We start from the raw sequence: 57,671 nt of genomic DNA on the forward strand, positions 1-57,671 counted from the left end.
AGCGTCAGTTTGTGACCAACTCTCGAGTTTTGAGTTGCTCCAATTGCCTGCGTCCGAGTGGGCTGCGCGCCAGCTTTCGTGCGAGTTCCCACCCGCGAGGGTGGTAATAGCGCAGCAGCATGCGGGTGTCTCGGTGGCCGCTGACCTTCGCCATTTCACCCAGGTCGAACACCGGAGCCAGGCGTGAAGTGGCTTCATGCCGCAGATCATGAAAGCGGAGGTCTTGGAAATACATCGGCAGCGGTCGGCGACCGTGCTTGCGGCAGACCACTTCGTAGCCTTTCCTGGCGCGCTTGCGGGCGCGGATGAAGGCGCGAGTCACGGCACCGGGCGTCATGCTGAAGATGCGCCCCCGCAGAGGTTTGCCGTCCAGGAAGCGGCGCAGGCAGTCCTTGGCCGTCGGCGTCAGGGGCACTTCCCGGCTGGTGCCGTTCTTGGTGTCCGGCAACTTGACGACGCCGTGAACCAGGTCAACGTGCTGGCGCTCGATGCCGCAGATCTCGCCGCGCCGCATCCCGCTTTCGACTGCCAGGGTGGCAATGGTCGGCAGCTCTTCGCTTCGAGTGTGGTTGATGATCCAGGTCAGCTCGTCGCGCGGGCACTCGGCCTCGCTGATGCCGCGCAGCGTGATGTGGTCGTAGAGCCTGCGGTCGCGGGCATCGTTGACGGAAGGGCGGCGAACGAGCTGGGCGGGGTTGGCCAGCTCCGTCCACCCCCAATCCTTGCGCAGCACGGTAAATACATGGCTGATGAAGGCCAAGCGACGCACGACGGTGGCAGCGGCCTTGTTCTGCAGCCATTCGTCGCGCAGAGCCAGAAGGTCGGTATTGCGAATTCGATCTACGGGGCGACTGGCCAACCGGGTCGCGAGCCAAGTACGCGCTATGGATTGCTCGGCACGGTGGCCTTTCTTGAGAGTCGAGATCTCAACCAAATAACGATTGATCGCACTGGCCAAGGTAGGTGCTGCAATATGGCGGAGACGGCGAGGATGCTTCATGAAAAAAGCCGAAGGCTACTACAGCCTTTGGACAACTTTGACACTCAGCCAGAGAGCATTTTTTCAAGGCGCACGAGCCAGATGGGGCTGCGCGATTCCGATTCCAACTTCCGTGTAAGGAGGTATTGATCATGGAGGAAAGCATGACTGAACCACACACCACCGCCGGGGCCATTGCGGCACACAAGGCCTTCCTTTTTTCGCTGCCCCTCATCAGCTTCTTGCTCGCGTTTTGGCTCGGTCTTCGGTATGCGCCCTTGCACAAGGATGCGCAGTGGAAGGATTTGGTGGATCGGCTTGCCGCTTGTGTTGTTAGTAGTTTTGTGTGTGGCGTGCCCGCAGTGCTGGCGCTCATGCACTACTACCCGGAGGTCTTCGCGGTCGCGAGTCAACTGGCCTTGGTATTGGGCGTTGCGCCGAACTTGGGTAGCGTCGCCGGTGTCGTGATTGTCTCTGCGTGGATCCTGCCTCTGTGTAGCTTGCCAGGGCCCTGGCTCTTCGCGGCCATTTATCTCTGGCTCAAGCGTCAGAAGGGAAAGGATGCTGCTGAGATCCTTAAGAGAGTGCGCGGAAAGTGATGGACAACGTCTTCCGCGAGATGTTCTGGCTCCCCGCCCGTGAATTTTCAGGTCACGGGCGGGGGTTTTTTGCATTTTCGAGTTGGGAATTGCCTCGAATTTCGCAGCGTTTCCCGGGGGAATGCCGCCGTTAGGCAACTTGGGCTTCACTTGTTCTGTGCCTGTCTTCCGGCGTCGACCAGCCTCCAGCCGCAGTGATGCAGGCAATTACAATAGACCGGATCAGTTTGCACATTCTTTGTCCATGCGTGCGGGTTGAGAGTTTGGGGCGGTCCATGATGTAGCCGGCTTCAACCGGACTGTGGCAGGTGTGCGAGGCGTCTAGAGGAGCGCGCTGGCGATTCGATGCACAGAGGATTGCTTTTGGTGTATCGGCGCGCTACGTGCACTAAATGGCAAATGTCTTCGCCACCCTCAACCACGTCGGTGATCCCATTCCGTCGGCCCGCCCAGCCCGCCATACCGCCCTGGCATGCCTGATAGCGCGTCGCTGGAGCGCATGCAGTAACTGCCCCAATCTGAAAACGTACTGATTCATGACTGAAATTTCCGAAAAACCTGCCCCTCGCATTGGCATGGTGTCGTTGGGCTGCCCCAAGGCCCTGACCGACTCCGAGCTCATCCTCACGCAGCTGAGTGCCGAGGGTTACCAGACGTCCAAGACCTTTGCTGGCGCGGATCTGGTGATCGTCAACACCTGCGGTTTCATCGACGACGCGGTGAAGGAAAGCCTGGACACGATTGGCGAGGCGCTGGCGGAGAACGGCAAAGTCATCGTCACGGGTTGCCTGGGCGCGCGTACCGTGGGTGAAGGTGAAGGCGGCGAGGGTGGGGCCAATCTCGTGCGGCAGATGCATCCCAGCGTGCTGGCCGTCACGGGGCCGCATGCCACGCAGGAAGTGATGGACGCGGTGCACCTGCACCTGCCCAAGCCGCACGACCCTTTTCTGGACCTGGTGCCGGGCGGTTTTGGCGAGGCGGGCTTGAAGCTCACGCCGCGCCACTACGCCTACCTGAAGATCAGCGAAGGCTGCAACCACCGTTGCACCTTCTGCATCATCCCCTCGATGCGCGGTGACCTGGTGAGTCGTCCGGTCGGGGATGTGCTCAAGGAGGCCAAGGCCCTGTTTGAAGGCGGTGTGAAGGAATTGCTGGTCGTGAGCCAGGACACCTCGGCCTATGGCGTGGACGTGAAGTACCGCACCGGTTTCTGGGATGGCAAGCCGGTGAAGACGCGCATGCTGGATTTGGTGCAAGTGCTGGGGGAATTGGCGGCTGAGCATGGTGCCTGGGTGCGCCTGCACTACGTCTATCCCTATCCGCACGTGGACGATATCCTTCCTCTCATGGCGCAAGGCCTGGTGCTTCCTTACCTGGATGTGCCTTTCCAGCACAGTCATCCGGAAGTACTGCGACGCATGAAGCGCCCGGCCAGCGGTGAGAAGAACCTGGAGCGTATCCAGCGCTGGCGCGAGATCTGTCCCGAACTGGTGGTGCGCAGCACCTTCATCGCGGGCTTTCCAGGTGAGACCGAGGAAGAGTTCGCGCACTTGCTGGACTTCGTGCGCGAGGCCCAGATCGACCGCGCAGGGTGCTTCGCCTACAGCCCCGTGCGCGGGGCAGCAGCCAATGAACTGCCTGGCGCTCTGCCCGACGCACTGCGGGAGGAGCGGCGCCAGCGTTTCATGGCCGTGGCGGAAGAGGTTTCCACCGCCCGCCTGCAGCGGCGTGTCGGCGCGACCATGCAGGTGCTGGTCGACTCCGCACCCGGCCTGGGCAAGAAGGGCGGCGTGGGCCGCAGCTATGCCGACGCGCCGGAGATCGACGGGACCGTGCGCTTGTTGCCGCCCGAAAAAATCAGCAAGACCCTGAAAGCCGGGGAGTTCACCAAGGCGCGCGTCGTCGCGACCGATGGGCACGATCTCGTGGCCTTGCCGATCTGACCACGGCTTCTGCGGGGTGCCAACGCCTTACCGCCTGGCGGCACTGCGGCACCGGCATCGCGTTCGGCAAGTTGTTCTTTGTCGTCAACCTGCCGTTCTACTGGTTCGCCTGGGCGCGCATGGGCCGCGAGCTCATCCTCAAGACCTTTGTGTGTGTGGCCCTGCTGTCGCTGCTCACCGAACTGTTCCCACACGTGATGCATGTGGACTACCTCAACCCGCAGTTCGCTTCCTTGCAGGGTGGCTTGCTGCTGGGCACGGGCTGCCTGTTTCTGGCGCGCCACCGCTCCAGCCTGGGTGGGGCTACCGTGGTGTCGCTGTACCTGCAAGGCCGCTACGGCATGCGCGCGGGCAAGGTGCAGATGATGATTGACGGCACGGTGGTGCTGCTGGCGCTGTGGGTGGTGCCGGTGGACCGCGTGGCGTATTCGGTGCTGGCGGTGCTGGTGGTGCAAGTGATGAGCGGGTTCTTGTGGATCAGCCACCGGCCGGGGCGGTACGTGGGGCATTGACGGGCTTGGCCATGCCCAGCCCTGTCCCGCGCGGACCGGTGGCGAACCAGGCTCAGAACCGGTACAAGAATCCCGCCATCATCGCGGGCTGGCTGGACCGCTCCACCAGCGGGCTGTTCTTGATGGCGCTGCCCAGCCGGGTACTGCTCACATCCACAAAAATCCACTGCCGGGGCGCCAGGGTGTAGCCCACGCGCACGCCGGCCTGCAGGTTCACGGCCGCGCTGCCTGCGTAGGCGGGGCGGCCCGGGCGGGCCTCGTGCTGCTCCACGCCGTAGTAGTAGTCCACGGCCTTGCGGTCCTGGCGCAACAGGGCCAGGCGCGGGGTGATGTCGAAGGCGCCTGCCTGGAAGCGGCGCTCGGCCTGCAGGGTGAGCTGGTGGCCCTTGCTGTGGGCCGAGGCGTCGGCCAGCAGATCGGCCGACAGGTCCACCACCCCGGTGTGCCAGGTGGCGGCGGCGCCCAGCCACAGGCTGCCCTTGCGCTCGGCCATGCCCGCCAGGTGGGGCGAGTCCTTGGCATCGTAGCCCTCAAAGCCAAAGCGGGAGCGCAGCCGCAGGTCCAAGGGGCCCGCCGAGGGCAGCTTGAAGTCCACGCCCGGCCCCATGATGCTGATCCAGCGGTTTTCGTAAGTGACCAGAGGCAGGGGCTGCACCTTGTGGTCAAAGCTGCGGTAGGGCTTGCGGTCGGCGCTCACGGCCAGGCCGAGGCCCCAGGCGGACTCCTGGGCCTGCTGCTGGGGCTGGGGCTGCTGCGCCCACAGGCTGGCGGGTGCCGCCGCCAGGGTCAGCAGGGCGGCCACGGCCGCCAGGCGGCGGGGGGCGCAAGACAAGGTGTCGGGATGATGCGTCATGGTTCAGAAGGGGTGAAGCAGGGGGTACAGGGCTTGTCGGCGTGGACACCTCGCCGCTGGGGTGGTAGCGTGCGGCGGCCCTGCGCTGAAAGACCAGCGGGTCGGCCGACTGGCTGGCTGGGCGACTGTAGGAAGCCTGACTTAGCCCGGAGTTAGCGCCCTGGGCCTGGCGGCTTGGGGTCTTCATGTGGCGCTCATCTGGCGCTAAGAATGGCGCGCTAGGCTGCGCCCGGGCCCGTGTACTCATGCGGCGGATGTATCAGAGGAGAACCTGTTGCGCGCACTGCTGGTGGAAGACGACGACATGATCGGGCGCAGCCTTGTGCATGCGCTCAAGGGGGCGGGCTGGTCGGTGGACTGGGTGCGCGATGGCGCCCTGGCACACAGTGCGCTGGCCGATGGCGACTACCGCTGCGTGTTGCTGGACCTGGGCCTGCCCGGGCTGGACGGCACCGAGGTGCTGCGCCGCGCCCGTGCGCGCGGCGACCTCACGCCCGTGCTGGTGCTCACCGCCCGCGACGGGCTGGACGACCGCATCCAGGGGCTGGACCTGGGCGCCGACGACTACCTGCTCAAACCCTTCGAGGTGGGCGAACTGCTCGCCCGCATGCGTGCCGTGGTGCGCAGGCGCAGCGGTGTGGCCCAGTCCATCGTGGGCAATGGCGTGGTGCAGCTGGACCTGGCCACACGCGAGGTGCTGCGCCCCGGTGCGCGCGAAGCCCTCACCGCGCGCGAGTTTGCGCTGCTGCAGGCGCTGCTGGAGCGTCCCGGCGCGATCCTCTCGCGCGAGCAGCTCGAAAACCGCATCTACGGCTGGGGCGAGGAGGTCAGCAGCAACGCGGTGGACGTGCTCATCCACGGCATGCGCCGCAAGCTGGGGCCCGATGCCATTCGCAATGTGCGCGGCCTGGGCTGGCGGGTGGCTGCGCCATGAAGGCCGCCGCCGAGACCGGCCGCACTTGCACCGATGCGCCCAGCCGCTGGTACCAGCCCCGGTCGCTGCGTGGGCAGCTGCTGGCGTGGCTGGCCCCCTGGGTGGTGGTGGGCGCCGTGGTGGCGGGCTGGGCTTTCTATGCCAGTTATGGCCTGGTGCTGCACACCTTCATGCAGACCCAGATGGAGGTGCTGGCGCGCCACCACGTGCCCGGCGGCCGGGGGGACGCGCCGCCGCCCCTGCAGGTGCTGAGCGACGAGAGCGTTTTCCGATGGGGTGCACTGGTTGTGCAGGTGTGGTCGGCCGACGGCCAACTGCTGGCCACTTCCAGCGCCAGCCCGTACGCCGCCGTGCCCTTGCAGGCTGCGCCGGGCCACCGGCTGGTGCAGCAGGGTGCGGGGTGGGTGCAGGGCTGGCGGGTGTACACCGCGCCACCGGCCGGGCCCGGCCACCAGCGTTTGCAGGTGCTGCAAAGCGAGCAGTTCCTGCAGGAAGAAGTGTGGGGGCGCACCCTGTATGTGCTGCTGCCGCTGGCCCTCCTGTTGCCCGCGCTGCTGTTCACGCTGTGGTGGGTGGTGGGGCGTGCATCCCGTTCGCTGCGGGGGGTGGCGCAAGAGGTGGCCCTGCGCGACGACCGCAGCCTGGGCGCCATCCCCCTCGGCCCGGCAGGCCGGGTGCCCGAGGAGATCGTGCCGCTGGTGGCCTCGTTCAACGCACTGCTCGCGCTGCTGGGCGAGGCGTTTGCCGCCCAGCGCCGTTTTGTGCAGGACGCGGCCCATGAGCTGCGTACCCCTATGGCCGCCATGGCACTGCAGATGGAAAACCTGCGCCCCTGGGTGCCGCCGGGCGAAGCGCAGCAGCAGTTTGTCCAGCTGGATGCCGGCATGCGGCGCGCGCAGCATCTGGTGGGGCAGCTGCTGCGTCTGTCTCGGCAGGAGGCACCGGCCTCTGCGCAGCCACTGGCCCCGGTGGACATCACCGCCGTGCTGCGCGACAGCGTGGGCCAGTGGATGCCGCTGGCCGACCAGCGGCGCATCGAGGTGGGTTTTGACGGCACCGAGCAAGTGGTGCTGCAGGCCTCGGCCGTGGACCTGCGCAGCGTGTTCGACAACCTGCTGGACAACGCGCTGCGCTACACGCCCGAAGGCGGCTCGGTCGAAGTGCGCCTGCACCGCCTGGATGCGGGGCACGCCGGGGGCGCCGGAAGTGCCGGAGAAGGGAGCGTGGTGGTGGATGTGGTGGACACGGGGCCGGGCATTCCCCCGGACTTGCTGGAGCGTGTCTTCGACCGCTTCTTCCGCGTGCCGGGCACCCAGGCAGATGGCAGCGGGCTGGGCCTGGCCATCACCCGGGCGGCTGCGCTGCGCCAGGGCCTCAGGGTGGAGCTGCTGGCACGCAGCGATGGGGTCAGTGGGCTGGTGGCGCGCGTGCATCTGGCGCCCACCGCCACATTTGCCGCTGGCTCGGCGCTAACTCAGCGCTAAGACAGGGCTAACGCCAGGCTGAGTCACGCTTCCTAGAGTGGATGCATGTCCATCCTCTTGAGAAAGTTCTTTGTATGAAAACACGCCATCCCCTTGCAAGCCTGGCCTGGGGCCTGCTCTCGCTGTCGGCCCTGGCCGTGGGTCTGGTCTCGCTGCGGTATGCGTTGCCCGCCATGCCGTTTCCGTCCGAGCTGCCCAGCCTGCAGCTGTGGCGCCATGCCTTCGTCGTGCATGCGGTCAGCGCGTCGCTGGCGCTGATGCTGGGGCCCTTGCAACTGCTGGCGGCGCTGCGCAATCGGCACCCTGCCGCCCACCGGTGGACAGGCCGGGCCTATGTGCTGGCGATTGCCGTAGCCTGGTTGTCATCGCTGCCCTTGGCCGCGAATGCGATGACGGGTGTGGTGGCAGCCGTTGGCTTTTTTGCGCTGGGCCTGGCATGGGTCGTGGCCACGGGCTGGGGCGTGGCCTGCGCGCTGCAGCGGCGGTTTGCTGAGCACCGGCGCTGGATGCTGCGCAGCTACGCTCTCACGGCGGCTGCCATCACGCTGCGCATTTACCTGGGTCTTGGGGCTGCGGCGGGGGTGGACATCGAGGTGTCCTACCCCTTCATCGCCTGGCTGTGCTGGGTGCCCAACCTGCTGGTGGCCGAGTGGTACCTGCGGCGGTCCGGGCCGCAGGCCCGGCTGTCGCCGCTGGGCGCGGCTTGAAGAGACCCGGTGCGCTGGGGGCGCGCAGCCCCCGGGTGTTTAGAACGGCTCACAAAACTCAGCGAAGCGGTTCTGAAAGGTGTGCGCCTGGCCAGCACTTCATAGCGTTCCCGAGATGCCTGATTGCAGGGTGTTAGGGCGCATGCAGCGTCTGCTCCAATCTGACAAACGTACTCATACATGACTGCAACGGCGTATCGGCGCGACCATGCAGGTGCTGGTCGATTCCGCGCCCGGCCTGGGCAAGAAGGGCGGTGTGGGCCGCAGCTACGCCGACGCGCCGGAGATTGACGGCACAGTGCGACTGCTGCCACCCGAGAAGATCAGCAAGACCTTGAAGGCAGGCGAGTTCACCAAGGCGCGCATCGTCGCGACCGATGGGCACGACCTGGTTGCTTTGCCGATCTGATCGGCGGCCTCCTTCCATGCCGCGCTAACCCCTGCGGCGCGGCTTTCATGGAGGCCCGTGCGCTTCTCCCTCAGCCAAAAAAAACGGCCATGGCGACGAAGCCATGGCCGTTGGTTTTACCGCTTTGAGCGTGTTCGGATCGCTTTACTTGAATCCGACGCGGTCCAACATCTGCTGAATTTTGATCGTGTTGCGGCCCACGGCGCTGATCGGGATGGTTTCGCTCTTGAAGCCCTGGCCGACCATGCGCTGGAGCGCCGGATTGTTCGGCTTCATGCCGCGCGCAGCGGGCCACTCGTTGTTGGCGTTGGAAAACACTTCCTGTGCCTCGGGGCTCGCAAGGTATTCCAGGAAAAGAATCGCATTGGCGCGATTGGGCGCATGCCGCGCCACGGCCGCGCCCGCGATGTTGATGTGCGTGCCCCAGCTGCTCTGATTGGGGAAGACAACTTCCACCTTGTCCGCTACCGCGCGGTCTTCAGGCGCAGTGGCATTCATGAGGCGTGCCAGGTAGTAGGTGTTGGTCACCGCGATCGCGCATTCCCCCGAGGCCACGGCGCGGATTTGGTCCGTGTCACCACCCTTGGGTTCCCGAGCCATGTTGGCGACCATGCCCTTGAGCCAAGCTTCGGTCTTGGCTTCGCCCGTGTGCTCAAGCACCGCGCCGAACAGGGAAAGGTTGTAGGGGTGCGAACCCGAGCGGATGCACAACTTGCCCTTGTTCTTCGGGTCGCCCAGTTCCTCGTAGGTGTCGACATCTTCCCGCTTCACCTTGCGCGGGTCGAACACCACCACGCGTGCACGTGTGGAAAAACCATACCAGCTGGCCGCGCCGTCGGCGTTGGCCGTTCCATGCAGGTTCAGGGGAATGGCGGCATCCAGCACGGAAGACTTCACAGGCTGGTAAAGACCCATGGTTTCACCTCGGTAGAGACGTGCTGCGTCAACCATCAGGATCACGTCGGCGGGAGAGGCCGTGCCTTCCGCGCGCAGGCGAGCGATGATGCCCGCGTCGTCCGAGTCCACCCGCTGAATTTGGATGCCGGTTTTCTTGGTGAAGCCCGCATAAAGGATATCGTCACTCGGGTAGTGGCGAGCGGAGTAGACATTCAACACCTGTTGCGCGTGGGCGGCGCTACCCACCAGCAACAACAACGCGCCCAGCAGGCGACCCACAGAAAGATCAGCGAAAAGCTTCATGGATATCATTCTCAGAAACGTTGGGGATCGCATCTTATATGCGATGAGAATAATTCTCAGAAAATATCGATGACTCGAAGGGATTAGGCGGCGTTGCTCAAAGCGGGCAAAAAAAAGCCCCATCCGAAGATGGGGCCTTGAAGGGATCCCTGAAGCCTGAGCTTGCGAAAGGACCCGAGGAGACAAGAGGTGGGAACTGATCTGAAAACTTTATGACATTTAATTCATAAAGCGAAATCAATTTCCGATGAGTGAATTATGTCAGGGTTTCCACCGGTCTGTAAAGTCGGCGACTGTAAATCCTTGTAAAAAGCAGGGGCAGGTTGGCCTATTCAAGCGCGCTTCTTGGCCTTGCCTGTTTCGGCTGCGCCTGTCGCGGCATCGATCGCGCTGGTGGTGGCAGCCTTGATGTTCGACTCTGCGAGTACCGCAGCCTGCTTGGCCGATTTCTGCGCCGTTTCGAGCACATTGTTGGCAGCGGCCACAGCGCTCTTGAACAAGGCCACGGCGGTTTCCGAACCGGCCGGGGCGTTCTGAGCGGTGCTGTCCACGAGATCCTGGAACTTACGCTGCACCTCGGCGAATTGGGCTTCAAACGCCTTGGTGAACTCGGCACTGGTGGTGGTGGAGATCTCGTACACCTCTCGGCCATAGCTTGCGGCCTTTTCGCCGAGTGGCTGGAAGAGGCTGGACGGCAAGCTCATCAGTTCCTGGGGGTCCTTCACGCTCAGCACGGTCTGGGTCTGGCTGGCGGTATCGGCCAACAGCGCCTTGCTGGCGGCAAGATGCAACTCCACCAGCTTTTCGATGCCTTCAAATGCCTTGCTGGTCAGGCCGAAGAGGGATTCGATGTTGGCCTTGTTGGTGGCCAGGACTTGTTCAGCGGTCAGCATACGGTACTCCTTGATGAATGGTTTCAGAACGATTTCGACACCACGGGGCTCACGCGATATGTTGCACTGCAACATGGCGTCCATTGTAGGGAGACGCCGCACGATGACAAGGCGTTCAGATTCTGTTTTGACGCTTTAGGGGCCAAGCCCTAATAGGGGCAGCCCGATCAGACTGGCAGAATGCCGCCCCATGACGGAAAAGGCGGGTCAAGTCCCCGAACACACAACTTCACAAACCGGGAGACACCGTCCCGGGCCTGAACGGCGCGAGGCTTACCGGGTGTTCCGCAGGTTCGGAACGCGGTGGATGGACAACGATGCGTATGGGCATGCCAACAACGCGGCTTATTTCAGCTGGTTCGACACGGCAGTCAATGCCTGGCTGATCGAGCAGAGCTTGCTGAACATCGAATCTGGCCAAACCATCGGTTTGGTGGTCGAAAACCATTGCAACTACTTTGCTTCTGTAGGCTTTCCTCAGGACATCGAAGTCGGTCTGCGCGTGGGTCATGTCGGCAGCAGCAGCGTGCGCTACGAACTGGGCATCTTCGCTCTTTTGGCAGAAACTGCCTCGGCCCAAGGTCACCTCGTCCACGTGTACGTGGACCGCACTACACGCCGCCCTGTATCTCTGCCGTCGAGGCTTCGATCCGCTACGCAGGCGCTGTACACCCCCGCATCGGAATGAAACTGGCTCTCGTTGAGTAACAAGGAAAAGAGTGGATGGACGCGAAAGGAATGAATGTGAAGCAATGGCGTAGGGTGTTGACGGGCTTGTTGCTTGCTGGGAGCGTATGGCCTGGCTTGGCCTCGGCGGCGGAGCTGGACGGTAGTCAACTCTCTGCTTGGTGGGGCGTGCCCTTCGCCGGAATCCTGCTGTCGATTGCGTTGCTGCCCTTGCTGACCCCGTTCTTCTGGCACCACCACTTTGGCAAGATCGCTGCAGCCTGGGCCTTGGCCTTTTTGCTGCCATTTGCCGTGGTCTTCGGTCCTTCGCTGGCAGCGCACAGCTTCGTTCACGCCTTGCTGGCCGAGTATGTCCCCTTCATCCTCCTGCTGACGGCGTTGTTCACCGTATCAGGCGGGATTTACATCAAGGGCAATCTGCATGGCAGTCCTGGGTTGAACACGGCCATCCTGGCCATCGGCGCAGTACTGGCCAGCTTCATGGGGACAACTGGCGCATCCATGCTCTTGATCCGTCCGTTGATCCGAGCCAATGACAACCGGCGGCACAAAGTGCACGTCATCGTTTTTTTCATCTTCATCGTCTCGAACGCAGGGGGCTCCTTGACGCCCTTGGGTGACCCACCGCTGTTCCTCGGTTTTCTCAAAGGGGTGGATTTTTTCTGGACTTTGCAGCACATCTGGCCCGATACGCTGTTCCTCGTAGGTAGTCTGCTTGCGCTCTTCTATGTCTTGGATAGCTGGTATTGCCGTCGTCGCGAGGAAATCAAGCCGGTGGACCCAACCCCTGACACGAGGCAGCTGGGCTTCGATGGGGGCGTGAATTTCGCGCTGCTGGCGGTGGTGGTGGTCCTGGTGTTGATGAGCGGCATTTGGGAACCCGGCGTGGTGTTCAATGTGTTGGGAACGGAAGTCGGATTGGCCGGATTGGCAAGGGACGCCGGTCTGATCGCCGTGACGCTGATTTCCCTGAAGCTCACCCCCGGGGATGTGCACGACAACAATCAGTTCTCTTGGGGCCCGATGCAGGAGGTGGCCAAGCTGTTCGCTGGCATCTTCCTGACCATCATCCCCGTGATCGCCATGCTGAAGGCTGGCGTGAACGGGCCTTTTGGTGGTGTCGTGGCTGCGGTCACCAATGCCGATGGCACGCCGAACCCCTCCATGTATTTCTGGGCCACGGGCGCCCTGAGCTCCTTCCTCGACAACGCGCCGACCTACCTCGTCTTCTTCAACACGGCGGGGGGTGACCCTGCGCTGCTCATGACTTCGATGTCCACTACGCTGGCAGCCATCTCCGCCGGCGCGGTCTTCATGGGCGCCAATACCTACATCGGCAACGCGCCCAACCTCATGGTCAAGGCCATCGCGGAAGAACGCGGCGTGAAGATGCCGAGCTTTTTTGGCTACATGCTCTGGTCAGTGGGCATTCTTGTGCCATTGTTCATCGTGATGACTTTTCTATTCTTCCGTTGACCTGGAGTGTTTTGATGAGCAAACCCCGTGTGCTAGTGGCACGCGCGATCTTTCCCGAGATCATCGCCAAGCTAGAGCAGCATTTCGACCTAGAGACCAATCAGCCCGACGAGGACATGAGTGGTAATCGGCTGATCGACAAGCTGCGTGAGAAGGACGGTGCCTTCACCACAGGTAGCGTGCGCATCGACAAGACGGTGTTGGAGGCCTGCCCGCGACTGAAAATCTGCGCCAACATGGCCGTCGGGTACAACAACTTTGATCTGGACGCGATGACAGCGCGTGGCGTGATCGGCACCAACACGCCCGATGTGCTGACAGACACCACGGCGGATTTCGGTTTCGCCTTGCTGATGGCCACGGCCCGCCGGATCGCCGAAAGCGAGCATTACCTGCGCGCGGGCAAGTGGCACAAATGGGCCTACGACATGTTTGCCGGTGCGGACATCCACGGCTCAACCCTGGGTATCCTGGGCATGGGTCGCATAGGACAAGGCATCGCCAAGCGTGGCGCGCACGGCTTTGGCATGAATGTCATCTACCACAACCGAAGCCGTCTCGATGCCGCCATGGAAAACGAGTGCAAGGCCCGCTACGTCAGCAAGGATGAGTTGCTGAGGACGGCTGATCACTTGGTGCTGGTGTTGCCGTACTCGAAGGAGTCTCACCACATCATTGGCGCGTCGGAACTGGCCTTGATGAAGCCCACCGCGACGTTGGTCAACATCGCGCGCGGCGGCATCGTCGAAGAAAACGCACTGGTCCAAGCCCTGCGCAAGGGCAGTCAGGGCGGAGGCATCGCCGCTGCGGGACTGGATGTGTTCGAGGGTGAACCCAAGGTGAACCCGGAACTCCTGACCGTGCCGAACGTGGTGCTCACACCGCACATTGCGAGTGCAAGCGTGCCCACCCGGCGCGCCATGGCAGACCTCGCGGCAGACAACTTGATCGCCTACTTCCAAACCGGCAAGGCGATCACGCCGCTGAATTGAGCAAGCCAAAAAAAAGCGGTCCGAAGACCGCTTTGGGGACTGGCTCGCTAGCTCACTTGTAGGTGATTTCGGCGCGCCGGTTCTTGGACCAAGCGGCTTCGTTGCTTCCGCGAACCGCGGGCTTTTCCTTGCCGAAACTGATTGTTTCGATCTGCGAGCTGTTCACGCCCAGCAGCACCAGCATCTGTCGCACGGCGTCCGCCCGGCGCTGGCCCAGCGCGAGGTTGTACTCGGTGCCTCCACGCTCATCGGCATGGCCCGCGATCGTGACAGAGCGCGCGGGATTGGATTGCATGAAGCGGGCGTGGGCCTCGATCACGGCACGGAACTCGGGCTTGATGGCCGAACTGTCGTAGTCGAAGTAGACCAGTTTGGCTACGTCAGCGATCGCGTCCGCAGGCTTAGCCACAGGCGCCGCCGATTGTGTGCTGGCCTGCGCAGCAGGTTTGGCTTCCGGCGCGGCTGTCGTCACGCTCGGGGCCGGGGCTGCTGGAGCTGCCGCTGCTGCGGTGCTGCTCGTGGTATCCGGGGCTGTCGTGGCCACTGAGGAGCAGCCCACCATGAACAAGCTGAGGAGGGGGGCAGCGCCAAGCACAATCCATTTTTTCAACGACATCAAATTCTCCTTTGGGTGAGTCGGCTGCATGAATGACACCATGCCGCCGAGGGGTCGGAGGCGTCTTGCGCCCAAGAGCCCATTGAGGTCTCCCTCGGACGAGGTGAGTCTCATGGGACGGAACGCCGACCATAAAGAACTATCTCTGGTAAATCAAGGGCTTACCCAGCAGGCCGGTGCGGATTTTGGGAAAACGTAAAGAAGCGTAAAGCCATCTTCACACAAGGGCTGCGGCCTCGGTCTGCGAGTCGGTCCTGAATCGCAAACTCGCCTGCCTCGAGACTTCAGCGAGAAACTGCTCTCGAACCTGAACCTCTCGCAACCAACGCGCATCGTTCTGTCCTTGAAGGACGCTCTTGCGCAGGAGGTTCAGCGCGCTTTCGGCGCCGGGTGACTGCGCGTGACGGCCCACCTGATCCAAGGTCATCAGCAGGTGATCCTTGAGCGCGAGATGCTCTCCCTTGGCCGGGTCGACATAGATGGCGTCCAGGCCAAATCGGCAAGCTTGAAAGCGGTTGTAGTTGTAGACGAGGTAGTCATCCTCCTCTGGCGTGAATGGTGCATCGTTCAGGAACCACGCCGCCAGCGCTTGCACATACGCGGCAAGCGCCGCAGCCCGTTCGATGGTCAGCGGCGTGTCAAAGACGCGGATCTCGATGGTGCCGAACTCCGGCTTGGGCCGAATATCCCAATAGAAGTCCTTCATGCTGTTGACGACGCCGGTGCGTGTCATCTTGTCGAAGAATTGTTCAAACTCGCTCCACCGCAGCACAAAGGGGGCGCGGCCAGAGAGCGGGAAGGCATAGACCGAGTTGAGGCGCGCGGAATCAAACGCCGTGTCATGGCCTTGCACGAAGGGACTGGACGCTGACAAAGCGATGAAGTGGGGGATGTAACGGCTCATCCGATGCAGCATCAGCAGGGCGCTGTCTGCGTCGGGACATCCCACGTGCACGTGTTGGCCAAAGATGGTGAACTGCTTGGACAAATAGCCGTAGAGGGCTGAAATCTCCTTGAAGCGCGGTTTGTCGTAGATGCGCCGCTCGTGCCACTGCTGAAACGGGTGCGTGCCACCGCCCACGACGGCAATGTTGAGTTGGTCCGCGCTGCGAACGAGGGCGTCGCGGATCTGACCCAGTTCTTCCTTCACTTGTTGCGGTGAGTGGCAAACCCCAGTGGAGATCTCGATCATGCTGGAGGTGATCTCGGGCACGACGCTGCCAGGCAGATCATGTTTGCGCATCAAGCGCAGCATGTCGTCCGCGTAGGGCGCGAGATCGTAGTCGTGCGTGTTGACCAGCTGCAGTTCAAGCTCCACGCCCAACGTCAGGGGCTCGGAAGGGCGAAAAGTTTCAAGCGCCATGGCGGTTGTCCTCCGGTTCTTGCATGGATGGCGACGCGCGGTCTTCGGCAGTTACCGCGGGGGCACTGAGGCGGCCAGAAGCCACGCGCTCGGCACTGGTTTCACTGACCTCCCTGGTCTGTTTGAGGCTCCAAGTCATCAGCAGGGCGCCCAGCAATTCCAGCAGCAGCAACAAGGGCAGCGCGATCGAGGCAATCGCGGCTCCCAGCGTGGGCGTGAATTCGGCGAACTGCGATATCAGCAGCAAGGCTACCGCCGACATCGGCCACAGCGTGTTCGCGGTCCAGAGTGCCTGCCGCAGACTGGCGCCGCTGCCCATGCCCAGCAGCGTGGTCGCGCTCATTGCGCCGATGCGGGCAGCCCCCCGCGTCAACGCCAGCGCCAGCACCAGGCCCCAAGCCTGCCATTGCCAAGGCGCCTGGGCAGCTGTCATGGCCACCAACACGAAGGTGAGGATGCTCAGCGCGCTGGCCGCTGTTCCGAATTGGCGCGGCCAGATCCACGGGCGCGGGTTCCAGGCCTTGAGCAGCACGCCAGCCAACAAGGCAGCCAGTGGCGCGGAACCTCCAAAGTGCGCGGCCAGCGCCGTGCCTGCGGCGATCAGCGCCAATTGCAGCACGGCGGTGTTCTCGCTGCTCGGGCTCATCCACGCGAGGGCCTTGCGCAAAGCCAGCGCGAGCAAGGCCCCGACCAGCACCGAGGTGAAGACCAAGAGCAGCACGGCCAGTGTGGCTCCCCACCAGCTGCCCATACCAGGGCCTTCCACACGTCCTTCCATCGGACCCACCAATCGCGCCATCACGCCGCCCAGGGCGAGGACGTAAAAGGTGTTGAGCGTGGCCAGCGTGATGGCCCGATCGGTCACGGGGCCGCTGGCGCGCAAGTCGTGAGCCACCCGCATCAACAAGGCGGGGGACGTGGTCGTGATCAGCAGGGCCAAGGGATGCTGCAGTGCCGCTTCAATCTGGAATAGACGCAACATCCAGAGCGAAGCCGCATAGGTGACCAGCGTTTCAACGATGCTCTGCACCAGCAGCATCGGGTTCATGCGCAGCCAGCGCAGCGACAGGCGTCCGCCGGCCTCGAACAGGACGATGGACAGGCCCAATTCGATCAGGAACTGGGCGATGCCGTCCAGAGGCCAAGTGGCCTTGATGTAGCCGGAGTAGCCCGCCAAGGCCCCGATCAAGGAATAGCCCAGCACCTGGGGTAGCCCCCAGCGGCGTTGAAGGCCGTGGCCTATCGCAGCGGCCACGGCCAACAGCAGTGCCCATTGCACGACAGGAAGACCGGCGGAAGGCTTGATCCATTCGGACCAGTGGAACATGAGATCGAACAAGCGAGACTCCTCATTGAGATGCGCGCACGGGCTGATCTTTCCATGGCAAGGACAGGCCCCGCAGCTTTTTGTTACGGCAGGATACGTCCAGTCACAGCGAGCGCGCAGGCGAGTGACACAGTGACACGCAATCGTCTTGTGGAGCCGTCACCACGACGCATGCGAGGCGGACACAGTTCAAACGCTCGACACCGGTAATTGTTCACAGGCCGGACTTGTCAGTGCGGATGATCTGCACAAGAATGCTCGGTTTTGAATCCGAGAACTCGACCGAGTTTCTCAAAAAAACAAGTCCGCACACGCCATGGCGCCAAAAACATCATTCAAGTCCTGGCTGAGGGCACGCATCGATGTCATCGCACGAGTCACTGGGCGTGGTCGCCGTCGCAGTTCCCTTGCGCAAAGGCCTAGCGTCGAGGTGGAGTCCTCAGTGGCCACTGCGAGACCCCAAGGCGCGGTCGCCGACCCGTCGATCGGCGTGGTCATTCAAGGGCACGACGCTCCGGGCGCTTGGCGTTGGGTTGCCCAAGGGCCGCGGGTCTTGGGGCGCGGCGTGATGTCTGCATTGCGCTGGATATGGCGAGTTCTCAACGGCATTCAGTTCAGACTGGCGGTGTTCACTGGGAGCCTGATAGCAGGGACCATCGTCATCCTGTCGACCAGTTATGTCTACCAGCAGACTGAAATCCTGCGCGAGAGCTACGAGCGCGAAGCCGCCATTTCGCGCAACTACATCTCGTCACTGGTTCTGGAACTCGACAACATCTCTCAGAGTTTGATCCGGGTGGAGGAGTTCCGGCTGCGCGTGGGAGAGCAGACCCAGGCGCTGAAGAAGTACCAGACTGTCACCACGACCGTGACCGTGACGGAAAAGAAGAAGGAGACGTCCTTTCTTGGCATCAAGAGCAACTGGTTTGGATTGGCCGGCACGGAGAAGATCGAGGAAAAGCAGACCAAGACCAGCGACAACTATTTTTCCACTTACCTGTCCAGCAACGACACGCAGGTGCTGGAGAAAAATGTCTTGCTGTTGCTGCAGCAAAGTGGCGGCGCGATCTCGGACCGGGCCTTTGCCGCGCTGCAGGCGCAAGCCAAGAAACTCGTGTTGGCGAATCGCGAGCTTGACGGACTCAAAGAACGTCTCGCGGAGCGACAGCAGCGTGAATCTGCGGTCGCTGAGCAGAAGCCCGAGGGTGACCCGTCGCGCATGAAGGCCGCTGCCGAAACCCAAGCCGCTGAAGAACGCTTTCGCAAGCAGTCGATTCAGGCTCGCAAGTTGCGTAGTGAACTCGACTCCAGCGTAATCGCTCACCTGCTTGAAGCACGTAAGCGCAAGATTCAGGAGTTCGGGCTCGATACCGGACGGTTCCGCATCCAGACCTTCTCCGCCCTGGGGCTGCGGCCAGGTCTCACGCCCGAGGCCGCTGTCGACACCCGCATCTTCGACCCGTCTTCCGCCCTCAATCAGCTGGATGTCGATGAGTCCTTGGAGGAAAGCCTGCTGCGCGCCTTTGTCTCCATCCAGCAAAACGGCGTTCTGCGTGACCTGGCACCGGTGGCGGCTCGAATAAATGGCTTGGAATTGCAGGCGCTTTACTCGCCCTATTTCGAGCACCCCGCATCCACCGAAAGGGCGCGCCTGCTCGAGGAGAAGCGCCCCGCGCTGAAGGTGCGGGTGAGCCCGCAGGGCGAGGAGATTCAGCCTTGGGTCTGGGCCGCGTATGCGGAAGAAGAGAAACCCATCTTGGACCAACTCGCCAAGATTGCGCCGGTGCTGCGCGCGCGCTTGAAAACCTTGCGCGAAACCAACCCGCCAACCCCGCCTCACGAAGATGCGGCGTTTCGGGCGCAGTACGAGCGCTACGCCAAGCTGGTGCAGCAGCGCAACGCCCTGTATGAGAGCTACTTGAAGCGGTATCCGCCGTCCGAGGACGAGCGCCTGTCCGTCGAGGCGCTCGGTTACCTGCGTGACTCTGCGCTGGAGGATCAGCTGCTGGTTCGCTTCCGCACCGATGGGGCCGACTACCAGCGCTCGGTGCGATCGTCCGAGGATCGGGCCACGTCGCTTAGGCGCTGGAAGGCCTTGCGCGATTGGATCTACTCTGGTCAAAGCGAGACCCCCACGCCCTTGCTCAAGACCTTGTTCTCCGATGGCCTGATCGGCAACAGCCGGACCGAGGCCGAAGAGGTGCTTTGGAAGCTGGACACCACGCCCTTGTTCTCCGACTCCGGGCGTGGTGATCTGCCGCAGTTCGTTCTGGCGCAGAACTTCGCGGGCATGACCCGAACCATCGTTGACCGCACGGATGGTCTGCGTGCCATTCAAAGCAACCGTGACAAGGCCGTTGAAATGGCCCTGTTGATCTTCGGCGCCGCCGTCGTGCTGGCGGTGGCCATCTCCTACATCGCTGTGCGCAAGATAAAGCGCCTGATCCGAAACGCAGAGAAGGTGGGGCAGGGCGATCTGGACGTGGCGTTTCCCACCAAGGGCGCGGATGAATTCGGCAGTCTGTCGCGGGCCTTGAACCGAATGGTTGGTGGCTTGCGTGAGCGCGAGAAGATCAAGGGCATCCTGGGCAACATGATCGATCCCGTGGTGGTGGGTGAGGCCATGAAGGATATGGCGGCGCTCAAGCGCGGTTCGGAACTTCGGGTCACGGCGTTCTTCTCCGACGTGGCGGGTTTCTCGGGCATCAGCGAAAAACTCAGCTCCGTCGAACTGGCCAACCTGCTCAACGAGTACCTATCGGCCATGACGCTCATCCTCAAGGAACATGAGGGGGTGCTGGACAAGTACATCGGCGACGCCATCGTGGGCATCTTCAACGCGCCGGTGCCGGTCGAGGACCACAGCCTCAAGGCCGTGCGCGCCTCCCTCAAGATGTTGCGCAAGCTGGAGGAGCTACGCCAACTCTGGAAGCGTGAGAACCGCTACATGCCCGAGGTGCACGAGATGCGCATCCGCATTGGCCTCAACGTCGGCTTGGCCAAAGTGGGTTTCATGGGCACGGATGCGCTGGCGTCCTACACCATGATGGGAGACACCGTGAACCTGGCCGCACGGCTCGAAGCTGCGGGGAAGGACTATGGGGTGTCGTTGCTGATTTCCGACGCGGTGTACGCGGAGGTCAAGGACCACGTTTTCTCGCGCAAGCTCGATCTGGTACGTGTCAAGGGAAAGAGCGAACCCGTGGTCCTGTACGAGCCCATCGCCGAATGGTCCGAGCTGGAGCATGCGGAGTTGGGCAGCGAGATTCGCAAGCGTCAGGCTGCGGCTCGCCTGTATGGCGAAGGTCTGGATCTTTACCTTGCACGCCAATGGGGCGCGGCCGTCGCCAAATTCAAGGAGTCAGAAGAGGTGCGGGGCACTGCGGATTTGGCCGTTGAGCAACTGGTCACGCGTTGCCTAGACTACCAACAAGAACCCCCTGCGGCCGATTGGGACGGTGTCTACACCCGAGAACACAAGTAGTTCGCGGGGACAGGAAGGTGGCCGAGGTTTTTTGCGCGTCGGCCTTGGCTGGCGCGGCACGGGTTCTCCGCGCCAGCAGCATCAGCGCTTGCGGTACATCGCCTCGATGGCCGATTCAAAGCGGACCATCAGATTGTTGCGCTTGAGTTTGAGCGTCGGCGTCATCAGCCCATTCTCGATGTTCCAGGGTTCCCGTGTGAGCGTGACGGCTCTCGGCACGGCATAACGCGCAAAGCTGCCCGTTACGCGTTCCATCTGCTTGAGCGCCATGGCGATCGCCTCCGGGTGAGCCAGGTTGTTGTCGTCCTTGGGGTCCACACCCAGCTTGTTGGCGAGCTTGGTCCATTCGTCGGCTTGCACGACGGCCACGGCGGCGATGAAGGGCCGTTGTTCACCGACCACGAACACCTGCTCGAACAAGGGGGCGGCCAGGATGGCTTGCTCCAAGTCGCCGGGCGGCACTTTCTCCCCGGTGGATGTGACGATGATTTCCTTGATGCGACCCAGGATGCGGATGCGGCCTCGCGCGTCAATCTCGGCTTGGTCCCCGGTCGAAAGCCAGCCCTCGGCATCGAGCACGCGCGCGGTGTCCTCGGGTCGATTCCAGTAGCCTCGCATCACCGAGGCACCGCGCACCTGCAACTCTCGGTTGGCGGCGATGCGCACTTGCACGCCCGGGAGGGCGCGGCCCACCGTGGCCGGATCGTTGTCATCGGGACGATTGGCCGCGACCACGGGCGAGGTTTCCGTCATGCCGTAGCCCTGCAGTAAGGGCAAGCCCAGACCGAGGAAGCAGCGCGCCTGAGTCTGCGCCAAGGGGGCCCCGCCGCTCACCGCGATGCGGATGCGCCCGCCAAACTGCGCCATCAGCGGCTGAGCAACGAGCTTGCGCAGCAAGGCCCAGGGCAGCAGGCGCAGCCAACCCGCCTTCGCGGCGTGAACTGCGTCTTCCTCGGCGCTGACTTTCAGGTCATGCCGAGCGCGAAATCGTTGCCAGCCCTTGGCTTGCGCTGCCTCGAACAAGCGCTGCTTGAAGGCCGACTTGGACAGCACCTCTTGTAGCCGGGCGTGCACGCGCTCGTAGATGCGCGGTACCGAAATCAGCACCGTGGGCCGCACGAGCTTCATGTCTTCGGCCAATTGCTGCACCGAGCGTGCGTAAACGACCGCCGAGCCCGAGGCGATCGGTAGGTAGTACCCCGTCGTGCGCTCGAAGGTATGCGACAGGGGCAAAAAAGACAGGAAGACATCGTCGGGCAAGGGCGTCACGAAGGGGTAAAGGGCCTTCACGTTCGCCAGCACGTTGCGGTGCGTGAGCATCACGCCTTTGGGTTTGCCCGTTGTGCCTGAGGTGTAGACGATCGCGGCCAAGTCTTCAGCTCCTGGCGAGGGGTTGCCAAGGGCCGCGGTCTCGTGGTTGGCGTCCTTCGTGTCAGTGATCAGCCAGTCGCGCAGCGTCATGAGACGGGGCGGTGCGGAGTGCTTCGCTGCCGTCGCGGCCAGGGTGTCCAGTTCCTGGGTCGACGCCTCGCTGAAAACGACCGTGCGCAGCGATGTCAGCGCGATGCCAGTCTGCACCGCCGCGGCTTGGATCTGCTCCCACTGCGCTGCGTGGCTCAGCATCAAGAGGCTGGCTTCGCAGTCGGAGAGGATGTAGGCGATGCTGCCGGGGTTGTCGATGGCGTGCAGCGGCACGGGCACCGCGCCTTGGGCCAGCGTGGCTTGGTCGATGCGCATGGCATGAAAGCCATTGGCCAGCAGGATCGCGACCCTCTGGCCGGATTTGACACCGCTGGCGGCCAAAGCGCCTTGCCAGGCCCGCACTTGCTTCACGGTTTGGGCCCAGTTGAGGCTGCGCCATTGCTGTGTGTTCGCGTCGAATTCCCGGTAGGCCTCGCGCTCTGGGCTTTGCGTGGCGCGCCATGCCAGTAACTCAGGCAGGGTTTGAATCGAGTCGATGGGTGTGGCCGCCGAAGCGACGTCAAGGAGTTGCGTCATGAACGAGAGCGAGCAAGAGTCTGGGTGGATGCGACGTGGTGTCTGTCTTTTCCCAGGCATGAGTTGGGCATGCGTTCAGCATGCGTTGCTAAAGCGGTCCTCGAGCGCTGCGGGATGCGCGGGGTGCCCTAGGATGGGAAGCCCGCGATGATAGCGTGCGACTACGGTGCACCGCTCTGGTGTGGAGAAGGGAGGCACCTGCCACGCGGGCTACAGCGGCTGCTGTGCTGCGCGGAACTCAGGCGGGCTGGGCTGCCCTGGCGCTGTTGTGGAAATGGGCGTGCAGGTAGCGCGCGAAGTCATGTGCCGGCATGGGCCGGGCATGCAGATAACCTTGGGCTTCGTCGCAACCAATGTCGCGCAGTCGATCGAGCAGTTCGGGTGACTCCACCCCTTCCGCGATCGTGCGCAGACCCAGCTTGTGCGCCATCTCGACAATGGCCTCAACGATGGCGGCGGCATCCGCCGTTTGGTCCAGGTCGTGCACGAAGCTGCGGTCGATCTTGAGCTTGTCGATGTCCAAGCGCTTGAGGTAGGCGAGGCTGGAGTAACCCGTGCCGAAATCGTCGATGGAGAAATGCATGCCGCGCTGGCGCAGCCGCTGCACCAGGGCCAACACCTGTTCAACGTCCTGCAGCAGGATGGATTCCGTGAGCTCCAGTTCCAGGCAATGCGGGGGCAGGCCACTGCGCTCCAATGCCTGATCCACGGTGGCTTCCACGTCGTCACGGCGGAACTGCACCGCCGAAAGGTTGACCGCGACGGTCAGCGCTGGCAGGCCATCGTCCTGCCAGGCGCGGGCTTGGCGGCATGCCTGCTCCAGCACCCAGGCCCCAATCGGAACGATCAGGCCGCTGTCCTCCGCCACCGGGATGAAGCGCCCTGGCTCGACCAATCCGAAAGTCGGTGATTGCCAGCGCAGCAGGGCCTCCACGCCGACCATGCGGCCGCTGCGGATGTCCATTTGCGGTTGGTAGTGCAAGACCAATTCGCCGCGTTCGATCGCGAGCCGAAGTCCGTTGCGCAGCAGCAGGTGCTCCTCCGCGTCGGTGTTCATCGCCTCGTCGTAGAAGTAGTAGGCGTTGCGTCCCGTGTCCTTGCTGCGGTACATGGCCAGATCGGCCTTCTTGCGCAGCTCGTCGAAGGTCGTACCGTCTTGCGGGTAGAACGCCACGCCGATGGACGCGGAGGCGCTGATCTCCTTGCCTTCGAAATGCATGGGCTCCTGAAGCGTGCGCATGATCTTGTCCAAGGTGGGGATGCAGCGTTGCACCCCATCCACGCCGCTGAGCACGAGGATGAATTCGTCACCGCTCTGACGGCTCACGGTGTCGCTCTCACGCACGCAGCCCTTCAGGCGCGTGGCGATCTCGCGCAGCAAGGCGTCACCCGCGGCGTGGCCCAGGGAATCGTTGATGCGCTTGAAGTTGTCCAGGTCGATGAAGGCCAGTGCCAAGCCGTCTTGGGCGCGTTCGGCCTGGGCGATCGCCTGCTGCATGCGATCCTGCAGCAAGGCCCGGTTGGGCAGACCCGTCAGCGCATCGTGGTAAGCGAGAAACTCGACCCGCATTTCCACCCGCTTGCGCTCGGTGATGTCGATCCCCATCCCGTGGTAGCCCTTGAACACACCGTTCTCGAAGATGGGCTTGCCGCTGATGGAGCACCAGTGCAACTGACCCGTCAGCGGGGATTGGATCTGGTAGACAAAATCCTTGAAAGGCAGGCGAGCTTCCAGCATTTGCCGATGCTCGGTCCATTTCTCGGGCGCCACGTTGGTGATCGGCAGTTCCCAGCGCCGTTTGCCCAGCGGGCTCTGCATGTCGGTGGCGGACGACGACACCAACAGCCCTCCCCCATAGACTTTGGAGAACCGCAGTTCCTCGTCCATCTCCCAGAACCATTCCGAGCTCATTTCGGCCAACTCACGCAGGCGAGCCTGTTCGGCGCGCAGCTGCGCCATCTGCGCCTGATAACGCGCCTCCACGGCCTGCCGTTCGGCGATCTCGCGTTGTAGCTGGGCGCGGGCCTCTGCCAGCGCTTGGGTGTCGGGGTGTGCGTTCAATGCAATACGTTCCCTGGCGTTTCTGGCTCCCTGGGCCATGACTTAACCCCCCAGAATAAGGCAAAAATCCTGCAATTGCGGCTTAGACAGGTCTATTCCAAGGGAAAGTCCTGTCACTTTGAGTGGTTTGAAGGCAACAGGCCGCCCTCTAGAAGGGGGGGACGCCAGGGTTAAACTCGTTCGCACCTTTGAGGAGACACAAGCGACCGCGCTCGGACAGTTTTGGGGGCGCGCGCGTTCCATCGACCATGAGCCGCAGTCCCGAATCCCGTCCCACCTCGCCACCTGACGCCTCGTCCGCCGCCTTGTCCGACTGGGAGCACGCGGCCCTGAAATCGCTGAAAGGCGAGGCATTGGACAGCCTGAACTGGGTGACGCCCGATGGCATCGCGGTCAAGCCCTTGTACACCGCCCGCGACGTGCAGGGCTTGCCCCACACGGACACGCTGCCGGGATTCGAGCCCTTCCTGCGCGGGCCTCAGGCCACCATGTACGCGGTGCGGCCGTGGACGATCCGTCAATACGCGGGATTTTCGACTGCCGAAGAAAGTAATGCCTTCTACCGTAAGGCCCTGGCGGCCGGGGGGCAGGGCGTGAGCGTGGCTTTTGACCTGGCGACCCACCGCGGTTACGACAGCGATCACCCGCGTGTCTTCGGCGACGTGGGCAAGGCGGGCGTCGCCATCGATTCGGTGGAGGACATGAAAGTCCTGTTCGATGGCATCCCGCTGGACCAGGTCAGCGTGTCCATGACCATGAATGGCGCGGTGCTGCCCGTGTTGGCGGGGTATGTCGTGGCGGCTGAGGAACAGGGGGTGCGTCAAGACCAACTGGCCGGGACGATCCAGAACGACATCCTCAAGGAGTTCATGGTTCGCAACACCTACATCTACCCGCCCGCGCCGAGCATGCGCATCATCGGCGACATCATCGAGTACACCGCCAAGCACATGCCGAAGTTCAACTCGATCTCGATCTCGGGCTACCACATGCAGGAAGCTGGCGCCAACCAGGCGCTGGAGCTCGCCTTCACCCTGGCCGACGGCAAGGAGTACGTCAAGACGGCGCTGGCCAAGGGCCTGGACGTGGACGACTTCGCCGGGCGTCTGAGCTTCTTCTGGGCGGTCGGCATGAACTTCTACCTGGAGATCGCCAAGATGCGCGCGGCGCGCCTGCTCTGGACGCGCATCATGAAGGGCTTCGGCGCCAAGAATCCCAAGAGCCTGATGCTGCGCACGCACAGCCAGACCAGCGGCTGGAGCCTGACCGAGCAGGACCCGTACAACAACATCGTGCGCACCACCATCGAGGCCATGGCGGCGGTGTTCGGTGGCACGCAAAGCCTGCACACCAACAGCTTCGACGAAGCCATCGCCCTGCCCACGGAGTTCTCCGCCCGCATCGCGCGTAACACCCAGCTCATCTTGCAGGAAGAGACCCACATCACCAGCGTGGTCGATCCTTGGGCCGGCAGCTACATGATGGAGAAGCTGACCCAGGACATGGCCGACGCGGCCTGGGCGATCATCGAGGAGGTCGACGCCATGGGCGGCATGACCCAGGCGGTGGACTCGGGCTGGGCGAAGTTGAAGATCGAGGCCGCCGCCGCCGAGAAACAGGCGCGCATCGATTCGGGCCAAGACGTGATCGTCGGGGTCAACAAGTACAAACTGCCCAAGGGCTCCGAGGAAGCCATCGACATCCTGGAGGTGGACAACCACAAGGTGCGTGAGCAGCAGATTGCTCGCCTTCAGCAGATCCGCGCCACGCGCGACGCCTCCGCTGTTCAGTCTGCCCTGGACGCGCTGACGGCCGCTGCCCAAAGCGGGCAGGGCAATCTGCTGGACCTGAGCATCCGCGCCGTGCGGCTGCGCGCCACCGTGGGCGAAGTCAGTGATGCGCTGGAGAAGGTTTTTGGGCGCCATCGCGCCGACACGCAAAAGGTGACCGGTGTGTACGCTGCCGCTTATGACGACGCCGAAGGCTGGGACCGCTTGAAACAGGACATCGCGCAATTCGCGGAGCAGCAAGGCCGACGGCCGCGCGTGCTGATCGCCAAGCTGGGCCAAGACGGCCACGACCGTGGCGCGAAGGTGGTCGCCACCGCTTTCGCCGACCTGGGTTTTGACGTGGACTTGGGCCCGCTGTTCCAAACCCCCGAGGAATGCGCACGCCAGGCCATCGAAAATGATGTGCACGCCGTGGGTGTGTCCACGCTGGCGGCCGGCCACAAGACCCTGGTACCAGCCATCATCGAGGCCCTGAAGCATCAAGGGGGCGACGACATCATCGTCTTCGTGGGGGGGGTCATCCCGCAGCAAGATTACGACTTTCTCTACCAGGCTGGCGTCAAGGGCATCTACGGACCTGGCACGGCGATCCCGGCCAGCGCCCGGGACGTTCTGGCACAGATCAAGAAGGCGCAAGGCGTTCAATGAAGCCAGGTTGGCTGGTTGCGCAAGGCGCGGGGCGGATGCTGCAAGGGCGCCGGTGATGGGTGAATTGAGTTTGTTGAGTGCCTTGCTGAACCAGGCGGCTCCGGTGTTGCAGCGACGTGCCATTGCCAAGGCCATCACCTTGCTCGAATCCACCCGTGCCGACCATCGGTCCCAGGGTGATGAACTGCTGACGGCCGTGCTGCCGCACACGGGTGGCGCGTTCCGCCTCGGTATCAGCGGCGTGCCCGGGGTGGGCAAGTCCACCTTCATCGAGGCCTTGGGCTTGTACCTCATCGAGCACGGGCACCGCGTCGCGGTGCTGGCGGTCGATCCTTCCTCCTCGCTGTCCGGCGGCTCCATCCTCGGCGACAAGACCCGCATGGAAAAACTGTCCGTGCATGAACAAGCCTACATCCGTCCCAGTCCCAGCAGTGGCACTCTGGGCGGCGTGGCGGAGAAGACCCGCGAGGCCATGCTGGTCTGCGAAGCGGCGGGCTATGACGTTGTGATCGTCGAAACCGTGGGTGTGGGGCAGAGCGAAACCGCGGTGCAGGGCATGACCGATATGTTCTGCTTGCTGCAGCTGCCCAATGCGGGCGATGACCTCCAGGCCATCAAGCGCGGCGTGATGGAACTGGTCGATTTGGTGGTCATCAACAAAAGCGATCTGGACAGCGCCGCGGCCACGCGCGCGCAAGCGCAGATCACTTCGGCCTTGCGACTGTTGACCCAGCATGGCAACCCCGCCCGATCGGTGGGTGTCATGGCGCATGCAAGCGCCGCCAAGCCACAGGGGACCGATCTGTCGCCCGAGGACGAGATCGGCGGGGCGAGCGGGGCAGTGCATCCGCCGATGGGCACGGACGAAAAAATCTGGCAGCCTCAGGTCATGCAACTGAGTGCCTTGACCGGCGCGGGCGTGGACCGTTTTTGGGCCACCGTCACCCGGTTTCGCGCCTTGCAGACGGGCAATGGGGCCCTGGGCGCGCGGCGCGAACAGCAGTCCGCCGCCTGGCTGAGGGAACGCATCGACAGCGGTCTGCGGCTGGCCTTCCGTGCCGATCCACGCATCCGGCAGCTGCTGCCGCTTCTGTCGGAGGAGGTGCGGGCCGGACGTGTGGCAGCATCGACCGCCGCGCGGCACCTGCTGCAGGTTTGGGCGGACCGGGCCGCCAGCACTGCGTCAGGACAAGGAACGACGACAATCGAAGGTTGAAAAAAACCAAGAGCGCCTAGAAAGCAGATTGAGGACACCATGCACGATATCCTGGAACAACTGGAAAAGAAGCGCGCCGCCGCGCGCCTTGGCGGAGGTCAGAAGCGCATCGACGCGCAGCACGCCAAGGGCAAGTTGACCGCGCGCGAGCGCATCGAGGTCTTGTTAGACGAAGGCACGTTCGAAGAGTGGGACATGTTCGTTGAGCACCGTTCGGTCGACTTCGGCATGGACGAGCAAAAGGTACCGGGTGACGGCGTGGTCACCGGCTACGGCATGATCAACGGCCGCCTGGTCTTCGTCTATAGCCAGGACTTCACGGTGTTCGGCGGCTCGCTTTCGGAGACGCACGCCGAGAAAATCTGCAAGATCCTGGACCAGGCCATGAAGGTCGGCGCCCCCGTGATTGGGCTCAACGATTCGGGCGGTGCGCGCATCCAGGAAGGCGTCGCTTCCCTGGGTGGGTACGCGGAGGTTTTCCAGCGCAATGTGCTGGCCTCCGGCGTGATCCCGCAGATCAGCATGATCATGGGGCCCAGCGCTGGCGGCGCGGTGTATTCGCCCGCCATCACCGACTTCATCTTCATGGTCAAGGACAGCAGCTACATGTTCGTCACCGGCCCTGACGTGGTCAAGACCGTGACGCACGAGGAAGTCACGGCCGAGGAGCTGGGCGGGGCGCTGACGCACACGACCAAGAGCGGCGTGGCCGATCTGGCCTTCGAGAACGACGTGGAAGCGCTGCTGATGCTGCGCCGACTCTTCAATTACCTGCCGCTGAACAACCGCGAGAAGACGCCGGTGCGCAAGAGCGGTGATCCCATCGACCGCATGGAGCTGGGCCTGGACACGCTGGTGCCTGACAACCCCAACAAGCCTTACGACATGAAGGAGCTGATCGTCAAGACGGTCGACGACGGCGACTTCTTCGAAATCCAGCCCGAGTACGCCAAGAACATCCTGATTGGCTTCGCCCGCATGGACGGTCAGACCGTGGGCATCGTCGCCAACCAGCCGCTGGTGCTGGCCGGCTGCCTGGACATCAAGAGCAGCGTCAAGGCCGCGCGCTTCGTGCGCTTCTGTGACGCCTTCAACATTCCGGTGATCACCTTCGTGGATGTGCCGGGTTTCATGCCTGGCACCAGCCAGGAATACGGCGGCATCATCAAGCACGGCGCCAAGCTGCTCTACGCCTACGCCGAATGCACGGTGCCCAAGATCACCGTCATAACGCGCAAGGCCTACGGCGGCGCCTACGACGTGATGGCGTCCAAGCACCTGCGCGGCGACGTGAACTTCGCCTGGCCCAACGCCGAGATCGCGGTGATGGGCGCCAAGGGCGCGGTGGAGATCATCTTCCGCGAGGAAAAGAGCGACCCGGCCAAGCTCGCGGCGCGTGAAGCCGAGTACAAGGAAAAGTTCGCCAACCCCTTCGTGGCCGGCGCGCGCGGTTACATCGACGACGTGATCCAGCCACACGAGACGCGCAAGCGCATCTGCCGCTCCTTGGTCATGCTCAAGGACAAGAAGCTGGACAACCCGTGGCGCAAGCACGGCAACATTCCGCTCTGAAGGTTTGGCGCGAGTTGGCCCATGCCCAAGGCGATGAACTCGCAACAGGCCCGCGAGCTGACTGACATTCCGAACATCGGCAGGTCGATGGCGGAAGATTTGCGTGGCCTCGGCATCGAGACGCCAGCCCAGGTCAGGTCGATGGACCCCGTCACAGTCTATGAGCAATTGCGAGGCCCGATGGGTGAACGTCATGACCCGTGCGTGCTGGACACCTTTCTCGCGGCGCATGACTTCATGAATGGCGGAACCGCCCGCCCGTGGTGGGATTTCACGGCCCGGCGCAAGGCGCTGCTGGCCCGACAACGTTGAGACAGGACAAGAACATGTTCAAGAAAATTTTGATAGCGAATCGGGGTGACCAGCCGCAAAGCGGCGCAGCAGCGAAGCTAAATTGCATGGCACGCGTAGCGTGCGCAGGCGATCGCACCTCGATGGAGAAGGCCTATGTTTAAAAAAATTCTGATTGCCAATCGAGGTGAAATCGCCTGTCGCGTGATCGCGACGGCGAAGAAGATGGGCATCGCCACCGTGGCCGTGTACTCCGAGGCCGACCGCGACGCGCGGCACGTGATGCTGGCCGACGAGGCCGTGCTACTCGGCCCCGCGCCCAGCCGCGAGAGCTACCTGGTTGCTGACAAGATCATCGCCGCCGCGAAACAGACGGGCGCTCAAGCCATCCACCCCGGTTACGGCTTCCTGTCCGAGAACGAGGACTTCGCCAAGCGCGTGGAGGACGAAGGTCTCGTGTTCATCGGCCCCAAGCACTACAGCATCGCTGCCATGGGCGACAAGATCGCGTCCAAGAAGCTGGCGGGCGAAGCGAAGGTGAACACCATCCCCGGCCACAACGCGCCCATCGAATCGCCCGATGAGGCCGTGAAGATCGCGCAGAAGATCGGCTACCCCGTGATGATCAAGGCCAGCGCGGGTGGCGGCGGCAAGGGCTTGCGCGTGGCGCACAACGACAAGGAATGCTTCGAGGGTTTCACGAGCTGCCGCAACGAGGCGCGCAACAGCTTTGGCGACGACCGCGTGTTCATGGAGAAGTTCGTCGAAGAGCCGCGTCACATCGAGATCCAGGTGCTGGGCGACGCGCAGGGCAACGTCATTTACCTGAACGAGCGCGAGTGCTCGATTCAGCGCCGCCACCAAAAGGTCATCGAAGAGGCGCCGTCCCCGTTCATCAGCGACGCGACGCGCAAGGCCATGGGTGAGCAGGCCGTGGCCCTGGCCAAGGCCGTGAAGTACCAAAGCGCGGGCACGGTCGAGTTCGTGGTCGGCAAGGACCAGAGCTTTTATTTCCTGGAGATGAACACGCGCCTGCAGGTCGAACACCCGGTGACGGAATGCATCACCGGCCTGGACCTGGTGGAGTTGATGATCCGCGTGGCGGCCGGGGAGAAGCTGCCGCTCACGCAGGCCGACGTCAAGCGCAATGGTTGGGCCATCGAGTGCCGCATCAACGCCGAAGACCCCTACCGCAACTTCCTGCCGAGCACCGGGCGCCTGGTGCGCTTCACGCCGCCGCCGCAGACCATGTGGCAGGCCAACACGCAGCAGCTCAACGGGGTGCGCGTGGACACCGGCGTGCAGGAGGGTGGCGAGATTCCCATGCACTACGACTCGATGATCGCCAAGCTCATCGTGCACGGCAAGGACCGCAAGGAAGCCATCGCCAAGATGCGCGCCGCGCTCAACGGCTTCGTGGTGCGAGGCATCAGCAGCAATATCCCCTTCCAGGCCGCGCTGCTGGCGCATCCGGATTTCGTCTCGGGGGCCTTCAACACCGGCTTCATCGCCCAGCATTACGGCAAGGGTTTCAACGCGGACAGCGTGGCTCATGAAGACCCCGACTTCCTGGTGGCACTGGCCGCTTTCGTGCGGCGCAAATCCCGTGAACGCACCACCACGCTGACCGGCCAACTGCCGGGCTACACGGTGAACGCGGGCAGTGACTATGTGGTGATCACCCTCGCAGTCGACGGCCGGCATGTTCACACCCCCGTGCATGTGGATGAGTTCGTGGGTGAGACCGGCATGGCCCGTGTTCGGGTGGGTGCGCGAAACTACGAGATCCGCAGCAATTCCCGCCTCAACGACATCATCATCGCAGGCACGGTGGACGGCCATCCCTTCACCACCCAGGTGGAGCGCGGCACGGCCAAGAACCCCCTGGCCCTGCGCCTGCGGCACAACGGTGCTCAGATCGAGACCCTGGTCATCTCGCCGCGCATGGCCGAACTCCACAAGCTGATGCCGCACAAGGCGCCGCCGGACATGAGCAAATACGTCCTGTCGCCCATGCCTGGCCTGTTGGTCGATGTGGCCGTGCAGCCAGGTCAGAAGGTCCAGGCCGGTGAGCGCGTGGCCGTCATCGAGGCGATGAAAATGGAGAACGTGCTGTTCGCCGCCGCCGATGGCGTGGTGGGCAAGGTGTTGGCGGCCAAGGGCGAATCGCTGACGGTGGACCAGCCCATCATCGAGTTTGCTTGACGAGCGAATTGCCCGCGCGCCTGGGCCAAACCCTGTCCTGTCCGACTTGATGGAGAAATCACCATGAGCCAGCGCCCCTTCAAGATCCTGGGTGTGCAGCAAATCGCCGTTGGCGGCTTGGACAAGGCCCGCTTGCGCACGCTCTGGGTCGACATGCTGGGCGTGCCGGTGACAGGCAACTTCCGCAGCGCGGCCGAGAACGTCGACGAGGACATTTGCACCATCGGCCGTGGCCCTCACGCCGTGGAGGTTGACCTGATGCAGCCACTTGATCCCGACCAGAAACCCGCGGTCCACGCCACGCCGCTCAACCATGTGGGCTTGTGGGTGGATGACTTGCCCAAGGCTTACGCATGGCTGACGGAGCAGGGCGTGCGCTTCGCGCCGGGTGGCATTCGCAAGGGTGCGGCGGGCCATGACATCTGCTTCCTGCATCCCAAGGCCAACGACGCTTTCCCGATCGCGGGTGAAGGCGTGTTGATCGAGCTGGTGCAGGCGCCGCCAGACGTGAGGGCTGCGCTCGCCTGAGTGCGCGCTGAGCCTCGCTCTTGTCGAGGCGCCCACCGCCTGATCGCTTAGGGGCAAACCCGTTGCGGTTGCGCTGGGCTGCCACCTATACTGCCTTTGGCGGTATTTCTGATATCAGCGATCGTTCTAGCCGTTGGCGCATGGAGGCTGTGCCGAGGTGCATGCCATCGCGCACGGACGTCTGCTCATCCCTCTCAGGACAAGATCGGTGCGATTCTTTTTTTCTCCCGGTGTGCGCTTGATGCGACGATTGCCCTTGTTGGGCAAGTTCCTGCTGTTGCTGCTCTTCATGCTGCTCGCCGTGTTGGCGCCCTGGCTGGGCGCTGGCACGCCTTGGGCCTGGGAAGGAAGCCTGCTCGCGGGTGCGCTGGTGATTTACTTGATGGCGACTTTCCATCTCAGCCTGAGCGCCGATATCCGGCGCGTCGTGCGGCTCATGGAGCAGGCCGCCCACGGCGATCTGCGTGGCGTGACCAGCGCCCAAGCCGAGGCACAAGGACATGACGAGGTGGCAGCCCTGGACAGGTCTGTGCGTGGCATGGTCAACAGCCTTTCCGCCATGGTCGCGCGCATTCGCAGCAACTCCGCCTTGGTGGCTCAGGCGGGGCAAAGCCTGGCCTACAGCAGCCGGGAGTTGTCCGAGCGCACCGAGCAGCAGGCCGCCAACCTGGAGCAGACCGCCAGCAGCGTGCAGGATGTGGCCTCTTCCGTCCAAGGCAATGCCGTCGCCACGCAGCAGGCCACGGCGCAGGCGGCCGAGGTGCGTGGCGTGGCCGAAGGCGGCGCGCAGGCAATGACGGCCGTGGTCCAAACGGTGGAGGCCAGTCAGGGCAGCGCTCAGCGCATGAACGAGATCATCGGTGTGATTGACGGCATCGCCTTCCAGACCAACATCCTGGCCTTGAATGCGGCGGTGGAGGCGGCACGCGCAGGCGAGGCTGGGCGCGGTTTTGCCGTGGTTGCGACCGAAGTGAGAACCCTGGCCCAGCGCTCGTCCGATGCCGCCAAGGAGATCCGTGCGCTCATCTTGTCATCCGCGGGGCAAGTGGGCGAGAGCGTGGCACAGATCCGTGCGATGGGCGGCGACATCGGGCGCATCGTTGATGGCATCCGTGGCGTTTCTGACCGCATGAACGACATCTCGGCGTCCAGCGTGGCCCAAAGCAGTTCGCTCGCTCAGATCACGGCCGCCATCCAGCAACTCGACGAGATCACCCAGCGCAATGTGTCCATGGTGGAGCACGCGGTTGAGCAGGCCATGAAGCTGGGCGAGCGGGCTTCGACGCTGGCCGAGGCCGTGGCGAGTTTCCGCTTGCAGCAGGGAACAGCGGACGAAGCCTTGGCGCTGGTGCGGCGCGCCGTCGCCTATCGGCAGCACGTCACGCGGGAAGCCTATCCCAGGGGGCTGACAGCCTCCGATCCTGATCCGAGGAAAGGCTTTCACGACCGAGACATGTACATCTTCGCCCTGGACCGCGAGGGGCACTATGTGGCCTTCGGCGGCAACCAGACCAAGGTCGGCACGCGGGTGCAGGACATCCCGGGTGTGGATGGTCATGGCCTGCTGCAGGCCATCGTGAGCCAGGCCGAACGTGAGCCGGGCTGGGTGGAGTACGACATCACCAACCCCGTCACGGGCAAGGTGCAGACCAAGATGTCGTATGTCCAGCGCGTTGATGACCTGTACGTGGGCTGCGGCGTTTACAAGGAGCTGGTGGCCACCTGAGGCTCGGGGCTTGCGCGTGGCGCTTGCCTCTGCCGGGGCGGCTCAGACCCTCGCTCAAGTCTTGCGGTGCATCGCCAGCACCAGGGCCAGAACCCACACCCCCGCCGCACAGGCGCGGTTGAGCAGTGTCAGGCCTCGCCGCGTCAGCAGCCGCACGAATTGGTGCCCAGCGCTGGCGTAGGCCACCATGACCAGTGTGTCCAGCCCCAGGAAAATCAGGCCCAGAAGAAGGTACTGCGGTGCCTGTGGTGCGCCGGGATCGACGAACTGTGGCAAGAACGCGCCAAAGAACAGCAGGGTCTTGGGATTGGAAATGGCGACGTTGAAGCTGCGCAGGAAGGCGGTTCGTGGGGTCAGAGTCGAGCCAGTGGCCGATCCGGTGTCGGGCGTCATTGCGGTGGCAGCCCCGGTATCCCTCGTTGAGGACGACTGGGGCAGAGTGTCCTTCAGTGGCTGGGGCGGGGTCCGCCACAGCTGCCAGCCCATCCAGCACAGGTACACCACGCCCAGCCAACGCAGTGCGTTGAACCAAGCCTCCGAGGCGGCAAGCAAGCCGCCCAGACCCAAGCCAGTCGCGGTGATCAGCAGGCCCGCCCCCACGTTGGCGCCCAGCATGCCGAACGCCGCGATGCGCATGCCAGCAGTCGCGCCATTTGACAAGGTGAGCAGCATGGTGGGGCCAGGCGTCAGCGCCAGCAGCAAGGACGAGCTGATGAAAAGCAACAGCGCTGTGCTGGGCATGGTGTCAATCTAGAAGCACAGGGCCGGGATTCAGAAGCGGGTGCATCATGAGCCTGTGCGGGATCCTTCGGGGTGGCGCGGATCGTCCTCGTTCGGCGACTGTGCCGTGAGGGCACGTTGTTGTGCCGCCGCCATTGCGGCTTCGATCAGGGCGCGTTTGCGCTCTAGCACGACGGGGTCGGTCAGCTGACTGTGCGCGGAAAGGTCCGCGAGTTTGGCCCGCGCCTGGGCTGCCAGTCTTTCTCGGTTTTCATGCGCCTCGCGCCGCAAGCGCATCTGATGAAAGTCGTAACGTTGGCGCGCCATCACCGCCTGCGCGGGACTCCAAGCCGACCACCCCGTGGGCGTGGGCGCCATGGCCGAGCCATCGTGTGTCACAGGTTCCATGCGGATGCAATCCACCGGGCACACCGGGATGCACAGTTCGCAGCCCGTGCAGTACGCGTCAATCACCGTGTGCATGTGCTTATTGCCACCCAGGATAGCGTCGGTCGGACAGACCTTGAGGCACAGCGTGCAGCCAATGCACCAGTCTTCGTCGATCACGGCCACCGTCATCGGCCCCTCGCTGCCGCAGGCCGCGTCCAGCTGCTGGACGGGCTGGTGGGTGAGCGCAGCGAGCCGGCGGACGCCCTCGGCTCCACCCGGCGGACAACGGTTGATGGCTGCGCCCTGGTCCACGATGGCTTGGGCATAGGCCGCGCAGTCAGGGTAGCCGCAGCGCTGGCACTGAGTCTGGGGCAGCGCATCGAGGATCAGCTGAGCCAGGTTGGGGGCGTCGGGGGCAACCATACCTGCGATTATCGGTGCCTTGCCGCGAGAGATGACGTGAGCGCCGCGACCGGGTCGCGTGCCTGACTCAGCTCGTGCTTGCTTCCGTGTTTTTCGCGCCCCGATTGCCCGGCGGCTTGGTCTGGACGTTGTGAGAGAGGATGAATTCACGCACGGTCGGATAGACCTTCTCTCGCCAGCGTCGTCCCGAGAAGATGCCGTAGTGCCCCGCGCCCTGGGCTTCGTAGTGGTGCTTGCGGGCTTCGGGCACGCTTGTGCACAGGGCATGCACGGCCCGCGTCTGTCCCGAGCCCGAAATGTCGTCCAACTCACCTTCCACCGACAGCAGGGCGGTGTCCCGAATGTCCTGAGGGCGCACCCGGCGCGTCTGACCATCGTCGTCCTTGACGTCCCAGGTCCCATTCACCAGCTTGAAGTCCTGGAAAACGGTTTGGATGGTTTCGAGGTAGTAGTCCGCGTCCATGTCGAGCACGGCGTTGTACTCGTCGTAGAAGGTGCGGTGGGCTTCGGCACTGGCGTCATCGCCCTTGAGCAGATGTTCGAAAAAATCGTAGTGGCTCTTGGCGTGGTGTTCCGGGTTCATGGCCACGAAACCGGCGTGCTGCAGAAAACCGGGGTAAACACGCCGTCCCGCGCCGGGGAAGCTACTGGGAACGCGGTAGATCACATTGTTCTCGAACCAGTCGTAGCTCTTGGTCATCGCCAGGTTGTTCACGGCGGTGGGTGACTTGCGCGCGTCAATAGGGCCGCCCATCATGGTCATGGACAAGGGAAGACGCTCGCGCTTGCTGGCCATCAGCGACACCGCCGCCAGCACCGGCACGGTGGGCTGGCAGACGCTCATCACGTGGCAATTGCCGTACCCATCTTGCAGGTAGCGGATGAAGGCCTGGACGTAATTGACATAGTCATCCAGGTGGAACTCGCCTTCGGACAGCGGGACGATGCGCGCGTTCTTCCAGTCCGTGATGTAGACCTTGTGGTCCCGCAGCATGGTGCGCACGGTGTCGCGCAGAAGCGTCGCGTAGTGTCCCGACAGCGGGGCGACGATCAGCACCACGGGCTGGCCCTTGAGCTTGGACAGTGTGGCCGTGTCGTCCGAGAAACGCTTGAATCGGCGCAACTGGCAGAAGGGCAGCTCCATTTCCACCCGCTCGTGGATCGCGACGTCCACGCCGTCCACCGGCACCGTCCGGATACCGAATTCTGGCTTTTCATAGTCCTTGCCCAATCGGTGCAGCAAGGCGTACCCGGCCGCCAAGCGCTGGGCTTGTGGCAGATGGGCCAGTGGCAGCAGGGGGTTGTTGAAGCTCCTGGCCATCACATTGGCCAGGTCGGCAAAAGGCTCCATCAAGGAGCGCTGAGCTTCGTAGAGTTGGTAAAGCATAAAGACCACTCCTGCGCCGGACTGGCGCTTTGGGTATGCTGCGGTGCAATATATCAGTTGGGAACCCTGAACACCATGTCCATTTCCATCCCCGGCCTCAACTTGGACGCCACCGATGTCGCCATGCCGGTACTTTTCATTGGCCACGGCAGTCCGATGAACGTGATCGAGGACAACGCCTACCGGCGCAGTTGGCAAGCTTTGGGGGCGGCGTTCGGAGCGGGTGGACGCTGGCCCCGCCCACGCCTCATCCTGTGCATATCGGCGCACTGGCTGTCCGAGGGCTGGTGGCTCACGGGCCAGGCGCGCCCGCGCACCATTCACGATTTTGGCGGTTTTCCCGCGGAGCTGTTCGCGCAGCAATACCCGGCGCCCGGGGCGCCCGACGCCGCCCGCGCCATCGCCGACTGGTTGGGCGACGACTGGGGCGTTGGCGTGGATGACAGTGTGGGCGAGCAGGGTTGGGGCTTTGACCACGGCAGTTGGGGCGTGCTCAAGCCCATGTTTCCCGCCGCGGACATTCCCATGGTGCAACTCAGCATGGATTACCACCGCTCACCTGCGGACCATTTCGCCTTGGGTGCCCGGCTGGCTGCCTTGCGCGAGCGTGGGGTGCTGATCGTGGGCAGCGGCAACATCGTGCACAACCTGCGTGCTGCCCGCTGGGGCGCCAGTGATGACAGTGGCGCGTACGACTGGGCCCGCGCCTTTGACTCGGAGATCGCCCGCCGCATCGAAGTCGGTGAATTGGCGGCGCTGGCCAATTTCCAGCAGTTGGGCGACTCAGCCCGCCTGTCTCAACCCACCCATGAACATTTCTTGCCGCTGTTGTACGCGGCGGGTGCCGCCGACGCGCGGCGTGACCAAGTGGAGTTTTTCAATGCCGGCATCCAGATGGCCTCGATCTCCATGCGTTCGGTCGTCTGGAGTCGCGGCACGTGATGCTCGTCACGCCCGGTCTGGCCCGGTTGTAAGGGGTTGCGACAGGGCTGAAACCCACCTCCCTGCCGTATAAGATCATGGGAACCGGATGGCGACCATGGCCCACCTCTTCAAAAACCTGAGTCTCAAGGCTCGGCTCCTGCTCACTATTTTGCCGCTGGTGGTCTCTGGGCTCTGGTTGCTTGCAGTGCGGGTGACCGGGGTCATGCAAACCGAGCTTGAGCAGATGTTGTCGGCTCAGCTGACAACGACCGTCGAGTACGTGACCACCGACCTGGACAGCAAGATCCAGCTGCGTCATGACGGTATGGCCCTGATCGCATCGGGCATCACGCCCGCTCTGCTCGCATCTCCGTCGGCTCTCTCCGCTTATCTCCAGCAAAAGAGGATGCCCTTGAGCATCTTTCCGACGGGCGTGTTCGTTGCCAACGCGGATGGCGTCATCGTGGGTGAGCAAATTCCTTTGCCTGGGCGTTTGGGCGGATTGATCACCAAAAGTTCCTACTTCTTGGAGACCCTGCGTACGGGCGAGCCCGTCATCAGCGAGCCCCGAATCGGCCAGGTGGCTCAAAAACCGATCGTCTTCATTACCCAGCCCTTGAAGAACGCTGTAGGGCGCACGGTCGGGGTGCTGGCCGCCGCCATGTACCCGGGGGACAGCCATTTGTTTGGCAAGCTCGAATCTATCAAGCTTGGTCAATCCGGTAGCTTCGTCGTGATGGCGCCCCAACATAACCTGATCGTCTCCGCCACCGAGCAGTCGCGTGTCATGCAGCCGATGCCCGAAAAGGGCTTGAATCCGCTGCTGGATCGCCGCCTCCAGGAGGGTTATGACGGTCCGGGAGTGTCGGTTACATCCTTGGGCATCGAGACATTCTCGGTCAGTCGCCGCATGAAGACCACGGGCTGGTTGGTCGTGGCCGGAGTGCCGACTCAGGAGGCGTTCGCCTCCATCGCCGCCTTGCGGTGGCAGGTGTACCTGGCAGCTTTTCTCTTGTCCGTGGTCGTGGGATGGGTGCTGTACCAAATCTTGCGTCGCCAGTGGGCGCCCATCGATGTGGCGGGCGCCCGCATTCGGCGCATGACCGAGGGGCGTGAGCCATTCGCACCTTTGCCCATCGAGCGCAAGGACGAAATCGGGTCTTTGCTGGATGATTTCAACGAGCTGATCCTATGGCGCAAGAAAGCGGAGCGTCAGATGGAGTACCTGGCGCACCACGACACGCTCACTGGGTTGCCCAACCGCGTGCTGGCCCAGGACCGTTTCGCGCAGGCCAAGTCCCGGGCCGACCGCGAGAACATGAAGCTGGCCTTGCTCTTCCTCGATCTGGATGGGTTCAAGACCATCAACGACTCACTGGGCCACGGCGTGGGCGACGCCCTGCTGCAGCAGATCGCCGTACGCCTGGGCGGTTGTGTGCGCGACAGCGACACCATCAGCCGATTGGGGGGGGATGAGTTCCTCGTGCTGCTGTCCGACATCTCGAGCGCGGACGACACGGCGCCGGTGCTGCTCAAGGTGCTGGAGCGCCTGCATGAGCCAGTGCGCGTCGAGAGCCGGGAGTTATCGACGTCCGTGTCCATCGGCGTGTCCATCTATCCGGACGATGGCCGCGACTTCGACACCTTGCTGAAGAAGGCCGACATGGCGATGTACCGCGCCAAGGACGCGGGGCGCAATACTTACCGCTATTTCGATGAGCAGATGAACGTCGAGGCGGTCGAGCAGCTGGCCTTGCGCAGTGATCTGCGGCATGCCCTGGAGCGCTCGGAATTTGTGCTGCACTACCAGCCGCAGATCGAATTGGCGACCGGGCGCGTGGTCGGTGCCGAGGCGCTGGTGCGCTGGAATCACCCCGAGCGCGGCATGGTGCTGCCGGCCCGCTTCATCCCTGCGGCCGAGGAAAGCGGGCTCATCATCCCACTGGGTGCCTGGGTCATGCACGAGGCCTGCCGGCAGGCCGCCGCCTGGCGCCGGGCAGGTCTGCCGTCCCTCGTGATGGCGGTCAATCTCTCTGCCGTGCAATTCCGGCGCGGTGATGTGGAACAGACGGTGTTGGCCGTGCTCGAAGCCGCCGGCTTGCCTTCCGAATGGCTGGAGCTGGAGCTGACCGAATCCATCCTGATTCACGAGTCCGAAGGCGTGCTGGCCACGGTGCGTCGCCTCAAGCAGCAGGGCGTGCGTTTTTCCATCGACGATTTCGGCACGGGTTATTCCAGCCTGTCCTACCTCAAGCGCTTCGAGATCGACAAGCTCAAGATCGACCGATCCTTCGTCCGCGATCTGGCCGTGGACGCCGACGACGCCGCCATCGTGCGCGCCATCATTCAAATGGCCCGCAGCCTGGGCCTGTCGACCATCGCCGAGGGTGTCGAAACCGACGAAATGCTTTCGCGACTGCGCGCGTTCGGCTGCGACGAGGCTCAGGGATACTACTTCGCGCGACCCATGCCGGTTCAGGAGTTCGAGTGCTATTTGCGCGAACAAAATGCACGCGCCGATTGAGGCATGGATGGAACCCAGAAAAAAAGCCGCCCAAGGGCGGCTTTTGCGTCGGCCGGCCCGAAAGGGCCTCGGAGGCTTAGACCACCTGCGCGATCGCCTTGCAGACGTAGTCCACATTCTTGCTGTTGAGCGCGGCGACGCACATGCGGCCTGTGTCCGTGCCGTAGACGCCGAACTCGCTGCGCAGGCGCACCATCTGCTCCTTTGTCAGGCCAGAGTAGCTGAACATGCCGACTTGCTGGGTGATGAAGCTCATGTCCTGCTTGACCCCAGCGGCCTTGAGGCCGTCCACCAGTTTCTGGCGCATGAGCTTGATGCGCTGGCGCATCTCGCCCAGTTCCTTTTCCCACAGCGCGCGCAGTTCGGGGTTGTTCAGCACCGCCGCGACGACCGCGCCACCGTGCGTGGGCGGGTTGCTGTAGTTGGTGCGGATCATGATCTTGAGTTGCGAGAGCACGCGATCGGCTTCTTCCTTGCTCGCGGCCAGCACTGAGAGCGCGCCGACGCGCTCGCCATAAAGGCTGAAGCTCTTGGAGAAGCTGGTCGAGACGAAGAAGAGCAACCCAGCCGCCACGAACTTGCCGATGACAGCACCATCTTCCGCAAGACCCGCGCCAAAGCCCTGGTAGGCCATGTCCAGGAACGGCGTCAGCTGGCCTGCCTTCACGGTGGCAATCACCTGATCCCACTGCGCGGGCGTGATGTCGTAACCCGTGGGGTTGTGGCAGCACGCATGCAGCACGACCACGGTGCCCGGCGCGGCGGCTTTCAGGTCGGCCAGCATCCCCTCGAAGTTGATGCCACGCTTGGCCGCGTCGTAGTAACGGTAGCTGCCCACTTCGAAGCCGGCTTGAGTGAACAGGGCGCGGTGGTTCTCCCAGCTCGGGTCGGAGATCAGCACCTTGGCTTGAGGGTTGAGTTTTTTCAGAAAGTCCGCGCCGATCTTCAGGCCCCCAGTACCACCCAAGCCTTGCACGGTCGCGACGCGACCGCTCTTGACGGGTTCACTGTCGCTGCCGAAGACCAGGCTTTTGACCGCTGCGTCGTAGGCCGCGATGCCGTCGATCGGGAGGTAGCCACGCGCCGCGGGCTTGTCCATCAGCGCCTTTTCCGCCGCCTGCACGCATTGCAGCAAGGGCAGCTTGCCGTTGTCGTCGTAATACACGCCCACGCCGAGATTGACTTTGTTCGGATTGGCGTCGGCCGCGTACTGTTCGTTCAGACCCAAGATGGGATCACGCGGCGCCATCTCGACGGCGGAGAAGAGAGACATAGGACTCCTAGAGGGTTTTGAGAGAGAAGAGAGGACGAGACTTGTGGAATTCAGGAATGGCGTATTCTCGCCAATTCCCCAATGGAACCCCGGATTTTACCGGGCGACCACCACCTGCACTCGTCGCCATGTCCGCCATGCCTTCTGCCTCTGACACTTTGTCCGATACCGCCGAAAACGTCGCGCTGGCCGAGGCCCCGACTGGCCAGTTCGTGTCGTTTCCCGGCTCGCCCTTCGAACTTTTTCAGCCTTATCCACCCTCTGGCGATCAACCGGAGGCGATACGCCAATTGGTTGAGGGGGTGAACGATGGCGAGGTGTTCCAGACTCTGCTGGGCGTGACGGGCTCGGGCAAGACCTACACCATGGCCAATGTGATCGCCCGCCTGGGGCGGCCCGCGATCATCTTTGCCCCGAACAAGACGTTGGCAGCCCAGCTCTATAGCGAGTTCCGCGAGTTCTTTCCACGCAACGCGGTCGAGTACTTCGTCAGCTACTACGACTACTACCAGCCCGAGGCCTACGTGCCGCAGCGCGACCTCTTCATCGAGAAAGACAGCGCGATCAACGAGCACATTGAGCAGCTGCGCCTGTCCTGCACCAAAAGCTTGCTGGAGCGGCGCGACGTGGTCATTGTTGCGACGGTCAGCGCCATCTACGGTATCGGCAAACCCGAGGACTATCACCAGATGATCCTGACGCTGCGCGCAGGGGACAAGCTGGGGCAGCGTGATGTCATCGCCCAGTTGGTGCGCATGCAGTACCAGCGCAATGACATGGAGTTTTCTCGCGGTACTTTCCGCGTTCGGGGTGACACGGTCGATGTGTTTCCCGCTGAGCATTCCGAGCTGGCGCTGCGCATCGAGTTGTTCGACGATGAAATCGAGAATCTGCAGCTCTTCGACCCCTTGACCGGACGCATCAAGCAGAAAATCTCGCGCTTCACGGTGTATCCGAGCAGTCACTACGTGACCCCGCGTGAGCAGGTGCTCAAGGCCGTGGAGACCATCAAGGTCGAGTTGGTGGATCGTGTGAAGGAATTCGTGGGCGCGGGCAAGTTGGTCGAAGCGCAGCGCCTTGAGCAGCGCACGCGATTCGATCTGGAGATGCTCAGCGAAGTGGGGCACTGCAAGGGCATCGAGAACTACACCCGCCACCTCTCCGGTGCCCGGCCTGGCGACGCACCGCCCACCTTGACCGACTACCTGCCTAGGGACGCCTTGATGTTCCTGGACGAGAGCCACGTGATGATCGGACAGCTCGGTGGCATGTACAACGGCGACCGGGCGCGCAAGACCACGCTGGTCGAGTATGGCTTTCGCTTGCCATCGGCGTTGGACAACCGCCCGCTCAAGTTCGAGGAGTTCGAGACCAAGATGCGTCAGGCCATCTTCGTCTCCGCCACGCCGGGCGACTGGGAAAAGGCCCACACCGGAGCGATCGTGGAGCAACTGGTGCGTCCCACGGGGCTGATTGATCCGGAGGTCGAGGTGCGCCCGGCCTTGCACCAGGTGGATGACGTGCTGCAGGAAATCCGCCTGCGGGTGGAGCGCCAGGAGCGCGTGCTGATCACCGTGCTGACCAAGCGCATGGCCGAGCAGCTAACCGATTACTTGACCGAAAACGGCGTCAAAGTCCGGTATCTGCACAGTGACGTGGACACGGTGGAGCGGGTCGAAATCCTGCGGGACCTGCGGCTGGGCACTTTCGATGTGCTGGTGGGCATCAACCTGTTGCGCGAAGGTTTGGACATACCGGAGGTGTCGCTGGTGGCCATTTTGGACGCCGACAAGGAGGGCTTTTTGCGCTCCGAGCGTAGCCTGATCCAGACCATCGGACGGGCCGCGCGCAACCTGCGCGGCAAAGCGATTCTGTACGCCGATCGGATCACCGATTCGATGAAACGGGCCCTCGATGAAACCGAGCGTCGCCGTGCCAAGCAACTGGCCCACAACACCGAGCATGGCATCACGCCGCGCGCCATCGTCAAGCAGGTGCGTGACCTGATCGACGGTGTTTACAGCGAAAAAGCAGGGCGCGAAAGCGAGCGTCTTGAGAGGGAGGCGATGGCCCGCGCCCAGGTCGAAGACATGAGCGAGAAGGACATTGCCCGCGAGATCAAGCGCCTCGAGAAGCAAATGCTCGAGCACGCGAAGAACCTGGAGTTCGAGCAAGCGGCGAAAACGCGCGATCAGCTCACCATGCTCAAGGCGCGAGCCTTCGGCGCGGCGGTGCCGGACCATCCGGTTTAGCGTCGGGGCGAAAGCTCATCGATCACTGGGATCCTCATGAAGCTCTTCATTCACGTGCAACGAAGCTTGGCGACGTTCGTCATTGCCTTGCTCAGCTGCTCGCCTGGGTTGGCGCTTGAAGCCCGCGACGATGCGCTCTGGTCGTTGCTTCGCCAAGGTGGGCAGATCGTGCTGGTTCGTCATGCGCAGACCACCCCAGGCGTCGGCGATCCGCCGGGCATGCGGCTGGATGACTGCGCTACCCAGCGCAACCTGAGCGAGGAAGGTCGCCGTGATGCCCGGCTACTGGGGGCTACGTTGCAACGTCAGGGGGTGTCGGTGCGGCGTATTTTGTCGAGCCCTTGGTGCCGGTGCGTCGAGACCGCGCGTCTTGCTTTCGAGCGCATGCCGCAGGTCAGTGCCGAACTTGGCAATCTGTTTGATCGTCCCGAGCGGGAGGCGACACAGACACAGGCTCTCAAGAGGCTGGTGGCCGAGGTGGTCCAGTCGGACGCTGGGGCGCCTGGCAATGTTTTCATGTTCACGCATGGCTCCACGATCAGCGCTTTAGTGGGGGTCTCTCCAGCTACGTCGGAAATGGTCATCCTGACGCCGCGACAGGATGGATTCAGTGTGGCGGGACGGCTGAGGTTGCGCTAAGCGCGCGGCGGTGACCCGATAAAGACCCTTATCCCGAGCGGGGTAGCGGGTCTTTTGGTATACTTGAGTTCCTTACTCGGGCATTGCGCGCGCCAGTGTGCAACGCCGGGACCGATTGGAACACAGGACGAACACCGGACTGGAAAGGAGCTTGCGATGCGCCTCACGACCAAAGGCCGTTTTGCGGTCACTGCCATGATTGACTTGGCCCTGCGCCAGAGCAACGGCCCTGTGACGCTGGCAGCCATCAGCCAGCGTCAGCAGATTTCCTTGTCCTATCTGGAGCAACTGTTTGGCAAGTTGCGTCGCCACGAACTCGTTGAGTCTACCCGCGGACCGGGCGGCGGCTACACCCTGGCCCGCAAGGCTGGGGACATTACGGTTGCTGACATCATTCTGTCGGTGGACGAGCCCATCGACGCAACGCAGTGCGGGGGCAAGGAGAATTGCCAAGGCGGCGATGGCGGCCGTTGCATGACGCACGAGCTCTGGTCTGCCCTGAATTCCCGCATGGTCGAGTTCCTGGACTCCGTCACGCTGCAAAAGCTGGTTGACGAGCAGTTGGCCAAGGGCCTGGTGGTGGAGGACAAGCCCGCGATCAAGCGAGCGATTTCGGTCGCGCCCGTGGTCAAGCCCGTGCGCGTGAATGCGCCGAATTCGGTGTTCGCGCTGGGCAACGCATTCAAACCCTGAAGCGCAACACCTTTTCGCAGAGAAATTCACGCGATAGCAGACATTGAGTACATCACCATGGACATGACGCCTCACTTCCCGATTTACATGGACTATGGCGCCACCACGCCGGTGGACCCGCGCGTGGTGGACGCGATGATTCCCTGGTTGCGCGAGCATTTCGGCAACCCCGCGTCGCGCAGCCATGCTTGGGGCTGGGAGGCGGAAGAAGCGGTCGAGAAAGCTCGCGTTCATGTGGCCGAGTTGATCGGCGCCGATCCACGCGAAATCGTTTGGACTTCCGGCGCCACCGAAAGCAACAACCTCGCGCTCAAGGGCGCTGCCCATTTCTATAAGGAAAAAGGCAAGCACCTGATCACTGTCAAGACCGAGCATAAGGCCGTGTTGGACACCATGCGCGAGTTGGAGCGCCAGGGCTTTGAAGTGACGTACCTCGACGTTCAGGAAGATGGTCTGCTGGATTTCGATGCGCTCAAAGCGGCCATCCGTCCAGACACCATTCTGATCAGCGTGATGTTCGTGAACAACGAGATTGGCGTGATCCAGGACATTCCTGCGATTGGTGCAATGTGCCGCGAGAAGGGCATCATCTTCCATGTGGACGCGGCTCAAGCCACGGGCAAGGTGGAGATCGACCTCAATAAGCTGCCGGTCGACTTGATGAGCCTGGCTTCGCACAAGACCTATGGTCCCAAGGGCATCGGCGCGCTCTATGTTCGCCGCAAGCCGCGCGTGCGCCTGGAGGCGCAGATGCACGGTGGCGGTCATGAGCGGGGTATGCGTTCGGGAACGTTGCCCACTCATCAGATCGTGGGCATGGGTGAGGCCTTCCGCATCGCCCGGCTTGAAATGGCGCAAGACTTGGAAAAGGCCCGCCGCCTGCAGCGCAAGCTGCTCGATGGACTCCAAGATGTGGAGCAGGTCTTCGTGAATGGGCACCTGGACAAGCGCGTGCCGCACAACCTGAACATGAGCTTCAACTTCGTCGAAGGTGAGTCGCTCATCATGGGCATCAAGGGTCTGGCCGTGTCGTCGGGTTCAGCATGCACCTCGGCCAGCCTGGAGCCGAGCTATGTGCTTCGTGCCTTGGGGCGCAGTGATGAACTGGCGCATAGCAGCCTGCGCATGACCATCGGTCGCTTCACGACCGACGAGGAAATCGACTACGCGATCACCACCATCAAACACAATGTCGCGAAACTGCGCGAACTCAGCCCGCTGTGGGAAATGTTCAAGGATGGCATCGACTTGAACACGATCCAGTGGGCCGCACATTGATTCCTGGCAGACAGTAGGAGAACGAACATGGCATACAGCGACAAGGTCATTGACCACTACGAGAATCCCCGCAACGTTGGCTCCTTTGACAAGGGCGACGACACGATCGGCACTGGCATGGTGGGCGCTCCTGCCTGCGGTGACGTGATGAAGTTGCAGATCAAGGTGAATCCGTCCACGGGCGTGATTGAGGACGCACGTTTCAAAACCTACGGCTGCGGATCGGCCATCGCTTCCAGTTCCCTCGTGACCGAGTGGGTCAAAGGCAAGACGCTGGACGAGGCGGCTGCGCTCAAGAACAGCCAGATCGCTGAGGAGCTGGCCTTGCCGCCTGTGAAGGTGCATTGTTCCATCCTGGCCGAGGACGCGATCAAGGCGGCGGTGGACGACTACCGCAAGAAGCACGCGCAGGTCGCGGCCTGAACACTGATGCCCACCCTGCGGCAAGTTGCATCGGCCCTTGGACGCGAGCGCTGTCGGTCCTATAGGCGGGGTGAGGACCTGGAAGATTGATATGGCTGTTACTTTGACTGAATCCGCCGCCCGCCACGTGAGTCGCTATCTGAGCAAGCGCGGCAAGGGCGTGGGCGTTCGATTGGGCGTGAAGACCACGGGTTGCTCCGGTTTGGCTTACAAGCTGGAGTACGTGGACGATGTCGCGCCCGAAGACATCGTGTTCGAGGGACATGGCATCAAGGTGTTGGTCGATCCGAAGAGTCTCTCCTACATCGATGGCACGCAGCTGGACTACGTTCGTGAGGGCCTGAATGAGGGATTCAAGTTCAACAACCCGAATGAGCGCGATCGTTGCGGTTGTGGCGAGTCGTTCCGCGTCTGAGAGCGCGTGCCGGTTCTTGTGGCAACACTTCAGTCTGACGATTTCGAGTTGTTCGGCCTGCCTCGGCAGTTTGCGCAGGACCGCAGCTTGATCGATGCCCGCTGGAAAGACCTGCAGCGCGAGGCACATCCTGACAAGTTCTCGGCCCAGGGCACGGCCGCGCAGCGCTTGGCCATGCAGTGGTCGGTGCGGATCAACGAGGCTTACCAGCGTCTGAGGGATCCGATGCGGCGCGCGGCTTATCTGTGCGAACTCCATGGTGTTTCCGTCAAAGCCGAGGACAACACGGCCATGCCGACTGAGTTCCTCATGCAGCAGATGGCTTGGCGTGAGGCGCTGGAAGAGGCCGAGGACCTCAGTGCGTTGGACGCATTGAGCAAAGAGGTGGGGGCTGCGCGCATGTGCGCGCTGTCTTCCTTTGATTGGCTGCTGGACGAAAAGGGCGACTACGCGGGTGCCGTTCAGCAGGTGCGGTCCTTGATGTTCATCGAACGTTTTGCCCAGGACGTCGATGCCCGCTACGAAAGCATGGAAAGCTGAGCAAGCATAAGAAGTACATGGCCCTGCTGCAAATATCAGAACCCGGTCAAGCCCCCGATCCGCATCAACGGCGCATTGCGGTGGGCATAGACCTCGGCACCACCCATTCCCTGGTCGCCGCCGTGCGCAATGGCGTGGCGGAATGTCTGCCCGACGCGCAAGGCCGCGTCATCTTGCCCTCGGTGGTCCGGTACCTGCAGGATGGTCGTCAGATCGGTCATGCCGCGCGTGAACAGCAGATCCTTGATCCAGGCAACACCATCGTCTCGGTCAAGCGCCTGATGGGGCGAGCCTTGGTCGACATCCCGGAACCCGGAAAGCTCCCTTACGCCTTGACGGGTGGGGGGCAGGGCGACGTCACCGGTGCGCCGGGCATGGTACGCATCCGAACGATTGCTGGCGAGAAGAGCCCGGTGGAAGTCAGCGCCGAAATCCTGGCCACACTGCGCCAGCGTGCGGAAGACACGTTTGACAGTGAACTGCATGGCGCGGTCATCACTGTGCCGGCTTACTTCGACGATGCCCAGCGGCAGGCTACCAAGGATGCGGCGCAATTGGCTGGGCTGAACGTGCTGCGGCTGATCAACGAACCGACGGCGGCCGCAATTGCATACGGTCTGGACAACGCGAGCGAGGGCGTTTATGCCGTTTATGACCTTGGTGGTGGCACTTTCGATATATCCATCTTGCGCTTGAGTCAGGGTGTATTCGAAGTCATAGCCACCGGAGGCGACTCCGCACTGGGTGGGGACGACTATGACCGAGCCTTGGCGGACTTGATGCTGTCCGAGACCGGACTCAGCGCCGACACACCCGAAGACCGTGCTTATCTCCTGGCTGCGGCCCGTGCCGCGAAGGAAGCATTGTCCGAAGAAGAGATCGTGACTGCGGAAATCGAGTTGTCCAGCGGAAGTGCGGACCTGTCCTTGAATCGTGACCAGTTCGAGGCCTGCACATCCGCTCTGACCACGCGCACCTTGACCGCGGTGCGCAAGGCCTTGCGTGACGCCAAGTTGCGAGTGGAAGATGTGCAAGGCGTGGTGATGGTCGGTGGCTCCACCCGCATGCCGGTGATTCAGCGAGTGGTTGGTGAATTGTTCGGCAAGACGCCGCTCACCAATTTGAATCCGGATGAGGTCGTGGCCTTGGGCGCGGCCATCCAGGCCAACCAGTTGGCGGGTAATAACCCAGCCGGCGATTTGCTCTTGCTTGACGTCATTCCCTTGTCCCTGGGCATCGAGACCATGGGGGGGCTGGTAGAACGCATCGTGCCGCGCAACACCACCATACCCACGGCAATGGCTCAGGACTTCACCACCTACCAGGACGGCCAAACCGCATTGGCCCTCCATGTCTTGCAAGGCGAGCGGGATCTTGTGGCCGATTGCCGCAGCCTGGCCCGCTTCACCTTGCGCGGTATTCCACCCATGGCGGCCGGGGCTGCACGTATCCGTGTGACGTTCACGGTCGATGCCGATGGTTTGCTCAGCGTTAGCGCCAAGGAACAGACCAGCGGCGTGGAAGCCAGCATCCAGGTCAAGCCCAGCTACGGCCTGGGGGACGACCAGATCGCGCGCATGCTGCAGGAAAGTTTTGCCACTGCTCAGCAGGACATGCAGGCGAGGGCGCTGGCCGAGGCGCGCGTCGAGGCCGATCGCATGTTGTTGGCCACGCGCAGTGCGCTTGCAGCCGATGGGGATTTGCTCGCCGAGCAAGAGCGAGCCACGATCAATGGCCTCATGACGTCGCTCGAGGACCTTCGGGTTACTGAGGATGCCAAGGCGATTGACTCTGCCACCGAGGCTTTGGCCAAAGGGACGGAGGCGTTCGCTGCGCTGCGCATGAACCGTGGTATCCAAAAGGCGCTGTCCGGCAAGAACATCGAAGCGGTTTGAGTATCTGCGTGTTCGCGGTTCAAGCCATCTGAAAGAATCCATTCCATGCCCGTCATCAAAGTCCTACCTCATCCAGAGTACGCCCCCGAGGGCGCTGAGATTCAGGCCCAGCCCGGTGACTCGATTTGCGAGGTGCTGCTCGACAACCGCATCGCCATCGAGCATGCGTGTGACATGAGCTGCGCTTGCACGACCTGCCATGTCATCGTTCGCGAAGGCTACAACTCGCTCAACGAACTGGATGAAAACGAGGAAGATCTGCTCGACCGTGCCTGGGGCCTGACCCCGCAGTCGCGCCTGAGCTGCCAAGCCATCGTGGCGCGGGACAATCTCGTGGTCGAGATCCCCAAGTACTCGATCAATCACGCCAAGGAAAAGCATTGAGTCAGCGACTCGGGCGCGATTGCCCGGGTCCTTATGATCGAGCCTATGCGACAAATCGTTCTCGACACCGAAACCACGGGTCTGTCCGCCGAAGGCGGCGATCGCATCATCGAACTGGGTTGCGTGGAGTTGCTCAATCGCAAGCTCAGCGGCAACAACCTGCACTTCTACTTCAATCCCGGGCGCGACAGCCATGAGGATGCCTTGCGAGTGCACGGCATCAGCAACGAATTTCTGCGCGACAAACCCAAGTTCTCCGAGGTGGCTCAAGAGATCCTGGCCTACCTACAGGGCGCTGAAATCATCATCCACAACGCGGCCTTCGATGTCGGCTTCTTGAACAAGGAACTCGAACTCATCGGCAAGCCCGCCTTGCCCCATTTTGTGGGAAGCATCACCGACACCTTGGCCATGGCCAAGGAGCTCTACCCCGGCAAACGCAATTCGTTGGACGCGCTCTGTGATCGCTTGGGCGTGGACAACTCAGGGCGCACCTTGCACGGCGCCTTGCTGGATGCTGAGCTGTTGGCTGATGTCTACATCAACATGACACGTGGACAGGACGCCTTGCTGATTGACGCGGGGGATGCCGCGGAGCAAGTGGGTGTAGGTTTTGAACGCATTGATCTGTCCCGCTTCGATCTGCCCGTGCTGCACGCCTCTGAGCAGGAACTTGCCGCGCATGGTGACGTGCTCGCGCAGATCGACAAGGCTTGCGGTGGCAAGACCGTGTGGCTTCAGCGAGTTGAAGCAGCGCAAGTTCAAGATTCGCATTGAACTTGTGGCATAATCTTGGTCTCTTGAGAACGCAGGGGTCTGCATAGATCCAGCAAGTCATCGCAAGCCGGTAGCCGTGTTTAGGTTGCATGGCTGCAGACGCAAGAATCAAGGGCGATTAGCTCAGCGGTAGAGCACTGCATTCACACTGCAGGGGTCACATGTTCGATCCATGTATCGCCCACCAATCATCATTAAAAGGTCACGACCGCGGTCGTGGCCTTTTTTGTTTTAGCGCCCTGTTCCGCAATAACTTGCGATAACGACCGAGGTATTTCCGTTTCGCGGATCAATATCCTTCATCCTGGAATGGACTTGTGAGTCTAGTCTAAATTAGACTGGACAGTCCAGTATGATTTCTGGATGTCCGAAGAAACCCGTATAGATACTCGCGCGCGCATCCTCCAAGCCGCGCTGGATACCTTCAGTGAGAAGGGTTACGCCGCCAGCGTGGATGACATCGCCCGCCGTGCCGGTGTGGTCAAGCAGACCCTGTACCACCACTTTGGCAGCAAAGAAGGGCTGTTTCGAGAGGCTTTCACCGGGATGTGCTCCATGCTGGTGGTCGATGCGGCCAGCAGTGCAGGCTCGGTGCGGCTGGATATTCAGCACTTCGTGGAGGCCTTTGAGAGTCGCGTGCTGAGCGAGGAAGGCCTTGCTTTTCACCGCGTGATGATGGCCGAGTTGCAGCGCTTTCCCGAATTGGCGCACACCCTGCACGAATCGTGGCAGGTGGCCCAGAACCGCTTGGTCCGCTTGCTGCAGGCGGGCATGGAGCGCGGGGAACTGCGGGCGGAGCCCGCTGAGTTTGCGGCTGAAGTGTTGATCAGTCTCCTGACGGGCGTGCACCGTGGCCGTCTGATGGGCAAGCCCCTGCACGAGTCGCAACTCTCCCCCGCGCAGATCGTTGACGTTTTCATGCGTGCTTTCGCTCCCGACGCAAAAGCCGCGCTCCCTGATTTCCCTTTGCATCCCTGAGAAGGACCCCTTATGAACGCCCCTGCATTCCGTCTTTCCATTCCGTCGTTCCTGCCGCGCGCTGCGGCCCTGGTGTTGGTGATTTCCGTACCCGTCTTCCTCGCGGCCTGTGGCAAATCCGAAGCCACTGCTGGCGCCGCCGCTGGCGGGCCGCCGGCCATGCCCCCGATGGAAGTTTCCGTCGTGATCGCCAGTCCTGGCGAGGCGCTGCTGACCAAGGAACTGCCGGGGCGTTTGCAAGCCTGGCGCACGGCGGAAGTTCGTGCCCGAGTCGAGGGCATCGTCGAGGAGCGCCTCTTCAATGAAGGCTCCGAGGTCAAGGCGGGTATGCCGCTGTACCGCATCGACGCGCGCACCTACAAGACGACCTATGCCGCGGCCAAGGCGGATCTGATCGCGGCGCAGGCCGTGGTCAACCGCTATCGACCCTTGGTGGAAATCAAGGCAGTGAGTCAGCAGGAGCTGGACAGCGCCGAAGCGCGTTTGCGTCAGGCGGAAGCGGCCTTGGCGCGCGCCGAGATGGATCTGGAAAACACCACCGTCCCGGCAGCCATCTCCGGCCGCATTGGCCGTTCCTTGGTCACCGAAGGCGCGTTGGTGGGTCGAGGCGAGGCCACGCAATTGGCCACCATTGAGCAGATCGATCCCATCTACGTGAATTTCACGCAGAGCAGTGCCGAGCTGCTTGCCTTGCGCGAGGCCATCAACAGCGGTCGTTGGAAGGAAGCCGAAACCCGTCGCATGGAGTTGGTGCTGGAGAACGGCAGCACTTACGCGCTGCCGGGCAAGCTGCTGTTCTCGGACCTGGCGGTGGACCCGAACACGGGCTCGGTGTCCATGCGCGCGGAGTTCCCGAACCCGAAGCGGGAGCTGCTGCCCGGCATGTTTGTGCGGGTGCGCTATCCGCAGGCGCGTGCTGACAAGCTCATCACCCTGCCGCAGCGCGCGGTGATGCTCACGCAGAACGGTGCCATCGTGATGGTGGTGGGGGCCGACGGCAAGGTGGCGCCGCGTCCCGTTCAGCTGGGCGGCATGAACGGCAGCACCTGGACGGTGACCGGCGGTTTGGCGGGTGGTGAGCAAGTCATGGTGGAGGGCCACATGAAGGCGCCGCCTGGCAGCACGGTCAAGCCGGTGATCTGGAATCCGACCCCGGCCGCAGGCGCGACGGCGCAAGCGCCGAATGGTGCGACACCCGGACAGAGCCGCTGAGCGCCCTGGCGCGCTCACGCTGAAGCAGAGCACAGAACAAGGAAATCGACATGGCTCGTTTTTTCGTCAACCGACCGGTCTTCGCCTGGGTGTTGGCGCTGGTGATCATGCTGGCCGGCGCCTTGGCGCTGCGGCAGCTGCCCGTGGCCCAATACCCCGAAGTGGCGCCGCCCGCGCTGGCCATCAATGTGACCTATCCCGGCGCCTCGGCCCAGGTGGTCGAGAACACCGTCGTCTCGCTCATCGAGCAGGAGATGAACGGCATCGAAGGTTTGCTCTACATGGACTCGTCCTCCGAGCAGAGCACGGGCACCATCAACCTGACCTTTCAGACGGGCACCGACATCGAAGTGGCTTCCGTCGAAGCCCAGAACCGCGTCAAGCGCGTCGAGGCGCGCCTGCCCGACGAGGTTCGGCGTCTCGGGGTCAACGTCACCAAGACCCGGCGCAACTACCTGATGTTCGTCATGCTGTTCTCGCCCGATGGCAGCCGCAGCAGCGTGGACCTGGCGAGTTACGCGGCCAGCAATGTGCTGGATGAAATCCGCCGCGTGCCGGGTGTGGGCGAGGCTCAGTTGTTTGGCTCTGAGTACTCCATGCGCTTGTGGGTGGACCCGGACAAGCTGGCGTCCTACAAGCTCAGCCCCAGCGACGTGATCGCCGCCGTGCGTGCGCAGAACGTGCTGCTGGCCGTGGGCGAGGTCAACCAACCGCCCGCGCCCGCTGGCATGGAGTACGCCGCGTCGGTCATCACCCGTGGTCGCCTCAGCACGCCGAAGGAGTTTGGCGATGTGGTGGTGCGTGCGCAGTCCGACGGTTCCCTGGTGCGCGTGCGTGATGTCGCGCGCGTCGAATTGGGCGCGCAGGATTACTCCGTTTTCGCGCGCATCGACGGCAAGTCCGCCGCAGGCGTGGGCATCAAGGTCGCGCCGGGCGCGAACGCCATGGCCACGGCCAAGGCGGTGCGCGCACGCATGGAGGAATTGGGCCGCTTCTTGCCCCAGGGCATGACCTGGGAAGTCCCGTATGACACCACGCCCTTCATCGATGTCTCGATCCAAGAAGTGATCAAGACCCTGATCGAAGCCGTGATCCTGGTGTTCATCGTGATGTACCTGTTCCTGGAGAACTGGCGCGCCACGCTGATCCCGACCATCGTGGTGCCGATCTCCCTGGTCGGCGCGGCGCTGGGGCTTTACGTGCTGGGGTACTCCATCAACGTGCTGACCTTGTTCGCGATGGTGTTGGCCATCGGCATCGTGGTGGACGACGCCATCGTGGTGGTGGAGAACGTCGAGCGCATCATGGAGGAGGAACATCTGCCGCCGCGCGAGGCCACGGCTAAGGCCATGGACCAGATCGTCGGCGCCATCATCGGCATCACCGTGGTGCTGTCGGCGGTGTTCGTGCCCATGGCGTTCTTCTCCGGCTCCGTGGGCGCCATCTACCGTCAGTTCGCGGTGACCCTGGTGCTGACCATGCTGTTCTCGGCGCTCATGGCCTTGACGCTCACGCCGGCACTCTGCGCCACCTTGCTCAAGCACGATCCGAAAGGTCACGCCTTGCCCAGCACGGGTTTCTTCGGCTGGTTCAACCGCACCTTCCTCGCGGCCACCCAGCGTTACGTCGCCGCGGTGCGCAAGCTGCTGGGCAAGCCCGGACGCTGGCTGGTGGTCTACGGCGTGATCGTCGCCGCCGCTGTGCTGATGTTCGCCAAACTGCCAGGCAGCTTCCTGCCCGAAGAAGACCAGGGCTACTTCATCACCATGGTCCAGTTGCCGCCCGGCGCCACGCAGGAGCGCACCGTCGCCGTGATGGAACAGGCTGAGAAGTTCTTCCTGAGCCAGCCCGAGGTCGAGCATGCGATTGGCATCGTGGGCTTCTCCTTCTTCGGCCGTGGCCAGAACGCGGGCCTGCTCTTCGTGCGTCTCAAGGATTGGGATTTGCGTCCGGACGAGAAGAACAGCGTCAAGGCGGTGGTGCAGCGCGCCAACGGCGCCTTGTTCATGCTCAAGCAAGCCTTCATTTTCAGTATCAACCCGCCCCCGATTCCGGAGCTGGCGGCCGTGGGCGGTTTCGACTTCCGCCTGCAAGATCGCGGTGGTTTGGGTCGCGAGCAGCTCGCGCAGGCGCAAGCCTTGGCGCTGCAGGCTGCCTCCAAGAACCCCGCGCTTGCTGGGGTGCGCTTGGACGGCATGCCGGCGGGCCCGCAGTTGCTGTTGGAGATCGACCGCGAGAAGGCCCAGACCCTGGGCGTGGACATCGCGACGCTCAACGACACGCTGCAGACCTTGTTCGGCACGGCCTACATCAATGACTTCGAGCGCAACGGTCGGGTGTTGCGGGTGCAGATGCAGGCCGACCCGGCTGTGCGCACCAGCCCTGAAGCCATGTTGCGCGTGCAGGTGCGCAATCGCACGGGTGGCATGGTCTCGCTGGCCGAGGTCGTCAAGCCCTTGTGGATGGTGGGCGCCCCCAAGCTCGACCGCTACAACGGCGTGCCCTCGGTCAAGCTCACCGGCAATCCCGCGCCGGGCTACAGCACGGGCCAGGCCATGGCTGCCATGGGAGGCATCGCGGCCCAGCTTCCTCCGGGCGTGGGGTACTCGTGGTCGGGCACGTCCTTCGAGGAGAGCCTGTCGGGTTCTCAGGCCCCCATGCTGTTCGCGATCTCGCTGATCGTGGTCTTCCTCTGCCTGGCAGCGCTGTACGAGAGCTGGTCCATTCCCTTCTCCGTGTTGCTGGTGGTGCCGCTGGGGGTGTTTGGCGCCTTGCTCGCGGTGCTGCTGCGCGGCCTGCCGAATGACGTCTACTTCAAGGTGGGGCTGATCGCGACCATCGGTTTGTCGTCCAAGAACGCCATCCTGATCATCGAGTTCGCGCGCAGCCTGCAAGACCAAGGCATGGCCCTGAAAGAGGCCATCATCGAGGCCTGCCGCCTGCGCTTGCGCCCGATCCTGATGACCTCGATCGCCTTCATCGTGGGCGTGTTGCCGCTGGCCATCTCCACCGGCGCAGGCGCGCAGAGTCGCCACGCCATCGGCACTGGTGTCATGGGGGGCATGATCGCCGCCACCGTGCTCGCGATCTTCCTGGTGCCAGTGTTTTATCTGACGGTGAGCCGACTGTTCCCGTCCAAGGGCCGGGACGGTGGCCAATCCGGTGACGGCCTGCCCGCGCTGGATGTGGGGGCGCGTCATGACTAAGTCGCAACCCGGCACGGTGGGCATCCATTTGCCTCTACCGTCGAACTCAGATCCTCACAACATGCCCTTCATGCTGCGTTCCCTGTCCCTGGTGGCCATGGCCGCCTTGCTCTCCGCGTGCACGGTCTTGACGCCAAGCTATGAGCGGCCCGCGCTGTCCGTGCCGGATGTGTGGCCCGCCGAGATCCAGGTGGACGCACGCACCGTGGCCGCCAAGCCGGTGGCTTGGGAGACCTTCTTTCCCGATGAGCGCTTGCGCGCCCTGATCCAGGTGGCCCTGGAGCACAACCGAGACATGCGCATTGCCACCGCGCGCGTGCTCGAGGCGCAGGCGCTGTACGGCGTCCAGCGTGCCGACCGTCTGCCCAGCCTGAATGCAGGGGCCAGCGTCGCGCGCAGCCGCACGCCCGGGGATCTGTCGGGCACCGGCAGCTCGGTGCTTGGGCGGCGAGCTGACGTCAATGTCGCGATACCTTCGTTCGAGCTGGACTTCTGGGGACGTGTGGCCAGTCTCAGCGATGCCGCCAAAGCCAGCTACCTGGCGACCGAGCAAGCCGAACGCAGCTTCCGCCTGTCCTTGATCGCCAACGTGGCCGATGCCTACCTGGCTTTGAGCGAGGCCGACGAGCGTCTGCAATTGGCGCAAGCAACGCTCAAAACCCGCGCGCAGACCCGTGACCTGGTGGACCAGCGCCGCAAGGGCGGTCTGGCTGGCGATCTGGACTACTTGCAGGCCGATGCCGCTTACGAAGGCGCCCGCGCCGAGGTCGCCTCGCTCACGCGGCAGCAGTCCGCTGCGCGCAATTACCAGGCCACCCTGGTCGGCACCCAGCCCGCGAATCTG

Annotated in this window: 45 protein-coding genes, 1 tRNA gene and 2 pseudogenes (1 of these 48 running past the window's edge); 35 read left to right on the plus strand and 13 right to left on the minus strand. The window is 63.0% G+C overall.

Going from position 1 to position 57,671, the window contains the following annotated elements:
• Window positions 1-4: 4 nt before the first annotated feature.
• Window positions 5-1,000 (minus strand): tyrosine-type recombinase/integrase, encoded by a 996-nt coding sequence (locus ACLBKS_RS15735; protein ID WP_410193754.1) that lies wholly within the window; start codon window positions 998-1,000, stop codon window positions 5-7.
• 131 nt (window positions 1,001-1,131) lie between these two features.
• Between ACLBKS_RS15735 and ACLBKS_RS15740 the strand changes: the two genes are divergently transcribed.
• The 3 genes and pseudogenes from ACLBKS_RS15740 to ACLBKS_RS15750 all read left to right on the plus strand — a co-directional run.
• Window positions 1,132-1,578 carry a hypothetical protein gene (locus tag ACLBKS_RS15740; protein ID WP_410193755.1) on the plus strand — a complete coding sequence of 149 codons (447 nt, stop codon included), beginning with the start codon at window positions 1,132-1,134 and terminating at the stop codon, window positions 1,576-1,578.
• A 536-nt stretch (window positions 1,579-2,114) separates the two neighbouring features.
• Entirely contained in the window at window positions 2,115-3,521 is a 1,407-nt protein-coding gene (gene rimO, locus ACLBKS_RS15745) for a 30S ribosomal protein S12 methylthiotransferase RimO (RefSeq protein ID WP_410193756.1), read from the plus strand.
• Window positions 3,522-3,562: 41 nt separating this feature from the next.
• A pseudogene (locus ACLBKS_RS15750) lies at window positions 3,563-4,033 on the plus strand (YitT family protein); the annotation flags it as partial.
• A gap of 52 nt (window positions 4,034-4,085) precedes the next feature.
• On the opposite strand, the gene ACLBKS_RS15755 reads toward ACLBKS_RS15750, so the two are convergent.
• Window positions 4,086-4,886 (minus strand): MipA/OmpV family protein, encoded by an 801-nt coding sequence (locus ACLBKS_RS15755; protein WP_410193757.1) that lies wholly within the window; start codon window positions 4,884-4,886, stop codon window positions 4,086-4,088.
• A 274-nt stretch (window positions 4,887-5,160) separates the two neighbouring features.
• On the opposite strand from ACLBKS_RS15755, the gene ACLBKS_RS15760 reads away from it, so the two are divergent.
• The 4 genes and pseudogenes from ACLBKS_RS15760 to rimO (ACLBKS_RS15775) all read left to right on the plus strand — a co-directional run.
• Window positions 5,161-5,820 (plus strand): response regulator, encoded by a 660-nt coding sequence (locus ACLBKS_RS15760; RefSeq protein WP_410193758.1) that lies wholly within the window; start codon window positions 5,161-5,163, stop codon window positions 5,818-5,820.
• The gene (locus ACLBKS_RS15765; RefSeq protein ID WP_410193759.1) at window positions 5,817-7,304 is read left to right on the plus strand and encodes a sensor histidine kinase; all 1,488 of its coding nucleotides are present in this window, start codon (window positions 5,817-5,819) and stop codon (window positions 7,302-7,304) included. The genes ACLBKS_RS15760 and ACLBKS_RS15765 overlap by 4 nt, the downstream gene beginning before the upstream one ends.
• 74 nt (window positions 7,305-7,378) lie before the next feature.
• Window positions 7,379-8,011 carry a DUF2306 domain-containing protein gene (locus ACLBKS_RS15770; RefSeq protein ID WP_410193760.1) on the plus strand — a complete coding sequence of 211 codons (633 nt, stop codon included), beginning with the start codon at window positions 7,379-7,381 and terminating at the stop codon, window positions 8,009-8,011.
• Between the two features lie 184 nt (window positions 8,012-8,195).
• Window positions 8,196-8,420, plus strand: a pseudogene (gene rimO, locus ACLBKS_RS15775) (30S ribosomal protein S12 methylthiotransferase RimO); the annotation flags it as partial.
• A 144-nt stretch (window positions 8,421-8,564) separates the two neighbouring features.
• On the opposite strand, the gene ACLBKS_RS15780 reads toward rimO (ACLBKS_RS15775), so the two are convergent.
• Both ACLBKS_RS15780 and phaP read right to left on the minus strand, forming a co-directional pair.
• Window positions 8,565-9,620 (minus strand): extracellular solute-binding protein, encoded by a 1,056-nt coding sequence (locus tag ACLBKS_RS15780; RefSeq protein WP_410193761.1) that lies wholly within the window; start codon window positions 9,618-9,620, stop codon window positions 8,565-8,567.
• A gap of 332 nt (window positions 9,621-9,952) precedes the next feature.
• Window positions 9,953-10,513, minus strand: a complete 561-nt coding sequence (phaP, locus tag ACLBKS_RS15785; RefSeq protein WP_410193762.1) for a TIGR01841 family phasin — start codon at window positions 10,511-10,513, stop codon at window positions 9,953-9,955.
• Between the two features lie 190 nt (window positions 10,514-10,703).
• Here phaP and ACLBKS_RS15790 point away from each other — a divergent pair, with 190 nt between their 5' ends.
• The 3 genes from ACLBKS_RS15790 to ACLBKS_RS15800 are packed head-to-tail and all read left to right on the plus strand — an operon-like array spanning window position 10,704 to window position 13,668.
• The gene (locus tag ACLBKS_RS15790; RefSeq protein WP_410193763.1) at window positions 10,704-11,201 is read left to right on the plus strand and encodes an acyl-CoA thioesterase; all 498 of its coding nucleotides are present in this window, start codon (window positions 10,704-10,706) and stop codon (window positions 11,199-11,201) included.
• A 50-nt stretch (window positions 11,202-11,251) separates the two neighbouring features.
• Window positions 11,252-12,676: a sodium:proton antiporter gene (locus ACLBKS_RS15795; protein ID WP_410193799.1), complete on the plus strand. Its 1,425-nt coding sequence runs from the start codon at window positions 11,252-11,254 to the stop codon at window positions 12,674-12,676.
• A 14-nt stretch (window positions 12,677-12,690) separates the two neighbouring features.
• A complete protein-coding gene (locus ACLBKS_RS15800; RefSeq protein ID WP_410193764.1) occupies window positions 12,691-13,668 on the plus strand; it encodes a 2-hydroxyacid dehydrogenase in 978 nt (325 codons plus the stop codon).
• 52 nt (window positions 13,669-13,720) lie between these two features.
• On the opposite strand, the gene pal is transcribed toward ACLBKS_RS15800, so the two are convergent.
• From pal to ACLBKS_RS15815, 3 genes are all read right to left on the minus strand, one after another.
• A complete protein-coding gene (pal, locus tag ACLBKS_RS15805) occupies window positions 13,721-14,077 on the minus strand; it encodes a peptidoglycan-associated lipoprotein Pal (RefSeq protein ID WP_410193765.1) in 357 nt (118 codons plus the stop codon).
• A 424-nt stretch (window positions 14,078-14,501) separates the two neighbouring features.
• Entirely contained in the window at window positions 14,502-15,647 is a 1,146-nt protein-coding gene (locus ACLBKS_RS15810) for a YbdK family carboxylate-amine ligase (protein WP_410193766.1), read from the minus strand.
• Window positions 15,637-16,986: a cation:proton antiporter gene (locus ACLBKS_RS15815; protein ID WP_410193767.1), complete on the minus strand. Its 1,350-nt coding sequence runs from the start codon at window positions 16,984-16,986 to the stop codon at window positions 15,637-15,639. The genes ACLBKS_RS15810 and ACLBKS_RS15815 overlap by 11 nt, the downstream gene beginning before the upstream one ends.
• Before the next feature lie 430 nt (window positions 16,987-17,416).
• Here ACLBKS_RS15815 and ACLBKS_RS15820 point away from each other — a divergent pair, with 430 nt between their 5' ends.
• Window positions 17,417-20,458 (plus strand): adenylate/guanylate cyclase domain-containing protein, encoded by a 3,042-nt coding sequence (locus ACLBKS_RS15820; RefSeq protein WP_410193768.1) that lies wholly within the window; start codon window positions 17,417-17,419, stop codon window positions 20,456-20,458.
• An 81-nt stretch (window positions 20,459-20,539) separates the two neighbouring features.
• On the opposite strand, the gene ACLBKS_RS15825 is transcribed toward ACLBKS_RS15820, so the two are convergent.
• Window positions 20,540-22,456: an AMP-dependent synthetase/ligase gene (locus ACLBKS_RS15825; RefSeq protein ID WP_410193769.1), complete on the minus strand. Its 1,917-nt coding sequence runs from the start codon at window positions 22,454-22,456 to the stop codon at window positions 20,540-20,542.
• 238 nt (window positions 22,457-22,694) lie between these two features.
• Window positions 22,695-24,518 (minus strand): putative bifunctional diguanylate cyclase/phosphodiesterase, encoded by a 1,824-nt coding sequence (locus tag ACLBKS_RS15830; RefSeq protein WP_410193770.1) that lies wholly within the window; start codon window positions 24,516-24,518, stop codon window positions 22,695-22,697.
• 248 nt (window positions 24,519-24,766) lie between these two features.
• Between ACLBKS_RS15830 and scpA the strand changes: the two genes are divergently transcribed.
• The 7 genes from scpA (at window position 24,767) to ACLBKS_RS15865 (ending at window position 34,494) form a co-directional block, all read left to right on the plus strand.
• Complete coding sequence (gene scpA, locus ACLBKS_RS15835) at window positions 24,767-26,956, plus strand: methylmalonyl-CoA mutase (protein WP_410193771.1); 2,190 nt, start codon at window positions 24,767-24,769, stop codon at window positions 26,954-26,956.
• Between the two features lie 55 nt (window positions 26,957-27,011).
• Window positions 27,012-28,172, plus strand: coding sequence for a methylmalonyl Co-A mutase-associated GTPase MeaB (meaB, locus tag ACLBKS_RS15840; RefSeq protein WP_410193772.1), 1,161 nt, complete (start codon window positions 27,012-27,014; stop codon window positions 28,170-28,172).
• 39 nt (window positions 28,173-28,211) lie between these two features.
• A complete protein-coding gene (locus ACLBKS_RS15845; RefSeq protein WP_410193773.1) occupies window positions 28,212-29,744 on the plus strand; it encodes an acyl-CoA carboxylase subunit beta in 1,533 nt (510 codons plus the stop codon).
• 21 nt (window positions 29,745-29,765) lie between these two features.
• Window positions 29,766-30,056, plus strand: coding sequence for a helix-hairpin-helix domain-containing protein (locus ACLBKS_RS15850; protein WP_410193774.1), 291 nt, complete (start codon window positions 29,766-29,768; stop codon window positions 30,054-30,056).
• Window positions 30,057-30,191: 135 nt separating this feature from the next.
• The gene (locus ACLBKS_RS15855; protein ID WP_410193775.1) at window positions 30,192-32,240 is read left to right on the plus strand and encodes an acetyl-CoA carboxylase biotin carboxylase subunit; all 2,049 of its coding nucleotides are present in this window, start codon (window positions 30,192-30,194) and stop codon (window positions 32,238-32,240) included.
• Between the two features lie 63 nt (window positions 32,241-32,303).
• Window positions 32,304-32,768 (plus strand): VOC family protein, encoded by a 465-nt coding sequence (locus ACLBKS_RS15860; protein WP_410193776.1) that lies wholly within the window; start codon window positions 32,304-32,306, stop codon window positions 32,766-32,768.
• 241 nt (window positions 32,769-33,009) lie between these two features.
• The gene (locus ACLBKS_RS15865; protein WP_410193777.1) at window positions 33,010-34,494 is read left to right on the plus strand and encodes a methyl-accepting chemotaxis protein; all 1,485 of its coding nucleotides are present in this window, start codon (window positions 33,010-33,012) and stop codon (window positions 34,492-34,494) included.
• Between the two features lie 54 nt (window positions 34,495-34,548).
• On the opposite strand, the gene ACLBKS_RS15870 is transcribed toward ACLBKS_RS15865, so the two are convergent.
• From ACLBKS_RS15870 to ACLBKS_RS15880, 3 genes are all read right to left on the minus strand, one after another.
• Window positions 34,549-35,235, minus strand: coding sequence for a LysE family translocator (locus ACLBKS_RS15870; RefSeq protein WP_410193778.1), 687 nt, complete (start codon window positions 35,233-35,235; stop codon window positions 34,549-34,551).
• Between the two features lie 45 nt (window positions 35,236-35,280).
• Window positions 35,281-36,027, minus strand: coding sequence for an RnfABCDGE type electron transport complex subunit B (locus ACLBKS_RS15875; protein ID WP_410193779.1), 747 nt, complete (start codon window positions 36,025-36,027; stop codon window positions 35,281-35,283).
• Window positions 36,028-36,094: 67 nt separating this feature from the next.
• A complete protein-coding gene (locus ACLBKS_RS15880; RefSeq protein ID WP_410193780.1) occupies window positions 36,095-37,414 on the minus strand; it encodes a polyhydroxyalkanoate depolymerase in 1,320 nt (439 codons plus the stop codon).
• A gap of 75 nt (window positions 37,415-37,489) precedes the next feature.
• On the opposite strand from ACLBKS_RS15880, the gene ygiD reads away from it, so the two are divergent.
• Both ygiD and ACLBKS_RS15890 read left to right on the plus strand, forming a co-directional pair.
• Window positions 37,490-38,356, plus strand: a complete 867-nt coding sequence (gene ygiD, locus ACLBKS_RS15885; RefSeq protein WP_410193781.1) for a 4,5-DOPA dioxygenase extradiol — start codon at window positions 37,490-37,492, stop codon at window positions 38,354-38,356.
• Between the two features lie 97 nt (window positions 38,357-38,453).
• Window positions 38,454-40,862, plus strand: a complete 2,409-nt coding sequence (locus tag ACLBKS_RS15890; protein ID WP_410193782.1) for an EAL domain-containing protein — start codon at window positions 38,454-38,456, stop codon at window positions 40,860-40,862.
• A 76-nt stretch (window positions 40,863-40,938) separates the two neighbouring features.
• On the opposite strand, the gene ACLBKS_RS15895 is transcribed toward ACLBKS_RS15890, so the two are convergent.
• Entirely contained in the window at window positions 40,939-42,135 is a 1,197-nt protein-coding gene (locus ACLBKS_RS15895) for an amino acid aminotransferase (protein ID WP_410193783.1), read from the minus strand.
• Between the two features lie 137 nt (window positions 42,136-42,272).
• On the opposite strand from ACLBKS_RS15895, the gene uvrB reads away from it, so the two are divergent.
• The 15 genes from uvrB to ACLBKS_RS15970 form a co-directional block, all read left to right on the plus strand.
• Window positions 42,273-44,387, plus strand: a complete 2,115-nt coding sequence (uvrB, locus tag ACLBKS_RS15900) for an excinuclease ABC subunit UvrB (RefSeq protein WP_410193784.1) — start codon at window positions 42,273-42,275, stop codon at window positions 44,385-44,387.
• Window positions 44,388-44,423: 36 nt separating this feature from the next.
• Window positions 44,424-45,026, plus strand: coding sequence for a histidine phosphatase family protein (locus ACLBKS_RS15905; RefSeq protein ID WP_410193785.1), 603 nt, complete (start codon window positions 44,424-44,426; stop codon window positions 45,024-45,026).
• A 156-nt stretch (window positions 45,027-45,182) separates the two neighbouring features.
• The gene (iscR, locus tag ACLBKS_RS15910; RefSeq protein WP_410193786.1) at window positions 45,183-45,719 is read left to right on the plus strand and encodes a Fe-S cluster assembly transcriptional regulator IscR; all 537 of its coding nucleotides are present in this window, start codon (window positions 45,183-45,185) and stop codon (window positions 45,717-45,719) included.
• A gap of 57 nt (window positions 45,720-45,776) precedes the next feature.
• Complete coding sequence (locus ACLBKS_RS15915) at window positions 45,777-46,997, plus strand: IscS subfamily cysteine desulfurase (RefSeq protein WP_410193787.1); 1,221 nt, start codon at window positions 45,777-45,779, stop codon at window positions 46,995-46,997.
• 27 nt (window positions 46,998-47,024) lie between these two features.
• Window positions 47,025-47,420 (plus strand): Fe-S cluster assembly scaffold IscU, encoded by a 396-nt coding sequence (iscU, locus tag ACLBKS_RS15920; protein ID WP_410193788.1) that lies wholly within the window; start codon window positions 47,025-47,027, stop codon window positions 47,418-47,420.
• Window positions 47,421-47,511: 91 nt separating this feature from the next.
• The gene (iscA, locus tag ACLBKS_RS15925) at window positions 47,512-47,835 is read left to right on the plus strand and encodes an iron-sulfur cluster assembly protein IscA (protein ID WP_410193789.1); all 324 of its coding nucleotides are present in this window, start codon (window positions 47,512-47,514) and stop codon (window positions 47,833-47,835) included.
• Between the two features lie 18 nt (window positions 47,836-47,853).
• Complete coding sequence (gene hscB, locus ACLBKS_RS15930) at window positions 47,854-48,375, plus strand: Fe-S protein assembly co-chaperone HscB (protein WP_410193790.1); 522 nt, start codon at window positions 47,854-47,856, stop codon at window positions 48,373-48,375.
• A 17-nt stretch (window positions 48,376-48,392) separates the two neighbouring features.
• The gene (gene hscA, locus ACLBKS_RS15935; protein ID WP_410193791.1) at window positions 48,393-50,270 is read left to right on the plus strand and encodes a Fe-S protein assembly chaperone HscA; all 1,878 of its coding nucleotides are present in this window, start codon (window positions 48,393-48,395) and stop codon (window positions 50,268-50,270) included.
• Between the two features lie 45 nt (window positions 50,271-50,315).
• A complete protein-coding gene (gene fdx, locus ACLBKS_RS15940; protein WP_410193792.1) occupies window positions 50,316-50,654 on the plus strand; it encodes an ISC system 2Fe-2S type ferredoxin in 339 nt (112 codons plus the stop codon).
• Window positions 50,655-50,699: 45 nt separating this feature from the next.
• Window positions 50,700-51,431: a DNA polymerase III subunit epsilon gene (dnaQ, locus tag ACLBKS_RS15945; RefSeq protein WP_410193793.1), complete on the plus strand. Its 732-nt coding sequence runs from the start codon at window positions 50,700-50,702 to the stop codon at window positions 51,429-51,431.
• A gap of 112 nt (window positions 51,432-51,543) precedes the next feature.
• A tRNA-Val gene (locus tag ACLBKS_RS15950) sits at window positions 51,544-51,618 on the plus strand.
• Window positions 51,619-51,794: 176 nt separating this feature from the next.
• Window positions 51,795-52,409: a TetR/AcrR family transcriptional regulator gene (locus ACLBKS_RS15955; RefSeq protein WP_410193794.1), complete on the plus strand. Its 615-nt coding sequence runs from the start codon at window positions 51,795-51,797 to the stop codon at window positions 52,407-52,409.
• A gap of 12 nt (window positions 52,410-52,421) precedes the next feature.
• Window positions 52,422-53,621: an efflux RND transporter periplasmic adaptor subunit gene (locus ACLBKS_RS15960; protein ID WP_410193795.1), complete on the plus strand. Its 1,200-nt coding sequence runs from the start codon at window positions 52,422-52,424 to the stop codon at window positions 53,619-53,621.
• A 50-nt stretch (window positions 53,622-53,671) separates the two neighbouring features.
• Window positions 53,672-56,827: an efflux RND transporter permease subunit gene (locus ACLBKS_RS15965; RefSeq protein ID WP_410193796.1), complete on the plus strand. Its 3,156-nt coding sequence runs from the start codon at window positions 53,672-53,674 to the stop codon at window positions 56,825-56,827.
• A gap of 70 nt (window positions 56,828-56,897) precedes the next feature.
• Window positions 56,898-57,671: the 5' portion of an efflux transporter outer membrane subunit gene (locus tag ACLBKS_RS15970; RefSeq protein ID WP_410193797.1), read on the plus strand. The gene runs 642 nt beyond the window's last position; the window shows 774 of its 1,416 coding nt (coding positions 1-774); the start codon lies at window positions 56,898-56,900; its stop codon lies beyond the right edge, outside the window.

The sequence above is a fragment of the Hylemonella sp. W303a genome, from assembly GCF_046452315.1.
Classification (GTDB): Bacteria; Pseudomonadota; Gammaproteobacteria; order Burkholderiales; family Burkholderiaceae_C; genus Hylemonella.

Coding starts and splice junctions, on each gene's coding strand:
- rimO (WP_410193756.1), top strand. CDS start 2,115: ATGACTGAAATTTCCGAAAAACCTGCCCCTCGCATTGGCATGGTGTCG.
- ACLBKS_RS15955 (WP_410193794.1), top strand. CDS start 51,795: ATGTCCGAAGAAACCCGTATAGATACTCGCGCGCGCATCCTCCAAGCC.
- ACLBKS_RS15795 (WP_410193799.1), top strand. CDS start 11,252: ATGAATGTGAAGCAATGGCGTAGGGTGTTGACGGGCTTGTTGCTTGCT.
- ACLBKS_RS15810 (WP_410193766.1), bottom strand. CDS start 15,647: ATGGCGCTTGAAACTTTTCGCCCTTCCGAGCCCCTGACGTTGGGCGTG.
- ACLBKS_RS15890 (WP_410193782.1), top strand. CDS start 38,454: ATGGCCCACCTCTTCAAAAACCTGAGTCTCAAGGCTCGGCTCCTGCTC.
- hscA (WP_410193791.1), top strand. CDS start 48,393: ATGGCCCTGCTGCAAATATCAGAACCCGGTCAAGCCCCCGATCCGCAT.
- ACLBKS_RS15875 (WP_410193779.1), bottom strand. CDS start 36,027: ATGGTTGCCCCCGACGCCCCCAACCTGGCTCAGCTGATCCTCGATGCG.
- ACLBKS_RS15855 (WP_410193775.1), top strand. CDS start 30,192: ATGTTTAAAAAAATTCTGATTGCCAATCGAGGTGAAATCGCCTGTCGC.
- ACLBKS_RS15770 (WP_410193760.1), top strand. CDS start 7,379: ATGAAAACACGCCATCCCCTTGCAAGCCTGGCCTGGGGCCTGCTCTCG.
- ACLBKS_RS15790 (WP_410193763.1), top strand. CDS start 10,704: ATGACGGAAAAGGCGGGTCAAGTCCCCGAACACACAACTTCACAAACC.
- ACLBKS_RS15800 (WP_410193764.1), top strand. CDS start 12,691: ATGAGCAAACCCCGTGTGCTAGTGGCACGCGCGATCTTTCCCGAGATC.
- ACLBKS_RS15915 (WP_410193787.1), top strand. CDS start 45,777: ATGGACATGACGCCTCACTTCCCGATTTACATGGACTATGGCGCCACC.
- ACLBKS_RS15735 (WP_410193754.1), bottom strand. CDS start 1,000: ATGAAGCATCCTCGCCGTCTCCGCCATATTGCAGCACCTACCTTGGCC.
- dnaQ (WP_410193793.1), top strand. CDS start 50,700: ATGCGACAAATCGTTCTCGACACCGAAACCACGGGTCTGTCCGCCGAA.
- iscR (WP_410193786.1), top strand. CDS start 45,183: ATGCGCCTCACGACCAAAGGCCGTTTTGCGGTCACTGCCATGATTGAC.
- scpA (WP_410193771.1), top strand. CDS start 24,767: ATGAGCCGCAGTCCCGAATCCCGTCCCACCTCGCCACCTGACGCCTCG.
- ACLBKS_RS15895 (WP_410193783.1), bottom strand. CDS start 42,135: ATGTCTCTCTTCTCCGCCGTCGAGATGGCGCCGCGTGATCCCATCTTG.
- ACLBKS_RS15905 (WP_410193785.1), top strand. CDS start 44,424: ATGAAGCTCTTCATTCACGTGCAACGAAGCTTGGCGACGTTCGTCATT.
- ACLBKS_RS15860 (WP_410193776.1), top strand. CDS start 32,304: ATGAGCCAGCGCCCCTTCAAGATCCTGGGTGTGCAGCAAATCGCCGTT.
- ACLBKS_RS15825 (WP_410193769.1), bottom strand. CDS start 22,456: ATGACGCAACTCCTTGACGTCGCTTCGGCGGCCACACCCATCGACTCG.
- ACLBKS_RS15845 (WP_410193773.1), top strand. CDS start 28,212: ATGCACGATATCCTGGAACAACTGGAAAAGAAGCGCGCCGCCGCGCGC.
- ACLBKS_RS15740 (WP_410193755.1), top strand. CDS start 1,132: ATGGAGGAAAGCATGACTGAACCACACACCACCGCCGGGGCCATTGCG.
- ygiD (WP_410193781.1), top strand. CDS start 37,490: ATGTCCATTTCCATCCCCGGCCTCAACTTGGACGCCACCGATGTCGCC.
- ACLBKS_RS15765 (WP_410193759.1), top strand. CDS start 5,817: ATGAAGGCCGCCGCCGAGACCGGCCGCACTTGCACCGATGCGCCCAGC.
- ACLBKS_RS15880 (WP_410193780.1), bottom strand. CDS start 37,414: ATGCTTTACCAACTCTACGAAGCTCAGCGCTCCTTGATGGAGCCTTTT.
- ACLBKS_RS15870 (WP_410193778.1), bottom strand. CDS start 35,235: ATGCCCAGCACAGCGCTGTTGCTTTTCATCAGCTCGTCCTTGCTGCTG.
- ACLBKS_RS15965 (WP_410193796.1), top strand. CDS start 53,672: ATGGCTCGTTTTTTCGTCAACCGACCGGTCTTCGCCTGGGTGTTGGCG.
- ACLBKS_RS15865 (WP_410193777.1), top strand. CDS start 33,010: ATGCGACGATTGCCCTTGTTGGGCAAGTTCCTGCTGTTGCTGCTCTTC.
- ACLBKS_RS15960 (WP_410193795.1), top strand. CDS start 52,422: ATGAACGCCCCTGCATTCCGTCTTTCCATTCCGTCGTTCCTGCCGCGC.
- iscA (WP_410193789.1), top strand. CDS start 47,512: ATGGCTGTTACTTTGACTGAATCCGCCGCCCGCCACGTGAGTCGCTAT.
- uvrB (WP_410193784.1), top strand. CDS start 42,273: ATGCCTTCTGCCTCTGACACTTTGTCCGATACCGCCGAAAACGTCGCG.
- ACLBKS_RS15780 (WP_410193761.1), bottom strand. CDS start 9,620: ATGAAGCTTTTCGCTGATCTTTCTGTGGGTCGCCTGCTGGGCGCGTTG.
- meaB (WP_410193772.1), top strand. CDS start 27,012: ATGGGTGAATTGAGTTTGTTGAGTGCCTTGCTGAACCAGGCGGCTCCG.
- ACLBKS_RS15850 (WP_410193774.1), top strand. CDS start 29,766: ATGCCCAAGGCGATGAACTCGCAACAGGCCCGCGAGCTGACTGACATT.
- iscU (WP_410193788.1), top strand. CDS start 47,025: ATGGCATACAGCGACAAGGTCATTGACCACTACGAGAATCCCCGCAAC.
- phaP (WP_410193762.1), bottom strand. CDS start 10,513: ATGCTGACCGCTGAACAAGTCCTGGCCACCAACAAGGCCAACATCGAA.
- ACLBKS_RS15755 (WP_410193757.1), bottom strand. CDS start 4,886: ATGACGCATCATCCCGACACCTTGTCTTGCGCCCCCCGCCGCCTGGCG.
- fdx (WP_410193792.1), top strand. CDS start 50,316: ATGCCCGTCATCAAAGTCCTACCTCATCCAGAGTACGCCCCCGAGGGC.